50 protein-coding genes are annotated in these 55884 nt (G+C 47.1%); 24 read left to right on the forward strand and 26 right to left on the reverse strand.

The features are described 5' to 3' along the window. The 5 genes from ACXAGQ_RS28185 to ACXAGQ_RS28205 all read right to left on the reverse strand — a co-directional run. Positions 1 to 144, reverse strand: a 144-nt coding sequence (locus tag ACXAGQ_RS28185) for a helix-turn-helix domain-containing protein (protein ID WP_475258551.1), incomplete at its 3' end; no start/stop codon positions are given. A 36-nt stretch (positions 145 to 180) separates the two neighbouring features. Further along, positions 181 to 1326, reverse strand: coding sequence for an anaerobic sulfatase maturase (locus ACXAGQ_RS28190; protein ID WP_475258482.1), 1146 nt, complete (start codon positions 1324 to 1326; stop codon positions 181 to 183). Between the two features lie 55 nt (positions 1327 to 1381). Then, the gene (locus tag ACXAGQ_RS28195) at positions 1382 to 2794 is read right to left on the reverse strand and encodes a DUF1254 domain-containing protein (protein ID WP_475258484.1); all 1413 of its coding nucleotides are present in this window, start codon (positions 2792 to 2794) and stop codon (positions 1382 to 1384) included. A gap of 7 nt (positions 2795 to 2801) precedes the next feature. Beyond that, positions 2802 to 4355 (reverse strand): sulfatase-like hydrolase/transferase, encoded by a 1554-nt coding sequence (locus ACXAGQ_RS28200; RefSeq protein ID WP_475258485.1) that lies wholly within the window; start codon positions 4353 to 4355, stop codon positions 2802 to 2804. Between the two features lie 100 nt (positions 4356 to 4455). Then, complete coding sequence (locus ACXAGQ_RS28205; RefSeq protein WP_475258487.1) at positions 4456 to 5445, reverse strand: helix-turn-helix domain-containing protein; 990 nt, start codon at positions 5443 to 5445, stop codon at positions 4456 to 4458. 247 nt (positions 5446 to 5692) lie between these two features. Here ACXAGQ_RS28205 and ACXAGQ_RS28210 point away from each other — a divergent pair, with 247 nt between their 5' ends. The 6 genes from ACXAGQ_RS28210 (at position 5693) to ACXAGQ_RS28235 (ending at position 14986) form a co-directional block, all read left to right on the forward strand. Beyond that, a complete protein-coding gene (locus tag ACXAGQ_RS28210; protein ID WP_475258489.1) occupies positions 5693 to 7084 on the forward strand; it encodes a TolC family protein in 1392 nt (463 codons plus the stop codon). Next, a complete protein-coding gene (locus ACXAGQ_RS28215) occupies positions 7077 to 8132 on the forward strand; it encodes an efflux RND transporter periplasmic adaptor subunit (RefSeq protein ID WP_475258491.1) in 1056 nt (351 codons plus the stop codon). Before ACXAGQ_RS28210 ends, ACXAGQ_RS28215 begins: the two co-directional genes overlap by 8 nt. 2 nt (positions 8133 to 8134) lie before the next feature. Beyond that, the gene (locus ACXAGQ_RS28220; protein WP_475258492.1) at positions 8135 to 11263 is read left to right on the forward strand and encodes an efflux RND transporter permease subunit; all 3129 of its coding nucleotides are present in this window, start codon (positions 8135 to 8137) and stop codon (positions 11261 to 11263) included. A gap of 252 nt (positions 11264 to 11515) precedes the next feature. Then, positions 11516 to 12892 carry a serine hydrolase domain-containing protein gene (locus ACXAGQ_RS28225; protein WP_475258494.1) on the forward strand — a complete coding sequence of 459 codons (1377 nt, stop codon included), beginning with the start codon at positions 11516 to 11518 and terminating at the stop codon, positions 12890 to 12892. Positions 12893 to 13005: 113 nt separating this feature from the next. After that, on the forward strand, positions 13006 to 13779 hold the full coding sequence (locus ACXAGQ_RS28230) for a hypothetical protein (protein WP_475258495.1): 774 nt from the start codon (positions 13006 to 13008) through the stop codon (positions 13777 to 13779). Between the two features lie 73 nt (positions 13780 to 13852). Beyond that, positions 13853 to 14986, forward strand: a complete 1134-nt coding sequence (locus tag ACXAGQ_RS28235) for a DcaP family trimeric outer membrane transporter (RefSeq protein ID WP_475258496.1) — start codon at positions 13853 to 13855, stop codon at positions 14984 to 14986. 63 nt (positions 14987 to 15049) lie between these two features. Here ACXAGQ_RS28235 and napC read toward each other — a convergent pair whose 3' ends face one another. From napC to ACXAGQ_RS28270, 7 genes are all read right to left on the reverse strand, one after another. Then, the gene (napC, locus tag ACXAGQ_RS28240) at positions 15050 to 15646 is read right to left on the reverse strand and encodes a cytochrome c-type protein NapC (protein WP_475258497.1); all 597 of its coding nucleotides are present in this window, start codon (positions 15644 to 15646) and stop codon (positions 15050 to 15052) included. 8 nt (positions 15647 to 15654) lie between these two features. Further along, entirely contained in the window at positions 15655 to 16089 is a 435-nt protein-coding gene (locus tag ACXAGQ_RS28245; RefSeq protein ID WP_475258498.1) for a nitrate reductase cytochrome c-type subunit, read from the reverse strand. Then, a complete protein-coding gene (gene napH / locus ACXAGQ_RS28250; protein ID WP_475258500.1) occupies positions 16079 to 16936 on the reverse strand; it encodes a quinol dehydrogenase ferredoxin subunit NapH in 858 nt (285 codons plus the stop codon). The genes ACXAGQ_RS28245 and napH overlap by 11 nt, the downstream gene beginning before the upstream one ends. Further along, positions 16936 to 17703: a ferredoxin-type protein NapG gene (napG, locus tag ACXAGQ_RS28255; protein WP_475258502.1), complete on the reverse strand. Its 768-nt coding sequence runs from the start codon at positions 17701 to 17703 to the stop codon at positions 16936 to 16938. The genes napH and napG overlap by 1 nt, the downstream gene beginning before the upstream one ends. 17 nt (positions 17704 to 17720) lie before the next feature. Continuing rightward, positions 17721 to 20207: a nitrate reductase catalytic subunit NapA gene (gene napA, locus ACXAGQ_RS28260; RefSeq protein WP_475258503.1), complete on the reverse strand. Its 2487-nt coding sequence runs from the start codon at positions 20205 to 20207 to the stop codon at positions 17721 to 17723. Between the two features lies 1 nt (position 20208). Continuing rightward, positions 20209 to 20469 (reverse strand): chaperone NapD, encoded by a 261-nt coding sequence (locus tag ACXAGQ_RS28265; protein WP_222549922.1) that lies wholly within the window; start codon positions 20467 to 20469, stop codon positions 20209 to 20211. A 317-nt stretch (positions 20470 to 20786) separates the two neighbouring features. Then, positions 20787 to 21623 (reverse strand): alpha/beta hydrolase, encoded by an 837-nt coding sequence (locus ACXAGQ_RS28270; RefSeq protein ID WP_475258505.1) that lies wholly within the window; start codon positions 21621 to 21623, stop codon positions 20787 to 20789. Positions 21624 to 21926: 303 nt separating this feature from the next. Between ACXAGQ_RS28270 and ACXAGQ_RS28275 the strand changes: the two genes are divergently transcribed. The 4 genes from ACXAGQ_RS28275 (at position 21927) to ACXAGQ_RS28290 (ending at position 26273) form a co-directional block, all read left to right on the forward strand. Then, positions 21927 to 24071 carry a metallophosphoesterase gene (locus tag ACXAGQ_RS28275; RefSeq protein ID WP_475258552.1) on the forward strand — a complete coding sequence of 715 codons (2145 nt, stop codon included), beginning with the start codon at positions 21927 to 21929 and terminating at the stop codon, positions 24069 to 24071. Positions 24072 to 24266: 195 nt separating this feature from the next. Next, positions 24267 to 25457 carry a zinc metallochaperone GTPase ZigA gene (gene zigA / locus ACXAGQ_RS28280; RefSeq protein WP_475258507.1) on the forward strand — a complete coding sequence of 397 codons (1191 nt, stop codon included), beginning with the start codon at positions 24267 to 24269 and terminating at the stop codon, positions 25455 to 25457. A 60-nt stretch (positions 25458 to 25517) separates the two neighbouring features. After that, positions 25518 to 25961 (forward strand): TraR/DksA family transcriptional regulator, encoded by a 444-nt coding sequence (locus ACXAGQ_RS28285; protein ID WP_475258508.1) that lies wholly within the window; start codon positions 25518 to 25520, stop codon positions 25959 to 25961. A gap of 93 nt (positions 25962 to 26054) precedes the next feature. Beyond that, positions 26055 to 26273 (forward strand): hypothetical protein, encoded by a 219-nt coding sequence (locus ACXAGQ_RS28290; protein WP_475258510.1) that lies wholly within the window; start codon positions 26055 to 26057, stop codon positions 26271 to 26273. A gap of 139 nt (positions 26274 to 26412) precedes the next feature. On the opposite strand, the gene ACXAGQ_RS28295 is transcribed toward ACXAGQ_RS28290, so the two are convergent. Then, positions 26413 to 27828 carry an aminotransferase-like domain-containing protein gene (locus ACXAGQ_RS28295; RefSeq protein ID WP_475258511.1) on the reverse strand — a complete coding sequence of 472 codons (1416 nt, stop codon included), beginning with the start codon at positions 27826 to 27828 and terminating at the stop codon, positions 26413 to 26415. Between the two features lie 241 nt (positions 27829 to 28069). On the opposite strand from ACXAGQ_RS28295, the gene deoC reads away from it, so the two are divergent. From deoC to ACXAGQ_RS28315, 4 genes are all read left to right on the forward strand, one after another. After that, on the forward strand, positions 28070 to 28846 hold the full coding sequence (deoC, locus tag ACXAGQ_RS28300) for a deoxyribose-phosphate aldolase (RefSeq protein WP_475258513.1): 777 nt from the start codon (positions 28070 to 28072) through the stop codon (positions 28844 to 28846). Positions 28847 to 28964: 118 nt separating this feature from the next. Further along, complete coding sequence (locus ACXAGQ_RS28305; protein WP_475258515.1) at positions 28965 to 29600, forward strand: alternative oxidase; 636 nt, start codon at positions 28965 to 28967, stop codon at positions 29598 to 29600. Between the two features lie 129 nt (positions 29601 to 29729). Continuing rightward, a complete protein-coding gene (locus ACXAGQ_RS28310; protein ID WP_475258517.1) occupies positions 29730 to 30419 on the forward strand; it encodes a VIT1/CCC1 transporter family protein in 690 nt (229 codons plus the stop codon). A gap of 159 nt (positions 30420 to 30578) precedes the next feature. After that, the gene (locus tag ACXAGQ_RS28315; protein ID WP_475258518.1) at positions 30579 to 31514 is read left to right on the forward strand and encodes an endonuclease/exonuclease/phosphatase family protein; all 936 of its coding nucleotides are present in this window, start codon (positions 30579 to 30581) and stop codon (positions 31512 to 31514) included. Here the strand turns inward: ACXAGQ_RS28315 and ACXAGQ_RS28320 are convergent. Then, complete coding sequence (locus ACXAGQ_RS28320; RefSeq protein WP_475258519.1) at positions 31511 to 31933, reverse strand: GFA family protein; 423 nt, start codon at positions 31931 to 31933, stop codon at positions 31511 to 31513. The genes ACXAGQ_RS28315 and ACXAGQ_RS28320 overlap by 4 nt on opposite strands. A gap of 64 nt (positions 31934 to 31997) precedes the next feature. Next, positions 31998 to 35336 (reverse strand): mechanosensitive ion channel domain-containing protein, encoded by a 3339-nt coding sequence (locus ACXAGQ_RS28325; RefSeq protein WP_475258521.1) that lies wholly within the window; start codon positions 35334 to 35336, stop codon positions 31998 to 32000. A gap of 128 nt (positions 35337 to 35464) precedes the next feature. Between ACXAGQ_RS28325 and ACXAGQ_RS28330 the strand changes: the two genes are divergently transcribed. Both ACXAGQ_RS28330 and ACXAGQ_RS28335 read left to right on the forward strand, forming a co-directional pair. Continuing rightward, positions 35465 to 35854, forward strand: coding sequence for a universal stress protein (locus ACXAGQ_RS28330; RefSeq protein ID WP_475258523.1), 390 nt, complete (start codon positions 35465 to 35467; stop codon positions 35852 to 35854). A gap of 105 nt (positions 35855 to 35959) precedes the next feature. Continuing rightward, positions 35960 to 36742 (forward strand): nitroreductase family protein, encoded by a 783-nt coding sequence (locus tag ACXAGQ_RS28335; protein ID WP_475258524.1) that lies wholly within the window; start codon positions 35960 to 35962, stop codon positions 36740 to 36742. 111 nt (positions 36743 to 36853) lie between these two features. Here ACXAGQ_RS28335 and traF read toward each other — a convergent pair whose 3' ends face one another. The 9 genes from traF to ACXAGQ_RS28380 all read right to left on the reverse strand — a co-directional run bounded on the left by traF (position 36854) and on the right by ACXAGQ_RS28380 (position 46315). Continuing rightward, the gene (gene traF / locus ACXAGQ_RS28340; RefSeq protein WP_475258526.1) at positions 36854 to 37993 is read right to left on the reverse strand and encodes a conjugal transfer protein TraF; all 1140 of its coding nucleotides are present in this window, start codon (positions 37991 to 37993) and stop codon (positions 36854 to 36856) included. 197 nt (positions 37994 to 38190) lie between these two features. Then, positions 38191 to 39027: a carbohydrate ABC transporter permease gene (locus tag ACXAGQ_RS28345; RefSeq protein WP_475258527.1), complete on the reverse strand. Its 837-nt coding sequence runs from the start codon at positions 39025 to 39027 to the stop codon at positions 38191 to 38193. Next, positions 39028 to 39972 carry a carbohydrate ABC transporter permease gene (locus tag ACXAGQ_RS28350; RefSeq protein WP_475258529.1) on the reverse strand — a complete coding sequence of 315 codons (945 nt, stop codon included), beginning with the start codon at positions 39970 to 39972 and terminating at the stop codon, positions 39028 to 39030. It abuts the gene before it with no gap. Positions 39973 to 39987: 15 nt separating this feature from the next. Continuing rightward, complete coding sequence (locus ACXAGQ_RS28355) at positions 39988 to 41082, reverse strand: ABC transporter ATP-binding protein (protein WP_475258530.1); 1095 nt, start codon at positions 41080 to 41082, stop codon at positions 39988 to 39990. 11 nt (positions 41083 to 41093) lie between these two features. Further along, positions 41094 to 42011 (reverse strand): ROK family protein, encoded by a 918-nt coding sequence (locus tag ACXAGQ_RS28360; RefSeq protein WP_475258531.1) that lies wholly within the window; start codon positions 42009 to 42011, stop codon positions 41094 to 41096. A 116-nt stretch (positions 42012 to 42127) separates the two neighbouring features. Next, on the reverse strand, positions 42128 to 43015 hold the full coding sequence (locus tag ACXAGQ_RS28365) for a sugar phosphate isomerase/epimerase family protein (protein ID WP_475258533.1): 888 nt from the start codon (positions 43013 to 43015) through the stop codon (positions 42128 to 42130). Further along, entirely contained in the window at positions 43008 to 44111 is a 1104-nt protein-coding gene (locus ACXAGQ_RS28370) for a Gfo/Idh/MocA family oxidoreductase (RefSeq protein WP_475258534.1), read from the reverse strand. Before ACXAGQ_RS28370 ends, ACXAGQ_RS28365 begins: the two co-directional genes overlap by 8 nt. Positions 44112 to 44176: 65 nt before the next feature. Next, entirely contained in the window at positions 44177 to 44983 is an 807-nt protein-coding gene (locus tag ACXAGQ_RS28375; RefSeq protein WP_475258536.1) for a 6-phosphogluconolactonase, read from the reverse strand. Positions 44984 to 45037: 54 nt separating this feature from the next. After that, the gene (locus ACXAGQ_RS28380; protein ID WP_475258538.1) at positions 45038 to 46315 is read right to left on the reverse strand and encodes an ABC transporter substrate-binding protein; all 1278 of its coding nucleotides are present in this window, start codon (positions 46313 to 46315) and stop codon (positions 45038 to 45040) included. 278 nt (positions 46316 to 46593) lie between these two features. Between ACXAGQ_RS28380 and ACXAGQ_RS28385 the strand changes: the two genes are divergently transcribed. Continuing rightward, positions 46594 to 47781: an ROK family protein gene (locus ACXAGQ_RS28385; RefSeq protein ID WP_475258539.1), complete on the forward strand. Its 1188-nt coding sequence runs from the start codon at positions 46594 to 46596 to the stop codon at positions 47779 to 47781. Between the two features lie 335 nt (positions 47782 to 48116). Then, a complete protein-coding gene (locus tag ACXAGQ_RS28390; RefSeq protein ID WP_475258540.1) occupies positions 48117 to 48767 on the forward strand; it encodes a Qnr family pentapeptide repeat protein in 651 nt (216 codons plus the stop codon). Positions 48768 to 48797: 30 nt separating this feature from the next. On the opposite strand, the gene ACXAGQ_RS28395 is transcribed toward ACXAGQ_RS28390, so the two are convergent. Beyond that, positions 48798 to 49394 carry a LysE family transporter gene (locus tag ACXAGQ_RS28395; RefSeq protein ID WP_475258541.1) on the reverse strand — a complete coding sequence of 199 codons (597 nt, stop codon included), beginning with the start codon at positions 49392 to 49394 and terminating at the stop codon, positions 48798 to 48800. A gap of 178 nt (positions 49395 to 49572) precedes the next feature. Here ACXAGQ_RS28395 and ACXAGQ_RS28400 point away from each other — a divergent pair, with 178 nt between their 5' ends. The 3 genes from ACXAGQ_RS28400 (at position 49573) to ACXAGQ_RS28410 (ending at position 51631) form a co-directional block, all read left to right on the forward strand. Further along, positions 49573 to 50052: an Lrp/AsnC family transcriptional regulator gene (locus ACXAGQ_RS28400; RefSeq protein WP_475258542.1), complete on the forward strand. Its 480-nt coding sequence runs from the start codon at positions 49573 to 49575 to the stop codon at positions 50050 to 50052. A 201-nt stretch (positions 50053 to 50253) separates the two neighbouring features. After that, positions 50254 to 50496, forward strand: a complete 243-nt coding sequence (locus ACXAGQ_RS28405; protein WP_475258543.1) for an HP1242/YdcH family protein — start codon at positions 50254 to 50256, stop codon at positions 50494 to 50496. 205 nt (positions 50497 to 50701) lie between these two features. Then, positions 50702 to 51631 (forward strand): universal stress protein, encoded by a 930-nt coding sequence (locus ACXAGQ_RS28410; protein ID WP_475258544.1) that lies wholly within the window; start codon positions 50702 to 50704, stop codon positions 51629 to 51631. Between the two features lie 130 nt (positions 51632 to 51761). Here ACXAGQ_RS28410 and ACXAGQ_RS28415 read toward each other — a convergent pair whose 3' ends face one another. After that, complete coding sequence (locus ACXAGQ_RS28415; protein ID WP_475258546.1) at positions 51762 to 53030, reverse strand: adenylosuccinate synthase; 1269 nt, start codon at positions 53028 to 53030, stop codon at positions 51762 to 51764. A gap of 161 nt (positions 53031 to 53191) precedes the next feature. On the opposite strand from ACXAGQ_RS28415, the gene ACXAGQ_RS28420 reads away from it, so the two are divergent. The 3 genes from ACXAGQ_RS28420 (at position 53192) to ACXAGQ_RS28430 (ending at position 55776) form a co-directional block, all read left to right on the forward strand. Continuing rightward, the gene (locus ACXAGQ_RS28420; protein WP_475258547.1) at positions 53192 to 54100 is read left to right on the forward strand and encodes a LysR family transcriptional regulator; all 909 of its coding nucleotides are present in this window, start codon (positions 53192 to 53194) and stop codon (positions 54098 to 54100) included. Between the two features lie 181 nt (positions 54101 to 54281). Then, positions 54282 to 54530, forward strand: coding sequence for a hypothetical protein (locus ACXAGQ_RS28425; protein ID WP_475258548.1), 249 nt, complete (start codon positions 54282 to 54284; stop codon positions 54528 to 54530). Positions 54531 to 54645: 115 nt separating this feature from the next. Further along, the gene (locus ACXAGQ_RS28430) at positions 54646 to 55776 is read left to right on the forward strand and encodes an S-(hydroxymethyl)glutathione dehydrogenase/class III alcohol dehydrogenase (protein WP_475258550.1); all 1131 of its coding nucleotides are present in this window, start codon (positions 54646 to 54648) and stop codon (positions 55774 to 55776) included. Positions 55777 to 55884: the final 108 nt, after the last annotated feature.

Genomic DNA, 55884 nt, shown 5'->3' on the forward strand with positions numbered 1-55884 from the left:
TTCATCATTAAATTGTTCGCGAAGTTTTTTGAGCATAAGGCTGACTGTTGGCTGGCTTACGTTTAATTTCTTTGCCGCTGTTACCGTCTGGCGGGTTTCATATAACACCACCAGCAAACGTAGAAGATTATAGTCTTTGCTCATTTTACATCTCTATACCAAGGAACCGCTTAATATAGATTAAAATAGCGAGTAATACTGTGCTGGGTAACCGGCTTTCATGACATCAACCATTTTCAGCAACCTTGGTAAGGCATAGTTGAAAAACATCTTATAGCCTTGGCACAGCTGATTTAGCGGCAAATTGTCCGCCGATGTTAACGTCCGGTTTTTCGGGCAGCCGCCATTACACAACGGCAAGAAATCGCACGTTTTACATTCTCGCCCCAGTGAGTTGTGTTTGGCCTGACCAAATTGCATCTGTGCTGGACTCATCACCATCTCAGCCAATAATTGATGGAGGATATTCCCTAACTGGTATTTTTCGTAGCCAAAGTGATCACAGCTATACACCTGACCGCCAACTTCGGCCATCAGTTGCTGGCCACATGTTTGGGCATGGTGACACATCTGGCTGGGTTGCCCCATCAAAATCATTAGGCAGTTTTCAAAAAACTGCACATAGATTTTACCTATATCACGCTTGCACCACTCATCGAAGACATCACATAAGAATTGTCCCCACTGCATGCCAGATAACGACCAATCATAGTCTGAACGCCTGTCGAGTTCATGATCAATACATGGCTGGAACTGCAAATAGTGGCTGCCGTTATTTTTGAGGAATTCATAGATCTGTTTACCTGAACGGTAAGTCCGATTGTTGATGACCGTCAGGGTATTAAACTCGACCTTATAATCACGCAGCAACCGGATCCCACGCATTGTCCTCTCAAAACTTGATTCACCATTACAGTCAATGCGGGCAATATCATTCAACACGTTGGGGCCATCGATACTCACTCCGACCATGATATTGTGTTGTTTAAAGAACTCAGCCCATCGCTTGTTGATCAATGTACCATTAGTTTGAATGGTATTGACGATACGCTTATTGTTTGACCATTTATCTTGCAGGGCAATAATCTGTTGATAGAAGTCTCTACCGCGAAGCAGGGGCTCTCCGCCATGCCAAATAAAGTCCACCACCTCGTTCGTGACGGGTTGAGATAGGATGTGGTTTTTAATAAGCGCTTCTGCCATCTCCAAATCCATCTTTTTCTCACTGCCAGACTGATGCTGCAGATAGTAGCAATAGCTACAATCGAGGTTGCACGAAGAACCGACAGGTTTGATTGATAGACTGTAAGGCAACGCAATGGTCATATTGACTCCAAAGGCAGATGCTTACTGAAATCAGCAAGCATCTGTTAGTGAGGGATTATTGTTTCTCAATACCAGGAACCGTCCAGTTCATATTAAGAACGGACTTAGAAGGGATATACAAACGCGTCAGAACGTAGAAACCTTCTTCTGGCGTTGGCAGCCAGTTAGTGTCACCCGACGGCTTGTCATGGGCGAAGGTAATTTCAAACGAGCCATCGGCAGCCTTCTTGAGATCAGACTGGTTGTTTAAGCTATAGCGGTTGATTGGGTTATCAATCAGCAATTTAGACTTAGCGTCGTAAACTGTTACCGACCAGAACGCATCAACCGGCGGCTCACCATCAAATTTCATGGTGTAGCTGTTTTTGCCCGTCAGCGGCTTGCCGTTTTTGTCCATGGCTGCCATTGGGTAAACAGCTTCCTTGGCACCTTGCCCGCCAAGATACGGATGAGCGATCAGCGAACGCATGGCACTATCGTCACCGAAACCATCTAGATTGAAGGCATAAACCCAGCCGTCTTTGATCTCCAACGCCGCAGGGTTGGCCTGCTGCGCCATCACCATTTTCTGGCCGTCTTCTATTGCTTTCACCATGGCAGCGATCGTTGAGTCACTCAATTCGCTGCGCTCAAACCCCTGCTCGCTGATGCCAATTTTATTGAGTTGGCCCAGCATGGCTTGCTGGCGCTCATCGACCGGGTTCGCTTTTAGGTATTCGCCAAGTTCAACATAGAAGCGCAAAGGATCATCAGCACTGCCGGGACGTGGCGACAACGGTAGAGGCTGAAGTGATTCCCCGCCCATGTACTCAGTCAAAGGCGTTAACGTGTACTGATCTTGGATGGCATGGGCGGCAACATAATCATCTTCTCCCATTACCTGTGTACGACCCCACAGCCAGACTTTGCTGGTTGGCGCCTCAACGATATTCAACTCCCGAGGGATCTCGCTATCAGCCTTCCAACCTGGTGGCACGATCAAAATCTCTTTCTCCAGCGAGCCAGTTTCACGTGTTCCTACGTATTGAAACAGGTTATGCCACATATCAAACATGTTGATCACATAGTAACGGTCGGTCACATCAGGTACTGACAACACAAGAGGTCCTTGGCTTAGATCGAGTACCGCACTCGAATACAAGGTATCCCGGTTGGCCGTTGGCATATCTGCGTCGGCGGGTGTGCTTAGTCGACGGGCATGACCGAACTCATTGAGCGGGCCACGGTAACTGGTATCAGGCTGTGGAGCTGAAACGTCACTGTACTGGCGTGTAATCTGCTCCATGCGAACTAATGTTGAACCCCACATGTAGGCATTAATTCCCAACACATAGCTCTCGTTTTCTAGCGCTTGTTGGGTGGTGACGATAGTGCTGTCGACGGCAGCGACACAAGGTATGGTCGCCATAGTGCCTGATAAAGCCAACATGGTGGCAATCGCGGTTTTTGTCATTGTTTTTTTCATCATAAGAAACCTACTCCACAATGGTGTCGTTACCCATACCGATCCCCGTGCCCTTTTGCACTGGCGGGTATTCTTTTAGCGACTTCTGGTACTTGCCAATCGCTTGGTAGAACTCAGGTAATACCCACGATTTTTGTTTCATCCAGTGATACCAACCATGGGTATCCGGGGTACGCTCGTAAGGGTCAGCTTTGATATTGAGCAGAACCCCGAATGGCCATTCTTTCGCTGGCTCCGTCCACGTCGTCTTGGTCTTTAAATGCACCTTCCATTGATTCACGCGAACAGCATTAAGATCGGTTTCGTTGTAGAAGAAGAATTCATGGCGATTACTCTCACCACCGTTGGCAAGCATGTCCATCTGGTTGTAACCATCGATATGAGCCACACGTTCAACACCTTCGATGTCCTTGCCATCAAGCAACTCTTGTTTGATGTCAGGCTCACCGGCAGCCGCTAGCAAGGTGGGCAGCCAGTCCTCGGCAGACATCAGGCCATCGACATATTCACCCTGCGGGAATTTCTCTGGCCAGCTGACCAGCATAGGAACGCGGAAGCCACCATCCCAGGTTGTTCCTTTTTGGCCTCTGAACGATGCTGCGCCAGCATCTGGCCAGTGATCGGTATTCACACCGTTATCAGAGGTAAACATGATGATGGTGTTATCAAGTTCACCTAACGATTCCAGCTTATCGAGTAAGACACCTACCTGATCATCAAGCTGAATCAATGCATCGTAGTAAGTCGATGTCTGACTCGCCCCTTCATAATCGTCGCTCACATGGGTAATAGTGTGCATCCGCGATGGGTTGTACCACATGAAATAAGGCTGCTCATCGTTGCTTGATTCATGGCCATCAAGCCAATCAGTCGCAAATTTAAGGAACTCCTCATCGATTTGCTTCATGCGCTCTTGGCCAAGCGCACCTTTGTCGGTAACTTTCTGTTTACCCACTACACCGAAGCGGGGATCTTCGGTTTTATCAAATGTATCGCTGGCAGTGGAATGAAGCACATTGCGCGGCACCCCAACGAAGTTAGGGTCTTGTGGAAATTCCGGTTGCTCAGGCATTTCCATGACATTAAGGTGGTACAAGAAGCCATAGAATTCATCAAAACCATGGACGGTAGGCAGGTGGCTGTTGTTATCACCAAGGTGCGACTTGCCCACATGCACAGTGGCGTAACCTTTCTGCTTCAATAATTCTGCGATAGTCGGTGTTTCTTTTTTTAACCCCAGCTTCGAGCCTGGTTGCCCGACCGACGTTAAGCCCGAACGGAATGGATACTGACCAGTAATAAAGGCGGCCCGCCCTGCCGTGGAACTGCTCTGGGCATAATAATCGCTGATCATCAATCCGTGCTGGGCAATACGGTCAATATTAGGGGTCTTAATAGCGCCTAAACCACGGTGGTACACCGATAAGTCCATCGGGGCAACATCATCAACCATAATGGCAACGATATTCGGGCTATCAGCAAGCGCAGGGAATGCCACCGCAGAGGCTGCTGTGGCTATGGAAAGTGCCAACGCACTTTTCATAAATTTATTATTGCTTTTCATGAATTTTCTCCGTTATAGGACGGAGAAAGCATAAATAAAAAGCCAGATAATTAGAGAAATAGACGCTATTAGAATTTCCAATAGCCAGTAACCGTGAGGATCAATATTGGACCTCGCCTGCCTGCACTTTTCTTCGGTAAGCGGGTGCGGTCTCACCCGTCCAATTCTTGAAGGCTCGGTTGAAATTGCTGAGATCGTCGTACCCCACTTGCCAAGCCACTTCCTGGGTACTGTGCTCACCTTGTGCCAGCAGTTTTTTAGCAAGATCGCGCCTTGCCGCATCGCGAAGCTCTCTGAAAGCCAGTCCTTCGAGACTAAGGTTGCGCTGCAGGGTTCTTGGTGTCATACCCAACAGTTGCGAGAACCACTTGATATTGAACCAAGGCAGTGGTGCATAGGTCTGGATAAGTTTGCACACAGACTGGTGCCAGTCCGCTTTGGTCACTTGTTCGGGTATTTGATGAAAATCGGCAGGCAGAGGAATCGTAAAGCCACCAAATGGCTTGTCATACTCAATCTGTGTTTTATGAAAAGATAACGGCAACTTGTCTGCATTGTTACCGGTTGAAACCAGCATTGCCTGCTGAGGCTGCCAAACACCTTCGATGAAGCGACGACAAAAGTTAACCATTGCCAGCGTCCTAAACCACTCTGCTTGTTCAAAGCCCGGTGTATATTCACGATAGGCACTACGATGGCAAAGCCACCACTGGCCATCAATCCATTCCGTCCAAATAATCACATGGTTGCTTAATTTAGGCAGTTCAGCCACCAGCATTTGTATCCCTTCGGATAAATCTCGGCATTGCTGAATTTTATCGTCAATGTCGGGTGACAGCTGCCTAATCGACACAAAACGACCAATTTCGATCCCGACGAGATAGCCATATCGCTGCTCCAAGCCAAACAAGAACAACATCAAGTCTCTGGTCGGCAACCAGTGCTGATTGTCCATCAGATCAACCGGTAACCCACACTCTTGTGCCACCGCCTTCCAATCCAGACCGTTTTTTTCACAGTACTCGATAAACGGCCAAATATTCATCGATGACGTCAGTAAGATGTCAGTTGTGGACGAGGTGGATTTCATATTAATTTTCAGGGCTATTTATAAGTAGTAAATGATGAGGTTGCAATTTTAGTTTAGAACAGCTCGGTAATATTGTTTCAGCTCATAACTCTACGCTTATGTCGCTAACTGACCTATTTCATGTCGCTAACTGACCTACCGCAGAAAAGGCAATGTTTTACTCTTGCTGCGCTCAGGCTGAGAAGCCAAACAATACATTGATGTTTCACAAATTAAACTCTGTGTTCTTTTTACTTGGCAGCAATAAATGAATAAACAACTATGCACTCTACTTCTCGGTATACTTTCCTTTGGCGCAAATGCCAGCCAATATGAAAGCACCGACCTCGAGAACCTCTACCAATTGGCATTACAAAACGATGCATTACTGAATATTGCGGTTCTTACCGAACAGCAATCAAGTTTTGCCATTGATGGTCAAAAAGGTCAACTCCTTCCTCAAATTAACGCTTATTTCAATGCCTCTGCTTTTTTTGATTCTGATGAAATTGAATCAACATATGGTGGTAGCGGCACAATGGGCAATGTTGGCATCAATTTGCGACAAGCAATTTATACACCTGCGGTGCAAGCAGGTATTGCCATTGCAGATAAAAATAATGAGAGTGCCTCGGTACTGGTTTCCAAAGCACATGAAGCACTTATCTACCGTACGACGAAGGCTTATTTTGATGTACTGCGTACTAAGTCGCAATTGGATAACGCCAAGGCCAATGAAAAGGCATTAGTCGAATACCTTGAGATTACCCAGCGCCGAAACCAAGCAGGGATTTCCTCTGAAATTGACCTCTTGCAAGCTCAAGCCCGTCGCGATCAATCGCAAGTCGCCGTCATTAACGCTGAAACAGCCTATCAATTGTCGTTAGATTCATTGCAAACGCTTTCTGGTCATGAATTCGCTACTGTGCAGCCTTTAAAAGTAGAACGATTTTCACCGCAGTTACCCAGTTCAGAAACAGGGGCTTCTTGGTTAGACGCCGCGATGCAAAACAACCGTGATATCCAATTGGCAGGCATCACGATTGAAAAATCTAAGCTGGAAGTCACAAGAGCGCAAGCAGGACATAAACCACAGCTGTCGTTAGTTGCAAGGCTAAACCAACGCTTTAATGGCGACGTCAAGTCAACAGCTTCAGGCCAGCCTATCGAGGCTAACGAAAGTCTGACATCGGCTGAAGTGGCGCTTGTCATGAATATGCCAATCTACACTGGCTCTACACTTTCAGCGTTTGTGGATATCGCCAATACCGAGCTAGACATTGCATATCAGATCCAAGAAGAATCCCGCCGCCAGACCTACCAAAACGTGCGATTTGCGGTAAGACAAGCGGAATCAGCCATGATGCAAATCGATGCTTTTGAGAAAACGGTTAACTCCCAAAGCAAGGCTCTGGTTTCAGTCCAGCGTGGTTATGAACTGGGAGCCAGAAACATGAGCGAAGTGCTAGATGCAACTCGTGACTACTATGCTTCGGAATCTGAGTTATTTAACGCTTATTTCGCCTTCATTGAAGGCGCTCTATTAATCAAATTCTTAGCTGGTGAAATTTCAGAGCAAGACATCACAGCTTTAAACGCCAGTATCGAAAGTGCAGAAACCATTCAAAATACGAAATCTAATGAGGTGACAAATGGCTAAAAATGTCCGTTCGCTGTGCATTATCGCAATGGCAGTTTCAGGTGCAGTGAATGCAAAAGGTGTTGCAGTCAATGCTATGGAAGCGACGTTGACGAGTGTCAACCCGACAAAAAACTATGTGGCTAAATTTGAACCTCAAGCTCACACTCAAATTACACCTCGTGTCACTGGGTATATTGTTGAACAACAAGCTGAAGACGGAACTTTGGTCACCAAAGGCGATGTGCTTTTCAAACTTGATGACACCATTTACCGCCAAAACCATAACCTTGCGCAAGCCAACGTCAGCCAAGCAAAAGCAGCACATAAGAGTGCAGAACTTCACTTCGACCGCGTTGTACAATTGCAAGGTCCGGGTGGTTCAACTCAATCTGATTTAGAGCTTGCCCAATCTCAGCTAGATTCTGCTAAAGCAGGGCTTAGCGCGGCAGAAGTCAACCTTGAAAAAGCAGCCTACGATTTGGCTTCAACCATTGTGACTGCACCGTACGACGGTCAACTAGGCAAAGCACGCTTTTCACAAGGTGATCTCGTCTCTCCGGCAACGGGGGCTTTGATTGATATCATCCAGCTATCGCCAATGAACGTGACGTTCAACATGGATTACAACGCATATAAGTCATACGGCTTAAACACCCCAGAAAACCACAACGTTCGCTTGCGTGATACCCATACCCCAACCCAAGTTAACTATGTCGCGAATAAAGTGAACCCTACAGCAGGAACGATCCAAATTTCAGCAAGCTTTGATAATAGTGAATACGGCTTCAAACCCCATAAAGTCACTCACGTCATCGTTGAGCATGCCAAGCCACAACAAGGGTTTTGGATTCCTGAATCTGCGCTCGTTCAAGACTTAACCATTCAATATGTTTATATCATCAATGAGCATAACAGTACCGCTGTTCGCCGCGATATTAAGGTGTCGCAACGCAGCAAAGGCCAAGTCTTTATCACTGATGGCATTGAAGCCGGTAATCAAGTGATTACCGACGGACTAATGCGAGTTCGCCCTGATGCATTTGTTCACGTACAAAAAGAGAAATAAGCATGCTAAGCAGATTTTTCATTCATAGACCCAAGTTTGCATTGGTGATCTCGATTGTGCTGACGTTGATTGGCGCCATCGCAATTAAACTGATGCCGATCTCCGAATACCCAGAAATCACCCCGCCAGTGATCAACGTTGTTGGCTTATATCCTGGGGCAAGTGCTGAAACTATTGAGCAAGTCATTGCCGCACCGATTGAAAAAGAGGTTAACGGTGTTGATGGCATGCTATACATGGACTCGCGCTCGGCCAATGACGGTACCTACATCCTTAAAGTTACTTTTGAAATTGGTACCGACCCGGATTTAGCGCAAGTTAATGTTCAGAACCGTGTTGCTGCTGCCCTTCCGGCACTGCCTCCTATCGTTAACAACCTAGGCGTGCGAGTAAAAAAAGCTTCGTCTGATACGCTAATGGCGATTGCCTTGTATTCACCTGAACAAAGCTATGACCGTCAATACCTCGATAACTGGATGACACTCAATATGGTTGACCGCCTTTCTCGAATCGACGGTGTAGGTGATATGACGCCATTGGGCACTGAGTATGCAATGCGCGTATGGCTCGATGTTCATCAAATGACAGCATTGAGTATCACGCCAGCCGAAGTCCGCCAGGCCATTGCCGACCAAAACAGTCAGTTCCCGGTAGGTAAGCTGGGTGCCGGTCCATTGAACGCGCACAGCATGCTTCAGATCCCGCTGCTTAGCCAAGGGCGTCTGGAAACGGTTGAAGATTTTGAAAATATCATCATTCGCACTGAAGCAGACAGCTCAAACATCTACCTTCGTGACATTGCGGATATTGAACTGGGCGACAATCGCTACGAAACAACAACCATGCTTAATGGACAACCAGCGGCTCTGATGACTATCTCACTTGCTCCTGGTGCCAATGCGCTGGAAACAGGCCAAGCCGTCAAAGACCTACTATCGTCGCTGCAACTTCCAGACGATGTCGCTTTTGCCTTCCCGTTTGATGTCACTGAGTTTGTGTCTGATTCAATTTCAGCGGTCACTAAAACCTTAGTTATTGCGGTCATCCTAGTTATTTTGGTTACTTACCTTTTCCTAGGTAGTATCCGTGCGACCATTGCACCTGCGGTTGCTATTCCGGTATCCCTTGTTGGGTCATTCTTCTTCATGGATGCCTTTGGCTTTACTATCAATACCATCACTATGTTTGGTATGATCCTCGCCATCGGTATCGTGGTCGATAACGCGATTCTGGTTATTGAAAACGTTGAGCGAGTAATGAAAGAAAACCCGGCGTTTTCTGCTCCTAAAGCAACCTATATTGCGATGCAGGAAGTGACAGGCCCTATCGTTGCATCGACCTTAGTCATGCTGGCGGTATTTGTGCCGATTAGCTTACTGCCGGGAATTACAGGTGTCATGTTCTCGCAGTTCAGTATTACGCTGTGTATCTCGCTAATCATTTCTGCCATCAACGCACTGACACTGTCACCTGCCATTTGTTCGCTGGTGATGAAAGTTGAAAAGCCCGCGAAATGGTTTATCGCATTCAACCGTGGGTTAGACAAAGTCACCCGTGTATACGGTAAAGCCGTCAGCCTTGTCGTTCGCAAAACCTCAGTACTGCTGATTATTTTCGGCGGTACAATCGGCGCAACCTATATACTCAATAGCTACGTGCCAAACGCCTTCGTCGAGCCTGAAGATAAAGGCGCGATGTTAGCTCTGGTTCAGTTGCCTGACGGTGCTTCACTTAACCGTACTGATGCTGTAGTTGACCAAGCCGTTGCAATCATCTCGGCAGACCCTGCTGTTGAGCTTGTTGGCGGAGCCAGTGGTTTTAGTGCCATTACGCTTTCTATCCAACCAAACAATGCGACGATGTTTATCGCGCTAAAGCCTTGGGAGGAGCGTAAGCAACTTGAAGGCAACAACACCGTATTCGACGTTCAACAGCGTTTGAATGCAGCATTGAGCGGTATTGTTGAAGGTATTGCCATGACCATTGCACCGCCTGCAATCTCGGGGATTGGTTCAGGTACCAACCTAGAATACATGTTGCAAAACAGCACAGGTGTACCTCAAACCGAGTTGGCGCAATCGGCGAACAACCTGATTGCCGAATTGAATGCCGCGCCTGAAATTGCGGCAGCGTATACCCTATTCCGTGCCAACGTACCGCATTACTTTATTGATGTGGATCGCGAGAAGGCGCGTCAGTATGGTGTGTCGGTAACAGCCATTAACGACACCATCATGACTTATCTTGCAACCTCTCGTGGTGGTGATTTCTCTTTATGGGGCAATACATTCTACGTTACCTTGCAGGCGAAGGCCGAACAGCGCGTTGATATTGAAGATTTGACCAATATTCACGTGAAATCTACCTCTGGTGAAATGCTGCCATTGTCAGCGGTTGTCAATGTAGAGACACGCTTGGAGGCAGATGTTACCTCTAAATACAACATGCTATCTGCGGTTAAAATATTTATAGCCCCAGCCCCCGGCTATTCTTCTGGTCAGGCAATGGCTGCAGTGGAAGCTATCTCTGCCGATTCATTGTCAACCGGGTACAGCTACGAGTGGACAACCATGGCGCTACAAGAAAAACTCGCGGGTAATGCCATTGTTTATGCGTTCATCTTCGCGATGATCTTTATTTACCTATTCCTCGTTGCACAGTACGAATCATGGGCATTGCCGGCAGCCATTATTATTGCCGCCCCAACGGCAGCATTAGGGGCATACATTGCACTTGTTTCGACAGGTTTGGCAATGACGCTGTACGGTCAAATTGGTTTGATCCTACTGATCACTATTGGTGCGAAAAATGCCATCTTGATCGTTGAATTTGCAAAAACACAACATGAAGAGAACGGCTTGTCGATCGAAGAAGCGGCAGAAAAAGGGGGAACCATGCGTTTCCGCGCGGTGAATATGACATCATGGTCTTTTATTCTGGGTATTGTACCGCTTGCATTTGCTTCAGGCCCTGGCTCAGTGGCCCAAACAGGCACTGGCTTAACGCTGCTTGGCGGTATTTTATGTGTGCTGGTGCTTGGCACCGTTATCACACCGGGCTTTTACGCGCTCTTCCAGCGACTTCGTGAAAAAATCAAGGGTAATAAACCACGAGAGATTTGCCTTGATTAATTGAGTAAATAAACCCTGCTAAATAACACGATATATATTCAGCTTACATTAAGCTAAACAATAAAACCGTTAAGCTTATATACAGCCGTTAAAATAATAAACCACCCTTTTAAACCGGGTGGTTTATTATTATTTGTGACAAATAAAACAAACATAAAATATAAAGATATAGGCACTCTCTAATGTCGCCATCTGACCTATAGGCATTTTGTAAGAAAAATATAATCTCCACATCTAAACAAGGAGATACTTATGAAACTTAAAGCCATTGCCCTACTGGCCTCTACGTTAATTCTTCCAACGTCTTACGCATTTAGCTCAAGTGAAGCCACTGCAGAAAACCCTGTTGAAGCTGCTCTAAAAGCTGAAGGCGCAATGGTTGAACTGCCAGTCGCAGCAGCTAAAGGTCAGTTCTCACCTGAATTTGTCGACGCCGCTCGCGCCAACTTCAATAACTTCCATTGGCAAATGGGTGGTGACCACGCGCTTTATTACCATAAAAGCATGAATGAGTTCATGCCTACCGCTATTGCTTCGCCTAACGAAGAGTATAAGCCACTGATTAAGGCGATTAACCCAGAACTTAGCAAACTCACTGTTGAAACGCAGGCTAAAGGTGAGCTAACACTGGATGAATACCTTGCTGATCCTGCTTTTCGCACCCAAGGCTTCATGCTGATCCATGAAGGTAAAATTGTTTATGAAGCCTACCCAGGTATGGAACCAACCGACCGCCACGTATGGGCATCAGCAGCAAAAACTACCGTTGGCCTTATCGTTGCCCAGTTGGTAGAAGAAGGTAAGGTTGACCCAAGCAAGCCAATGTCAAACTATGTGCCAGAGCTAAAAGGCACAGTTTGGGATGACGTAACCGTGCTTAATGTCCTTAACCATGCGACCGGCTTCGATAATGAGGAAACGCTTGAATCTATCCTTAACCCTGATTCGCCAGTTGTTCGTTTCTTTGCCGCAGCATTCGGTTCACCACGCTTTAGCACAGGTAAACTTGAAAGCTGGGTCGATGTTGCAAAAGACACGGAGAAAAAAGCTGACGAACCAGCGGGCACACGTTTTAGCTATGCATCAATGAACACCATTGTTCTTACCAAGATGATCGAAAACCTAGAAGGTGCAACGTTTACTCAAGTATTTGAAGAACGTGTTTGGGGCAAGATGACCGCGCGCCAACCAGCACTATTCAACCAAACGCCTGACGGTATGGCGATTGCCGTTGGCCTAATGCTAACAACAGTCGAAGATATGGCTCGCTACGGTATGCTGTTCACACCAAGCTGGGAAGCAGCGGCAACCGAGCCTGTTGTATCACAAGCCGTTATTGATCGTATCCTAACGAGTGGTAACCCTGACTCTCACACCGATACCACAAAACAAAAAAGCTCAATAAGCTCTGCTGGCGAAGCATCTATTGCTCAGTCTTACCAGTTTGACTTCATCTTTGAAGATGGTGCGATGGCGAAAAGTGGCAACCTAGGTCAGTACATTTATGTTGACCCTAACCGTGACTTTGTTGGCGTTGTTTTCTCAACTAACCCATACCACTCAGGTTACGGTGAGTTCAAAGCACCAAACTTCATGCGCCAAGCAGCCAAACTAATGGCTGATAAATAACTCCTCGCTTGACAAGTTAGGACAACTTGTTAGCCACAACGAATAACACGCTGTGGCTAATCCACTCCATTATGGAATATCGCTTCAAGGACGAAGCAAACTGAGAAAATAAAATGAAAAAGTTTGCTTTATTAGCTCCACTTGCAGCAAGCCTTGCTGCACCTGTAATCGCTGAAGAAGAGCAGGTTATCGATCCTGCTGACGTAACTAAGGTATACACTCAGTCAGCATTGATGTTCAGTGGTAACTCTGAATTTCAATGGCAGGGTCAAATTGCAGGTGGCCTGGAAAACGGTCAACAATTTGCTCTATTGAGTGAAGCTACATTCGACAACAAAGATAATGACGAAGACAAGTTTGGTTTTGATTACCAAACATCACGTACCCAGTACTTCCATGTATTCAACACTGGATCTTCAACATTGCCTAAAGTGGGTGCTTCACTCGATTATGTAAATACTCGTACCAGCTCAGTGAAAAACGACTTGTTGTCTATCGGTGCTGTTGCCGCGATTAACCCAGCTTATACTGGTGGGCTGCTTGTCTTCCCTCGTGCCGGCTACATGACTGGTAGCATGGAAGTTGCAGGTATGGAAAGCAAAGATGACCTAACCGGTTACAGCCTAGGGCTCATTACAGCCATCTACCTTGGTGACGGCGGCTCATACCTTTCAATTGTTCCAGAATGGCAAGACCTCTCTGGTGACGAGATTGAAATGCAAAATCTATCCGTTAAAGCTTCCATTAATGTGCCACTAAACAGTGCCCGTACATGGTGGCTCAACACCCGCTATGACTTTACAAAATCAGACCTTGAAGTTAACGGAACTGATTTAGGTGGTGATTGGGAAACCCAAGCCTGGCTTGGTGTTCGCCATTACTTCTAACTAGATGCAATTTTATATTTCAAGCCACCTCTATTTTAGCGGTGGCTTTTTTTAGTGAAGAATAATTAAAGCGATGAATATTAAACGACTCTCATTTTTTTGTAGCCTTGCGCTAATAAGTACTTCAGGCTATGCCGCTAGCACAACATCCGATATTGATTTCAGTTTTGGCGGTTCAATCAAAACCATCATGATTCACGACACCGACACAGCCGGAGCTGGCATCAATATTCCTGGTAATAGTCTATTTAATAAAAGTACGAATAACGATACCAAAATAGACGCTTCACTTTCAGATATTAAATTTGGTGCCGCGCAAACCTTTGATGATGGCTCAAATATTCATTCGCACGTGGTGTTAGATTTCAACGCCAATAATGATGGTGGCATGTCACCACGCCTGCGTGAAGCCTATGTTGCTTGGTCAACAGAAAATGGGCAATTGCTTGCTGGCCAAACTTGGTCAACGTTCATGGATATGCGTAATATCCCTCAGTCACTGGCGGAAGCGACAGTCAGTGGTGCCGCTTTTAAACGCCAACCACAAATAAGATGGTCTCAGCAACTGGGGGCAGTTAAATATGATATTGCACTAGAAAGCAGCACCAATGATGATATTCAAAACGATTTCGAGGATAAAATCGATAGCTCGGGTGCCATACCCGATATCGCCCTAGGGGGCGAATGGACCAATGAAAACGCTTGGTTCAGAGCCACAGCACTATTCAATCAGCTCCGACTCACCTACCAAGATAAAGAGTACAAAGAGTCTGGGTATGGTGTTCAGCTTTCTGGCGGCTGGGATTTCACCAACAATGATAGGATCTCTATTTTAACCTACCGAGGTGAAGGCACTGACCGCTACCTGCTTGGTCTTAACAGTACCGGCCCAACATGGAATGCTAAAGCAGGAGCCATTGACCTCAGAGAGGCAGAAAGCGTGATGGTATCTTATACCCGAAAATGGCAACCTAGCCTGAAATCAGTATTTGCTTATAGCAAGGTGTCAACAGAAGCGCTAGATTGGCAAGATGAGTTGGAGCACGACACCTTTACATCTACCCAGTTTGCTATGGCCAATTTGCTCTGGGCTATAAAACCAACCCTGACGCTTGGCGTGGAATACAACTACTCGCAGTATGAGCGTAACCAAACAGACGAGCGTGATAACCACCGCATTATGCTCGGCATGGATTGGAAGTACTGATAAATAATTAACTAAACCCCATTATACTTTTCCAAGCCCAATGGGGTTTATTATCAGTTTACGTTAGATTGCACTTTCGATTTGATGACCTTTCGGTAGTTGGTGGGCGATACCCTTATGGCAATCTATACAGGTATTACCGTCTTCGATTGCCCGGCTATGAATACCGGCTGCGACCGACTTCTGGGTGCTGAAATCCATGTATTCAAAGTTATGGCAGTTACGGCACTCCTGAGAATCATTGGCTTTCATGCGCGCCCACTCACGGGAGGCCATTTCAAACCGGTGATCCTCGAACTTCTGTGGAGTATCGACAATACCCAGTGCTTTGGCATACAGTTCTTTCGAGGCTTGGATCTTGCGCACCATTTTCGGTGCCCACTCTTTGGGAACGTGGCAATCCGGACAGGTCGCCCTGACACCGCTGCTGTTGTTGTAATGAACGGTTCCAACATACTCTTGGTAGACGTTGTTCTCCATCTCATGACAACCGATACAGAAACTTTCGGTGTTGCTGTACTCCATTGCAGTGTTAAACCCGCCCCATAGGATGACACCTGCAACCACACCCACGGTCAGGACTGTGCCAATCGCAAAGTGGCTGGGCTTTCTGAACCACTGCCAAAAACGCCGGATGATTCCAGGTCGTTGACTCTTCATAGCCCCTCCTATTGGCCGAACTTACCAGCCGGTTTAAAGGTATTTTCTACCAGCGGCGCGGCATCGGCCTGCGATACATGGCACTGCAAACAGAAGTAACGGCGAGGGGCGACGTCACTCAGGATCTTGTTGTTGCTATCCATGTAGTGCGTTGGGCTAACCCTCGGGGCGCCTGTCCTGCGGTACTTGTCGACATCATGGCATTGCAAGCAGCCATTGTTGCTTGGGTTGATCTGCACCATTTCCGTTGAGTGCGGGATCAAAGGGGGTTGGTGAACAAATTCCAAGGCCAGTTTATCTTGCATTTTTGGCACCGGCTTGATGGGCGCAACGGTATTGGTATCCCCTATTTCCTGCGCGCCACGTAACGAGGTAACTTCTGCAAATGCTGCTAGGCTCACGACAGCCGCCAGCAGCGCAGACACAACATACTTACCCTTCATTTTTATTGGCTCCAATTCTTATTTTAAATTCCAATACTTCCTCGGAACAGACATCGATACAGCGTCCACAACTGATACAGTCTTGGCTCATCACCTTGCGATCCCCGCCTTTGAGCGGTTGCCTCAGCACTTCTGGCTCGGGGCACACGTTGAAGCAATCCATGCACTTGTTGCAGGCTTCGCGGTTGGTCGCGGTAATACGAACCAGGCTCTTACGGCCAATCACCCCATAAGTCGCGCCAAGCGGGCATAAATGACCACACCAGCCATGCTCAACCAATACCAGGTCAAGCAAGAACACCAGCAAGATCAGCACCCAACCCGCGCCCATACCGAACACCAAACCTCGGTGCAATGCCGCAACCGGGTCAATCCAGCTCCACAGCACTGTGCCCGATACCGCACTGCCAATTAGCAGCACTGGCAACAACCAGTAACGCAGGCTCGAAGGCCAGCGGTAACTGAGCTTGATCCCCAGCTTTCGGCGAAGCCAAGCAGCCAGATCCGTTACCATGTTGAGCGGGCACACCCAAGCACAGAACACCCGAGGTGCCAGCAGGGCATAGAAGCCCGCCACAATGGCACCGCCAAGCAGGGCTGCCAGCTCAGGCCAGTGGCCGGCGGCTATGGTTTGCAGCAAGATCAACGGGTCAGTTAGCGGCACCGTGTCGAACAATGTGCTTGCCGACAAATTGCCACGCAGTACCCCCAGTGTCGGGCCGATCATGAACAAGGCGATGATCAGCAACTGGCAGCTGCGGCGCAGCAGCAAGAAGCGGTGGGCTTTCCACCAGCCGAGCGAGGCAGTTGCTGCCTTGCCGGCGTCTTTTGCCAAATGCTTAGCCATTACTGACCTCCTCCACTGTTACCCGGCTTGTGGGCAGGCAAAGTCAGATCCTCAGGGATCAGGCTTTCCCCTTTCTTGGCCTTTTCTTCCCAACCCAGGCGGTAGTGGTGACCAAGTTCACCTTTGGCTAATGCCGTCGGCACAACTTTGATTGCCGCTTCGTCCAGCACACAGGCTTGCTCGCATTTACCACAGCCGGTACAAACATCGGAATGCACCGTCGGGATAAACTTGGCATGGTAGCCGGTACGTTGGTTGCGGATGGGCTCGAGAGTGATCGCTTCATCAATCAGCGGACAAACCCGGTGGCAAACATCACAGCGCAAACCCAACCAGTTGAGGCAGGTTTCATGGTCAATCAATACCGCGGTTCCCATCCGGGCATCATCGATATCGGTCAGGCCATGATCCAGCGCGCCACTTGGGCAAGCTTCCACACAGGGAATGTCTTCACACATCTCACACGGAATCGTTCGGGCGGTAAAATACGGCGTCCCAGATGCCACTGGCGACAACAAGCTTGCCAGCTTCAAGGTATCGTAAGGACACGCCTGAACGCATAACCCACAGCGCAAGCAAGCCTGCAAAAATTCAGGCTCAGGCAACGCACCCGGTGGCCTTATCGGCACCCCGCTGCTGTCAGCCTGGCTCTGTTTGCTCTGTAGTCCGAGTACGGTCGCTGCCGCTCCCACACCCACAGCCGTTCGCGCGGCATCCCGAAGGAAACGGCGGCGGCTTTCCGATGATTTGAGAGGTGAACGCTTCATCAGTCTGTTTCCAATAGTTAGGCTTTAACCACCTTCACTGCACATTTCTTGAAGTCCGTTTCTTTCGAAATTGGATCGGTCGCATCAAGCGTGAGTTTGTTGGTCAGTTGCCCGGCATCAAAGAAAGGCATATACACCAAGCCTTGCGGTACCCGGTTACGCCCGCGAGTTTCCACATGGGTGAGCACCTCACCACGGCGGGAAACAATTTTCACTGCATCGCCCCGGCGCAGCCCGCGCTCTTTGGCATCGAGCGGGTGCATGTAAAGCACAGCATCCGGGAAGGAACGGTATAGCTCCGGTACACGGCGGGTCATCGAACCGGTATGCCAATGCTCCAGTACCCGCCCTGTTGATAGCCACAGGTCATACTCGTTATCTGGTGATTCTGCTGGCGGCTCATATGGCAGGGCGAAAATCACCGCTTTCTTGTCCGGCTTACCGTAGAAAGAAAACTCTTCGCCTTTTTTCACATACGGGTCATACCCTTCGGAGTAACGCCAGACCGTTTCCTTGCCATCGACCACAGGCCAACGCAGGCCGCGTGACTGGTGGTACATATCAAAAGGTGCCAGGTCATGGGCATGGCCACGGCCGAAGTAGGCATACTCTTCGAACAAGCCTTTCTGGACATAGAAGCCAAAATCGCGAGACTCATCATTGAGTTGGTCAGCCGCAATTTCATCCAGGCTGTACTTATCGGCCTTGCCGTTTTGGAACAGCACTTCGAATAAGGTTTTGCCTTTGAGCTCTGGCTTCTTGGCGATGAGCTCCTGCGGCCACACTTCCTCAACCTTGAAGCGCTTGGAGAATTCCATCAGCTGCCACAGGTCAGATTTCGCTTCGCCCGGTGCAATAATCTGCTGGTGCCAGAACTGGGTACGGCGCTCAGCGTTACCGTAAGCCCCTTCTTTTTCCACCCACATCGCTGTTGGCAAGATCAAATCCGATGCCATAGCAGTAACAGTTGGGTAAGGATCAGAGGTCACTATGAAGTTAGCGGGATCGCGGTAGCCCGGCAGGCGTTCTTCGTTGATATTCGGCCCGGCCTGCATATTGTTGTTACACATCACCCAATAGGCATTGAGCTTGCGGTCTTTTAGCATCCGGTCTTGCAAAATCGCGTGGTAGCCCGGCTTGGGTGGGATTGTGCCTTCTGGGATATTCCAGTGGGTTTCACACATTTCACGGTGTTTCGGGTTCATCACTACCATGTCGGCTGGCAAGCGGTGGGCAAAGGTTCCCACTTCACGCGCCGTACCACAGGCAGATGGCTGGCCAGTCAAAGAGAACGGGCCACAACCCGGCTTGGAGATCTTGCCGGTCAGCAGGTGGATGTTATAAATCAGGTTATTGGCCCACACACCACGGGTATGCTGGTTGAAGCCCATTGTCCAGTAAGACACCACCTTGGTTTCTGGGTTGGCGTACATTTCGGCCAACTGATTGAGCTGGTCAACCGGTACCCCTGTCAGTTCCGAGGTATATTCCGCGGTATAGGTTGAGACAAACTTGGCATAATCGTCAAAGCTCATCGGCGTCGAATCGCCGCTACCCGGGTTCTTGGCCGCCTTTTCCAGTGGATGGGTTGGGCGCAAACCATAACCGATATCCGTCACACCCTTGCGGATGTTAACGTGCTTGTCCATGAAGTCCTGGTTGACCTTGTCATTGGAGATAATGTAGTGGGCAACAAAGTTGAGGATAGCCAGATCGGTCTGTGGCTTGAAGATGATTGGGTTGTCGGCCAACTCATAGCTGCGGTGGGTAAACGTCGAGAGCACCGCAACTTTCACCTTGTCAGATGACAAACGGCGGTCGGTCAGGCGGGTCCAGAGAATTGGGTGCATCTCAGCCATGTTAGATCCCCAAAGCACGAAGGCATCGGCATGTTCGAGATCGTCATAGCTACCCATAGGCTCGTCCATACCGAAAGTACGGCCAAACCCAACTACCGCTGACGCCATACAGTGGCGGGCGTTCGGGTCAATATTGTTGGAGCGGAAACCCGCTTTGTACAGTTTGGCAGCGGCATAGCCTTCCCAGACTGTCCACTGGCCAGAGCCGAACATGCCAACGGCAGAAGGACCTTTGTCTTTCAGTGCCTGTTTGAACTTGTCGGCCATCACATCGAAGGCTTCATCCCAGCTCACTGGGGTGAACTCACCTTCTTTGTGATACTTACCGTCTCTCTTGCGCAATAACGGTTGGGTCAGGCGATCTTCCCCATACATGATCTTAGGCAAGAAGTAGCCTTTGATACAGTTGAGGCCCTTATTCACCGGCGCATCAGGATCCCCCTGCGATGCTACCACCCGACCATTCTTGGTCCCCACCAGCACACTACAGCCCGTCCCACAGAAGCGGCATGGGGCTTTGTCCCACTTCACTTCCTGCTCGCCCTCTGCGGCATTGGCCACCGACACAGGTATGGTTAACCCTGCTGCGCTGGCGGCAGCAATGGCTGCATTGGCCTTTAAGAAACTACGTCTAGTAACTGTCATGTTACGCTTCCTTTAGCTCAGATTGTTCTTCCATTTGGTGGTAAACCAGCGTGGTATCGAGTACCCCGGGCAACTGTTTGATATAGTCAAAATGACCAACAATATCGTTCTTTTGCTCGCCCTCTAGCACGACAACCAATTTCCCTGATTCACCCAAAATCGGCACCTCTGCCCCCGGTAAGCTCTCTATGGTCTTTTTTATTGATTCAAGCTGCTCAGCCACGACGTAAACAATCAAGCTGCAGACATGGAACTCACTCACAACAAAGCCCCCCTTTAAGGCACACCACCGAATCCATCCCAAAACTGTAAGTGTCATGATCTAGCAGTAGGGTGCAGATATTTACACTTACTCTTTTAGTGGTTATTAACTAATTTATGCCTAATCTGAATAGGTTGGATACCCACAAAGGGGTATTGAAGGGGTTGGTTGTTTTAGATCAAAAAAACGGCAATACCGAGCTCACATTACTGTAAATCAGGAAGTTACCAGCCTCCGAGTAGAAGCCTTCAATAAGAGGTGAAATGAGATAAGGAATGAGTCAGTGCCAATAACCCGTAAATAGGCCGTAAGTAGCCTCAGAGCTGACGGCACCATTTGGCTAAATAGGCTGCCAGCTGTTCTGCTTCTTTCTCCACCGGCATGGCATGGCCCATAGGGCTGAAAAAAACAGGTTCTACACCATAAAAATCCGCCGTGGCCTCAACGAGAGATGCGGGTACCAACTTATCTTCTTTTGCGCCAACAACAGTAACGGGAACGCTCAATTGAGTATTATCTTCTATGAGGTGCGGCTCTATGAACAACCGAAGATCTTCTGCTTTTAACTCACAGAGCAACGCATCTAGCTGCTGCTGAACGGGTGTATTAGCGAACAAGGCATCTACTAAAACGTTACGGTAATACGGATTAAGCAGCGCCATATTCGGCATTGCCATTACCTGGCCGAGCACCATAGACAACACTGGGTTTTCAAGCCACATGGCTTGGTTCAGTTGATTAAAACCTTGCGGGGGAACCGATGCCATCAAGGCCATACCGGCTAGCTTAGGCTCTACCTCTTCGCGCTGGCAGACATGCTGGGCAATCAAACCTCCAAGTGAATACCCAACTACGACGACAGGTTTGTTCTCTAGTTGGTGCACATAGTCAACGAAGGCTGCTACATCATTAACGTGATCTTCAAATGGATTCGGGGAGGGTTTTGCTTGATGGGAACCGTGGCCACGCAGGGTCAGGGAATATGAAGAAAAACACATTGCAGAAAAACAAGGCATGAGCTGGTGAGTAAATAGACGTCCGCTGCTCAAAATACCGTGGATAAATACGACGGCCGGAAGGTTCGATGCTTGTTGGCTTTTTGAAAAATAGTATTCAAAAGCTCTATCTGAATATCTCACCGCCTGGCTTTGCATTTATCTCTCCACCTGATTTTTTAATCATTGTAAAGTGCAATCAAAATTAATTATTGAACTAAAGTAACAATAACCATAAATAAATAATCATAAAACACAAAAGCAAAGCAAATATAAGCCATTCCAATGAATGTTCAAAAACCATCAGCTTGCAAATAAAAAACCAAATATAACAGCAACTTAAAAACAAAAAATAACTAATAAACAATTTCATCATAAAATTGTTTTATTTCTGTCATATTGAATTTCTATTCTCTGCCACCAAAAAATAAATATAACCTTTATTCAGAGGATAAAATGGCAATTAAACGCACAGCAGTGGCATTATTCACTATGCTTGCCTTGGCAGGTTGTAACTCAGATTCGAGCAATAATGATGACGGTAAAACGCTTCCTGTTGAAGGGCTAAAAGTCGCCTTCATGCCCGATATCCATTTTCACGATGTCTATGGTGATTTCCAAGACGGGTCCTTTGACGGTTTGTACAACTCTGAAACCGGACAAGGCGCAACCATTCGTACCATGATGTCGCAGATGAAATCGACCCGCCTGTTCAACGAAAACTACTTTGCCATGATCGCAGCATTGGATGATGTGGTGGCCCGTGGTATCAAATATGTTGCCCTACCTGGAGACTTCAGTGACGACGGCCAGCCGGTTCACATGCGCGGCCTGGTAAAGATCTTTGATCAGTACCGTCAAGAGCACGGCCTGGAGTTTTTCGCCGCACCGGGCAACCACGATCCTGTTCGTCCTTTTACCCGCCCGAATGGTAAAAAAGACTACTTAGGCCGTGACGGCCATGACCAACGCATTTATAGCCGTGGTGCCACTGACGAATGTGTAGGGTATGAAGGCGATTGGACGATTGCTCCAACCCCTGACAATCCATTGCCAACCATCTGTACAGAGGAAGTCAAAGAGTGGGGCTACAAGGAAATCATGGGGATCCTCAGCCATCACGGTTTCGACCCACAGCCCCATTACAAGTATTTCGAAACGCCGTATAGCTCAGAAGACGCCCGTCAAAACTACTCCTACGATGTGGCTTTGAAAGAAGCTAACTATGCCAACCGCATGTATGAAATCTGCCATGAAGGGACTGGCGGAGAGTACAAAGAGGATGGTTTTACCTCATGTTCAATGGTACCGGACAGCACCTACTTGGTTGAGCCTATTGAAGGCCTATGGCTAATGGCTATCGATGCCAATGTGTACCAGCCTAAAGCAAATACGTCTGGAGGTGTTGACAATCCTAACGATTATGAGGGTTCTAGCAATGCTGGCTACAACATGATGTTGACCCACAAAGAGCACGTTATCGAGTGGATCAGCAACACCGTAAAAGCGGCGAAAGAGCAGAATAAAGTCCTGCTGTCGTTTAGTCACTTCCCTATGACGGATTTCTACAACGGTGCCTCGGAAGAAATTGAAGATATCTTTGGCGAAGGTAACTTCCAGCTAAAACGTGAGCCGGAAGATGACACCAGTAAAGCACTGGCACAAACCGGTTTGAGTATCCATGTCGGCGGCCACATGCACTTCAACGACACTGGCATGAAGCAATACAACATAGGCGGCGAAACCTATACCTTGTTCAATATCCAGGCTCCATCATTGGCTGGTTATATTCCTGCCTACAAGGTATTGGAAATCAAGCCAAATCATCAGGTAGAAGTTGAAACCGTGGTGATCGAAGACGTGCCTCGCTTCAATGAGCTGTTCGAGCACTATGCCGAAGAGCACGACCAATTGGTTGAGTCTGAGGCCGATGAAATTTGGAACCGCGATATCCTGGATGCAGAGAACTACTACGAGCTGACAGACTGGCATATCAAAGAGCTGACTCGCCTGCGTTTCCTGCCAGACGAGTGGCCAGATGATATCAAGAACATGCTGTTCAACATGGATGGCAAGCAGATGCTTATCCTGTCTCAGTTGGAAACGGATATTACTGTTTGCCAGCTAAAAGAAGCTCTTGGCCTACCATGTTTGAGGGCGGATGGTGCAAATTCTACCAGCCAGGATGACCTGAATGACTTTATCCAAGATTGGAGCCGAGCCAAAGAAAAAGCTGAAATGCTAGCCAACCAAAATGGCATGTCATTAATTGATTTTGCCGAATGGAACGGTGAAGAACTGGCTATCGATTTCTACCGCCTGCGCAATGCTGATGAACTAGCATTCCGCGATATCGAACCGTCTCGTTTACCTCAATACAAACTATTGAGTGAAGAACTGTACGATATGGAAAGTGACATCCACTTCGCGGAAGGATATAGCGTATCAACACCAGTTGGTGATGTGTTCAAAGTCCGCTTCGGTACTCTGTTCTACATCCTTGACCGCTTCGCAACCGGTGAGGCCAGTGACAACTTCCTGATCGATGTTGAGCAGGGCACCCTGACGGACCTTAAGACCGTTACAGACCGCGTGAGCTTGCAGTAAGCGATAGTTCAATTCTACGTAATCACTAAGGGCAGGTCTTCCTGCCCTTTTTCATGCCCAACTAAAACATCAACCTTCATTTATAACGACTTTTTATGAAATGGGCTACAATTCAAATACACAACGGTTATGTTATAACATAACAGACAAGCCTTGGCATAACATATTGATTTATCTTAACGGAGAGTTTTCCATATGGCTAAATTACCTGTAACAGTACTCTCAGGCTTTCTTGGTGCGGGAAAAACAACAGTACTTAGCCACATCCTCAATAACCGCCAAGGAAAGAAAATTGCGGTTATTGTTAACGATATGAGCGAGATAAACATCGACGCATCGTTAGTGCAAAATGAGGTATCGCTGAACCATAAAGAAGAGCAACTCATTGAAATGAGTAATGGCTGTATATGCTGCACCCTGCGTGAAGACTTGCTGCTAGAGGTCAATAAATTATCCAAAGAAGGACGTTTTGATTACTTGTTAATTGAATCAACCGGTATTTCCGAGCCCCTACCCGTTGCTGAAACTTTTACGTTTGAGGATGAAGATGGTATCTCGCTGTCTGACGTTGCAAAGCTAGATACTATGGTCACTGTGGTCGATGCCTCAAACTTTATTAAAGATTTCGAAGAGGCGAAATATTTACAAGAGACAGGTGAATCATTAGGCGAAGATGACGAGCGCAGCGTCGCAGACCTCCTCATTGATCAAGTCGAGTTCTCAGATGTTTTGCTGATCAGCAAAACTGACTTGGTTGAAGCCAGCGAGCTTGAAAGGTTAATAGCTATTTTGAAAACGCTAAACACCCACGCGCGGATTATTCCTATTTCTCATGGCGAAGTGAATATCGATGACGTACTTAATACTGGGCTCTTCAATTTCGAACGTGCCCGACAAGCCCCTGGCTGGTTGAAAGAAATGCGGGGGGAGCATGTCCCCGAAACGGAAGAATATGGTATCGGCAGCTTCAGTTATATTGCCCGGCGACCATTTCACCCAGAGAAGTTCTATCAATTTATTCATAACACAACTTCCTTTGGTAAGTTACTTCGCTCTAAAGGATATTTTTGGCTAGCCTCTCGCCCTGATTACGCTGGGCAATGGAGTCAGGCTGGAGGGATTGCCCGATATGGCTTTGCGGGGTTGTTCTGGAAGTCAGTGCCCAAAGAGGAATGGCCAACCAATAAAGTGTACCTGTCCGCGATTATGAAAAATTGGGTTGAGCCATACGGTGATATGCGCCAGGAGTTAGTGTTCATAGGGCAGAACCTAGATCACGAGGCAATGACACGCGCCCTCGATGATTGCTTGTTATCTGAGCTGGAACTTGCAAAAGGTAAAGAGTACTGGACTACGTTAAGCGATCCATTCCCCGCCTGGAGGTAGGCGACATCGGGATATAAAAAACAAAGATAATTTGATTAAGCGCTATCAGGAGACGACATCATGAAACCACAAGATCAGGTAGAGTTATCTGAACAAGACATTTTGGCCGCGCCTGAGTCAGACTATATGAACGATGCACAACTTCTGTTTTTTAAAAACAGACTTATCGATCTTCATGCATCGACCAGCGCTCGCATAGAAGAAGCCCGAGAGCAAATGCTAAACCAAGAGGGCCTAAGCGACGAACATGATAGAGCATCCTATGAAGAACAGTCTGCAATAGCGCTTCGCATCGTTGATAGAGAGCAAAAACTGCTATCTAAAATACTAGAGTCCCTGGAACGTATTCGCTTAGGGGAATACGGCTACTGTCTAGAGTCTGGTGAGCCCATAGGTATACCCCGGCTGTTGGCAAGGCCAACGGCTGAATATAGTGCAGAGGTTAAGGCCCTAAAAGAAATAAAAGAGCAGCAGTTCAAGAAAAGCAGTAGAACGCCAGATTAAAAAGTGAATACAAACATAACAGCTGAGTAATACATAACGCTTTCACCTTTGTATAACGTTGATATGTATGGATCATTACTGGAGTAAATTCCTATGGCTTCTTCAATCATTCCTAACAACTTTGCTGAGTGGAAACATTGCATCACCGTTGAGTGCGGTCTCGAACTCACCCCTGAATATATTGAGCAGCGAATTCTGGCCTTACAAACCAGCAATGACCATTACACACAGCAATTTACCCGTCTTTATGGTGAGCAACATCTACAAAGGGTACTCACATGGTTCCAGCAGGCACAAACCGAAGTTAGGTAAACCGAAGTTAGGTAAACCGAAGTTAGGTAAATAATCTTCTCATCTTTATGTAGCCGCATACTCTCAAAGGGCAGGCCTTCCTGCCCCTTTCGTCTCCAATTTAGCACTACATCATTTAATCGCACTTTCGGAGCTCGCTCTATTCATCCAACATAGCTTGGATTAACTCGGCTAATCGCTTTATCGCGCTTTCTTCTGCTCTCGCACACTCAAATGACGCATTGAGTCGCAAGCAATGATTAAACTGATCGCTAACAGAAAACATTTTCCCTGGAGCAAGGCTGATATTATCTTTCAACGCCCGCTGGTAGAGCACCATCGCATCCAGGTGTTGCGGTAACTCTATCCATAAAAAGTACCCGCCCTCTGAATAATTAATACTGACACTATCAGGTAGGTAAGTGCGTAGCATCTGCCAGATGGCGAATTTGCGTTGTTCTAATGTTCTTCGTAATTTACGCAGGTGATTTTCATAATTACGGGTGGACAAATAATTCGCCAACGCCGACTGTATCGGTGCGCTGGCTGACAAGGTGCTCATCATTTGCAGTTTTTGAATAGGTAACGCCATTTTCCCGGCCGCCACCCAACCGATCCGAAAACCTGCGACCAAGGTTTTCGAAAATGATGAACAATGCATCGCGATACCCTGCTGATCAAATGCTTTAGCGGGAAGTGGTTTGTTAGCACCAAAATACAGCTCACTGTAAACATCATCTTCAATAAGAAAAACGTTGTGCTTTGACAGCAACTCAACCAAACGTTTTTTCTTTTCTACCGATAGCGTGCAACCCAAGGGATTCTGGTGGTTAGTCATTAGCCAGCATGCTTTTACCGGATGAGACTGCAACGCCTGTTCGAGTGAATCTAGATCGATCCCTTCTCGTGGGTGAGTTCTAACAGACAGCGCCCGCAAGTTCAGTCTTTGCAAGGATTGTAATGCGCCATAGAAGGTCGGCGACTCCACGATCACCCAGTCACCAGGCTGGGTAACAGCTTGTAGACTTAAGTTCAGTGCCTCGAGCGCCCCCGCGGTGATCACAATTTCATCTGGGTGGATACTTATTCCTTGTGCCGCATAGCGCTTGGCTATGAGTTGTCGTAGCGCTTTATTACCCGGAGGGCGGTTATCCAGCGCACTGGAGGTCGGCATAGTGCGTGCTGCGGCAATCAGTGATTTGTTCACTTGCTGCCGGGGGTACAGTGTTGGATCGGGATAAACAGAACCAAAATCAACGATATGTGGCTTACGGCTGGCCTGCAGAACCTCAAAGATAAAATCATTGATATCGATAGCTTCTGTTGTCTGCACCGTCACATCGGAATCTGGTGTATTCGAATATTGGATTTTGGGTGCGACAAAATACCCAGATCGCGCATGAGAGACGATCCAACCTTGACTCTCTAGTACCTGATAAGCATGCAGCACTGTCATCAGGCTCATGCCTGTAGTTTCAGTTTGCTTGCGCAGGGAAGGAAGCTTGTCACCGACGGCCCAAACTTCATTTTGGATCTGATTGCGAATTTGCTCTACGAGCTTTTCATATTTAGCCAACGCGACAATGCCCTTCAAACAACAACTGGCTGGAATATAGCACAGCCCAAAATCTGTTATATATAAAAGTCTATTTTCTGTATCTATTATAGATTGCAGTCCGTTCCTATAATCCCCCTACTTTCAGTTTCAACCATTTCTTTTCAAGTCTTGAGTTATGTATCTGACAGACACTCATTCACAACGATACATCAGCGCAAGTATATGAATTTTAATAGAAGTAACTCAACGGGAGATATCTATGAGCAATGTTAAAACTGCCGCACTCCGTGCACTTCAACTAATGGATCTGACAACGCTAAACGATGACGATACTGATGAAAAAATCATCGAGCTTTGCAAGAACGCCAAAACAGCGGTAGGTAATACGACAGCGGTATGCATCTACCCGCGTTTCATTCCTGTTGCCAAAAAACAATTACGCCTGCAAGGCACGCCTGATATTCGCGTTGTCACTGTGACGAACTTCCCGCACGGAAATGACGATATCGACATCGCTGTAGCCGAAACGAAAGCGGCCATTATGTACGGCGCCGACGAAGTGGATGTCACCTTCCCGTACCGTGCGCTAATGGCCGGAGATGAAAAGGTTGGCTTTGAGCTCGTGAAGCAATGTAAAGCAGCCTGTGGAGGGACACCTTTGAAAGTCATTATTGAATCCGGTGAGCTAAAAACGCCTTCGCTGATCCAAAAAGCGTCTGAAATTTCAATTAAAGCCGGGGCTGACATTATCAAGACCTCCACAGGTAAAGTGCCAGTCAATGCAACCCTTGAAGCAGCAGAGACGATGCTGTCCGTTATCAAAGAGCTGGGTGTCGAGCATCGGGTTGGCTTCAAAGCCTCTGGTGGCGTTCAAACTGCCGAAGAAGCTAAAAAGTACTTAGATATGGTCGATAGAATGTTCGGCACCGAATGGGCTAACAACAGCATGAATTATCGTTTTGGTGCGTCGAGCCTACTATCAAATCTGCTCTCTACGCTGGGTGAGGGAGAATTGTCAGTCACTAGCGAATACTAAACCTACCTCCTCATAAATAGAAATACATAAGACAAACCCTGGGTGTGGACGAGCGGTTTAAGGCTGCATTAAACCACACCCAGCTGGAGAAAAAGTTGAAGAAAATAGGAGCTCACCTATGTCAGATTTCGAATTGAAACACAAAACCGCCGCCAAACTTTCCGAGCATGTGGCATATAAAATTACCCAGTGCCTCAAGTTCCTGCTCAATATCTTCTACGGAAGGAAATATGCCAAACGTGCTGTTATCTTGGAGACCATTGCCGCCGTACCAGGGATGGTGGCAGGTATGTTCAATCACCTCAAAGCCCTACGCCGGATGAAAGATGATGAAGGCTGGATCCGTGAATTACTGGATGAGGCAGAGAATGAGAGAATGCACCTGATGATTTTCTTGGACATTGCCAAGCCAAGCTGGGTTGAAAGAGCATTGGTCCTACTCGGACAAGGGGCATTCATTGTCGTGTATAGTTTGATCTATTTGCTCTCTTCTAAGATTGCGCATCGGGTAGTTGGCTATTTCGAAGAAGAAGCCTGCAAGAGTTACACCGAGTATCTGAGCAAAATTGACGGCGGTGAAGTAGAAAACGTAGCCGCGCCAAAAATAGCTGTGGATTATTACCAGCTACCGTCGAATGCTAAATTGCGAGATGTTATTGTGAAAATCCGTGAAGATGAAGCCAAACATCGCGATCGTAACCATTCTTTTGCCGATGCGTATGAAAGCCAAAACCTTCCAGCGCATCAACATTAAGAGTTTCTCTGGCACATTCAAATCGTAATGGAAGACACGATTAAGGTTGTCTGGATTAAGTCAGTGCACCCGCTCAAACAGAGCTTATGCTTTATGTAGAGAAGTTGAGCATCTACGAGGGTGTATCTGATGAGCCATGAGGAAAACCACCGCTCTAATCGGGTCGGCTGGCTGCGAGCCGCTGTACTGGGGGCCAATGATGGGATCGTATCAACCTCCAGCCTCATCATTGGCGTTACTGCAGCCAGTGCGACCCAACACAATATCTTACTTGCTGGTATCGCCGGTCTAGTTGCCGGGGCAATGTCTATGGCTGCAGGAGAGTATGTCTCAGTAAGCTCACAGCTAGATACTATTGAGGCTGACCTTGCTATTGAGAAACAAGCATTAGAGCAGGATTACGAAGACGAGATCGATGAACTCGCTCAAATTTATGAACAACGAGGACTCGATCCAAAACTGGCCCAGCAAGTAGCAGAGCAACTAATGGAGCATGATGCACTCGGGGCCCATGCCCGAGATGAAATTGGCTTATCAGACAATCAGGGAGCAAACCCTATTCAAGCTGCCATATTTTCAGCAACGACGTTTACAATAGGCGCCTCTCTCCCTTTGCTTGTCGCCTGGCTTGTACCCTTACCTAAGGTGATCATTATGGTTGCAGCCTGTTCTCTTATATTCTTAGCTGCTCTTGGTGCCATTGCCGCAAGAACTGGCGGGGCCTCAATAGTAATAGGGGCAGGACGAGTGACTTTTTGGGGAGCGTTAGCCATGATCCTGACCGCAGTCGTCGGTCAAATATTTGGAGTTGTTGCCTGACCAGGGAGCTCCTTTCTTTGCGAGGAAACAGCCACAATTTCCCGCAATCAGACTACCATTACATTCAATCTGCTTTTCATCCCTCATTGCGATCAAAGCAACTCGCTTTTTCGCTCAATCGAGGTAAAAGTACATATTTCAGCATCGATGCTCGCTATTATGACTAATCCACCAACGTATTATTTGCTCTTGCTTTGGATGATTATCACTTCAGGACAAGTGGTAGCGGCTGCATCGCATGCAAAAGCATTTACTTTGACCACTTGGAACCTTAATTGGCTCACTGATCAAGTTCCGAATGAAAAAAGCCGCACAATCATTCCGTTAAGAACGCCCCGTGACTATCAAGCAATGGCAGAAATCATCAATGATATTACACCGGATGTACTCGCCTTCCAGGAAGTGGCTAACCGCCAGTCAATAGGTAAGGTGATCTCGCTAGACAAATACCTAATTGAGTTCTCGAGCAGGAAAGATAAAAACAACGATGAAATTTGGCCACAATTTGTCGGCTTTGCGATTCGAAAAGGAATTGCCTATCACCGTCATCCCGATCTTCATCAACTTGATGTATGGGGTAACCAGTACTTGCGTTACGGTGTCGATATTTCTTTATTTCAACCAGGAAAACCGGCCTTAAGACTATTAGCCGTTCACTTAAAAAGTGGTTGTTACAGCAACCGTCACCGCAACAAAAGCTGTACTGTATTGAAAGAGCAATTTGAGGTACTCGAAAACTGGATAACTGAGCGGCAAGAACAAAAACAGCCTTATATCATTTTGGGGGATTTTAATCGCAGATTGGCACATAAGGGAGATAAGTTATGGCAAAAACTTACTTCTGGCAGGCTTCCGGCTCCGACGCTTGTCACCCAAGGCAGAGACAGTCACTGCCGATCTCAAGCCTACAACAAACGTAAAAAGCAATGGGAAGTCAGACAATATCCAGGCTTTATCGATCACTTTATTATCGATGGCCAAATACAAGAAAAGGACACCAAAGTCTCCTTTTCAGAATATCTGTATACTGACCAAAAGTTGAAGCTTTACCAGCTCAGTGATCATTGCCCGGTGTCGATTTCACTGCAATATTAAGGCTGGCCTTCAAAGGTCTTCACCCCTTCAGGGATCTGGTACCAGTCTTGTTTTTCGCTCACCCAAATATGTACGGTCGGTTTATATAATATTGAATCGGCATCCTGATGGGACTTCAATTTCAATTTAATCTTCTCTGGTACGTTCGGATCGTAATGATACACGCGGTTACCGCAGTCTGGGCAGAACTTAGCGGCGCTGACACCACCACTGTCCGTTGGCCGAGACCATCCTTTCATCTCACCTTTAAATTCAATCGATGAAGCCGCGACAATGGCCGTCACGCTGAACGGAGCAGTAGCTAACGTCTGGCATGCCTGGCAGTGGCAGGCAGCTACCATGAGCGGTGGTTCTTTGAGGGTATAACTGACTTGGCCACATTGGCACTGACCAGTAATCGGGTAGGCTTGTTGAGTCATCTTGCTTCCTTTCTAGCACTAAGTCTTTTGCCATCATGAAGGTAAAGGCTCGTTGCAACAAGCCCTAATCCCCTGGCGGGTTGTCTTTTTCCTGCTTCACATCGCGCACATGAATATCCATTTGCGGGAAGGCTATCTCAATATTGTTCTCTTTGAACAAACTATCAATGCTCTTGTTGATCAAATGGATGGTCGAAAGGCGATGATCAATCGCCGTGATATAAACCCGCAATTCAAAATCAAGGCTGCTGGCACCAAAAGCCAAGAAGAAGACGGATGGTGGTGGATCTTTTAGTACCAGCGGGTGCTCATTAGCCACCTGATACAGCAACTTCTCCACTTTATCGATATCAGAACCATAAGCGACACCAATCGGGATCACGATTCGGGTTATTGGATCGGTCAGCGACCAATTGATCAGCTTTTCGGTAATAAAGGCCTTATTGGGAACGACGATTTCTTTGTTATCCCAATCAATGATAGTCGTCGCTCGGGTTTTGATTTTGCTGACGGTGCCGGATAAATCATTGATCGTTACTATGTCACCGATCCTGATCGGGCGCTCGAACAGTATGATCAAGCCAGAGATAAAGTTGGCGAAAATCTCCTGCAAACCAAAGCCTAACCCAACACCGAATGCCGCCACCAGCCACTGCAAGCTCGACCACTGGAAACCTATTAACGAACAGGCGCTGAATACCCCAATCAGCATTAACAGGTAACGCAGCACCGTCGTCGCGGCATATCCGGTACCGGGAGATAAATCGAGCCGGCGCAGCACCAGTAACTCCAGAATGCCTGGCAAATTCCTCACGGCAATAAAGGTAACGAGTAACGTGATTAAGGCGTAGATAAGCGCCTGCAAGGTGATATCCACCATCACCACCCCGGTTTCACCCAACTCACTGACTTGCCAAACCACAACTTGCCCAAGCCAGCTGGTCATCTCTAGCGCGCTCGACCACAAGGTCAGCATGGCAATCACAAAACCAATCAGGGACAATCCTCGAAGTAGTGTAAGCGATTGCTCACTGACCTGCTCGGCATCCAAGCTGCTCTCTTCCACTTCAGGCATGACTTCTCGTAACTCAGCCAACTCTGGCGGTTCATCAGCTTGCTCCTGCTGCTGGGCGATCAGCTCTTCCCGCCTCTCTAGCAGCCGTTGGTAGTTGAGTTGGCGGTGCTCGAGCTTGAGCCAGCGCTCCCCCATCTGATAGACCAACAATACCCCCAACATCAAAAACAAGGTGAGCTGCTGGTAGTTGAGCAACACCCATGAAGCGAGATAGAGCCCCATCACCGACATCAGCATAATCGCAAGGAACGAACCAATCACCAATCCTCGAGTAAGCATCAGCGGAAACCCCTGATGCAGCGGAGACGGCAATACCATCGGCAACCGCTCTCGCTTGAACAGGAAAGCATAGATATAGGTCATACAGCCCACAAGTAATAGGAACAACACACGGGAGGCTTCTGCTTCCTTTTCGCCAGAAACCAGCTCGGAGCAATACAAAGCCAGCAGAATCACAATCAAAGGCCAGCGCAGCCGACGGCTTTCACGGTGCAGGTAGCGGCAAATTTCCGAGGGCCAGTTAAGGTGCAGGTCTAACACCCCGTCCTTGGCCGTCAAACCATGGATCAGCTCCAGCACAAACAGTCCCCAGGCACTGGCCGTAATCAAGGTCGGGAGGTCGCCAGAGGTCGGTAACGGCCATAACCAGTAAATCCCAAGCGCTGTCAGCCCATACCACAACGGCCAGATAACCGCCCGGAACAAGGCCAACGCGAACAGATACAAGGTATAACGAAACTTGTCTTTGAGCGGATGACCAAACAACCCTTTGTATTCCGTACGGCGCTGATCGCTGAGTCGGGTGAGCTTAACCCGAATCAATACAAACAATAAGGTATAAGCCAATATGGAAAACGCTAGCGTCATTTGTTGCTGCTGGGTGGTGCGCTCAAACATGATTTTGAGCGGCGTGTGGGCACCAAACCAGACATCCATCTCGAAACGGGTGAGGTTTTTCCATAACGGTAAGTTACTCCGAATCCACAACTGCTGCTCGCGCAGGAAGGAACGAGCACTGGTTACCTCGTCTTTGTACTGAATAGTCGCAGCCTGTAACCGGCTTAATTCAGTGATCAGCTTGTCATATTCTAGGCTGAGGCGGGACAGTAGCTCTTTATGCAATTCTTGTTGCCGTTGGGTAAGTGGCACTTGCCCTGCCCCCTCCCCCTGATGATTTAATCTGGATTGGCTTTGTGATTGTTCTTTTAAGTGCTTGTTTGATTGCTCATTGAGCACCGCATCTGAGCGCTGCTGGCTGATCTCGTACTTTCTGATATGGGCATTGGCAATTTGATCGGGGATCACGTTAACCGACACCCGGGTTGGTAACCGCTGTAACTGGGCTCGGATTGAAGCGCCAAACGCTGTGCTTTCCCTCAGCCAGTCCAAGTTATTTCGAATCAGCACCTGCTCATCAGTCAGGTTTTGCCTTTCCGCTCGAATGCGGTGGATTTCTATTCGGGCATCATCGATGTTCAGCAAGACTTTCTCAAGTTCTTTGGCAAGCTCGAGCAGCTTGGCAGCATGTTGTTGTGGGAGGTCTTGGCTAGTTTTTTGGCCATCAGCACTGCCAAGCTCTCGATTAAACTGCTCGGCCTCCACAATAAGGGCTTTGGCAGAACCTTGTTCAATAGCAGTTAGGCGGTTTTGCAGCTGGACTTGCAGGGGCGTAGCCAAATCAATTTTCTTCGCCAGCAACTCCTGCTCTAGCTGAAGCAACTCGCTACGTTCATCCAAAGTTTGCTGCTCGAGCAGTTTCTTGTCTTTTTCCAATTGGAGCGTCTTTGAATTAGCCGCTGCCAACCACGTTTGTAGTTTGTCCGTGCTGTCGCTGACCGTTAACGAAGCTTGCTCTAACTGGCTATTAAGGCTGGCTATTTCCTTGGGGAGCGATATTCTGGAATCATTGAGGTTCTTACGCCCATCGCCATTCGTTTTCAAAGCCGCCTGCCACTCGCTAAGCGAAGCACTCAATCTGGCCAAGGCTTGGGATAGGTCATCATAAGATTCAAGCTGGCCGGTTTGGAAAACGGGTAATTGGTTCGCCTCTTGGATTTTCTGATTGAGGAGTATTCTTTGTTCGGGAAATTGAGTGATCAGGTTGCGTAACTTTTCTTGTTCTTCTGCCAAAGCAGCCTGACTCTTCAAGCTCTGCGCTAAGCTTTGATACTGGCTGATCAGATTTTCATCCTTGGGGGCTTCATTGTTTAGGCGCTCTATCTCACTGTCGACAAAACCGATATCCGGCAATGTTTCAGCCCCTACCCGCACAACCAGCAATAATGTTAGCCCCAGACAAATAAAGAGCCGTCTAACCAAGCACCCCACTCACATAACCTCCAAACACTCAGCCAATGTTAAAGTGTAGAAGTGACAGGCTGTTAGGCGGTATCAAGATTAATACCCAAACAAGGCTAGACTTAATACAGCTTACAAGTCACTACAGAGGAGTCATGATGAGCTATCAGCATATTTTGGTCGCAGTGGATCTAACGCAAACCAGCCAGGAAGTGATTAACAAAGCAGTTTCACTAGCGAAAGATTCTAATTGCAAACTGTCCTTTGCGCACGTGAGTGTCGAAAGAGTTGCTTTGACCCAGCAAGAAAAGCAGGCATTAGAAGAAAAATTACAGGTATTGGCAGAGCAATGCGGCTACCCCGTCATTGATACCCAAGTCGTCATTGGTGATCTCCACATCAAACTCGCTGGCATTGTCAAAGAGGCCGATATCGATCTCGTTGTATGCGGCCACCACAATAAGTTATTAAGCCGTATTTTTTCATCCGTCCCTAAATTGGCAAACACTGTCAAAGCTGACCTATTGGTTGTCTATCTCAACCAATAGCAACAAACGTCTTACATTACGTGATGTTTTCTTTTAGATTATCAATAACCAGCCTGCAGCAAGGCCTGGCACTATTGATTCTTCAACACATTGTAAGGACGCACTGTGGATATTCTTTCTCACCTTCATTCCCACCGCTCTATTCGCCAATATACCGACCAACCTGTCAATGACGATGTACTTAACGAGATCCTAAAAGCAGGGATAAGGGCTTCATCTTCGGGGAACATGCAATCATATTCAATTATCGTGACCAAAGATAAGGCCCGCCGAGAGTCGCTATTCGAGCCGCACATGGAGCAGAGTATGGTGCTTGATGCCCCTGTACTGCTCACCTTTTGCGCCGATTTCAGAAGGATGAAAAAGTGGCTAGCGCTCAATAATGCAAAGCCTAACTTTGATAACTTCATGAGTTTTATGATTGCTGCCATTGACGCCACATTAGTATCGCAAAATGTTGCCATCGCTGCCGAAGCCAAGGGGCTTGGGCTTTGCTATATGGGCTCAACGCTGGCTAATTGCGATAAGATCGGTGAGGTGCTAGAACTACCACCGGGTGTTGTCCCAGTCGTAGGCTATTCATTGGGTTACGCAGATGAAGCGCCACAAACCAGAGACCGCCTGCCGCTGCATGGCTTGGTTCACAGCGAAACTTACCACGATCATAGTGATGAAGAGATCAAGGCTATCTACCACCAGCGCGAGACTGACGGCTGGAACCGGTATATGTCATATCCCGAGCTGAAAGAGAAAATCGAAGCATCCGATGTGAAGAACCTAGCGCAGATCTACACCAGTTTGAAATACACCCGTGAATCACACATTGGCTTTTCTGAAACCGTGCTCCACTACCTTGAAAAACAAGGCTTCATGAGTCACTCAAAATAATTGAATTGATGGTTTAAGAAAGACGAAAAAAAGACGCTTGTTATCACTATAACAAGCGTCTTTACTCTTCAAAAGGATTATACCCAAATGCCTTCAAGTTGCTTGGGTATATTAAAAGTGGAAGACGAGTTGGGCTGATGCGCCGTAGTTATCTTCGTCACCATACAATGCAGCTATATCCAAGCCGAACTTGCCAAATGGCTTGAGGCCAATACCTGCGGTGATCAAGTCATCGCCATAGTCCGTCATGCTATGGATATAACCCAGGCGTAATTGGGCAAGGCGCCAAGCATCCGCCTCAAGGCCGATACGGGCAAACTGGGTTTTATACGATTTTTCCTTGAAGGGTTGCTTGCTGTTCAAATCAACATCAGCGGCTACAGTAAAGCGCGGATGATTATACGCAACCGCAGCAGTGTATTGAGCCTTCACTTCATAGGTTGCTTGGCTGCCATTGCTGATATTGGTTTTCAGTGATTGCGAGAACACGTTCTGGGCACTTAAGGCAACCATGGTATTACGGCTAAGGGCGTAAGCGGCACCCAAATCGGCATTGAATGCGGACTTATCGACATAATCAGAGCTAAAGTCGATATCGTCATCATCGAAGGTATCAATGGTATCTTGATAGGTATAAGCCAAAAGTTGTTGGAACTTCGGCGAAATACCTAGGTTCAGGTCGCGATCAAGAAAGATAAACTCTTTGGCAAACGTAAAACCGACATCAACGGTACCCCCAGCAATCCCCTGGGCATTCGATTTCACGATCTCATGGCTATTGAGATCGTCCTCATCAATATCTGTGGTAAGCAGAGCGGTTACATGACTCGATATGAAAAAGTTGGTGCTGACAACGCGGTTGGGAATAGCTATCACCATGCCGACATTGGCATCACCATCAATCCGCTCGTTATCAAGATCTAACAAGGCAGCACGCCATTGGTCTTCAAGATCTGGATTCGTCGCTAACTGATCATTTAAATCTTGGAATGCATCCACACGATCATGAAGATCATCACCATCATAAACTCGCGCCCCGACTACCGGGAGGATCATTCCAAAACGATCATGAGTTTTGTTTTGAGTTGCCAATGCTGGATTATGGAAGCTCGCGGTCAGGTAATCGGCTGACGCTACCCCAACACCGCCCATACCCACGCTACGTGTATCAGAAAGCGTATTTGAAGCCGCTGCTGAGAGCGACAAAAAGGCCATTGCTATCCCTGCAGCTGCTCTTTTCATTGTCACCATGTTAGTCCCTGATTATGTTGTCTTTGTTCTTATGAATATTGTGCAATTAAAACATGACGAGGGATGCCGGGGCTAGTCACATTTTTGTTTCAAGTTGATAAACAGTGATGGGGATAACAATTCATAGAAGCCGAGGACATGCCTCGGCTTGATAAATCAATGAGAAAATGGGCTAAATACTTCAAGAACAGGCTAATTTAGCCTTTTACTGCACCTGCCGTTAATCCCGATACAATTTTACGCTGGAAGAACAACACCAAAAGTATGAGGGGTACCGTCACGATTACCGAAGCTGCCATAATCGCCCCGAATGGCAATTCATGACGGCTCGCCCCCGAAATCATCGCAATGGCTACTGGGACTGTCCTCATTTCATCGCTGAGGATAAAGGTAAGGGCAAAGAGAAACTCATTCCAGGCAGCAATAAAAGCCAACAGGCCAGTACTGACCAGCGCAGGCCCCATAATCGGAAGGAAAATATGGGTCACCATCCGCCAGGTTGAGCAACCATCCATCCGAGCTGCATCCTCCAGTTCTACTGGGATCTCTTTCATGAATGTCGTTAACACCCACACCGTAAATGGCAAGGTAAAAATCATGTATGACAGTATCAATGCCCACAGGTTGTTGTACAAACCCAGCTGCTTAATTATCCCAAACAAGCCAGACAAGACCACGACCTGAGGGAACATCGATACACTCAGCACTGACATCAGTATAGCGGTACGCCCTTTGAAGGAAACTCTTCCCAAAGCATATGCTGCCGTTATCGACAGAAATAACGACAGTAAAACCACAGAAATTGCGACGAAAATAGAGTTAGCGATATTCTTAATGAACGCGCCATCATTCAATACGCTCAGATAGTTCGACCAATCAATGCTGGGTAAAAACTCGACTTCAAACAAACCGGAACCGGTTTTGAACGAGGAAACAACAGACCAATAAAACGGGAACAAGGTATAAATAACGACGACAAATACCAGGGCATAAAATGAAATATTCATCCATCGCCGTTGCGTTGATATTTTCATTTACTCACTCCTTGAGGTCCGTGTTTTCGACATGTATAGGTATAAAACAGTTACGAGAGCCACGATGAAGAACAGCAAGGTTGAAGCCGCTGAGCCATAACCCATGTCTTGGAAGTCGACTAGCTGTTTTCTTGCATACACCGACATGGTCATGGTCGACTCACTGCTGGATGTGAGGACATAAGCCAAGTCGAACATTCTCAAGGCATCAAGCAAGCGGAAGACGACAGCTACCAGAATTGCCGGTTTAAGCAGCGGCAAGGTGATGTATACAAACCGGTGCCACGCCGACACATTATCGACCTTTGCTGCTTCATAAACTTCTTTGGGCAATAGTTGCAGCCCAGCGAGGATCAGCAGTGTCATGAACGGGGTCGTTTTCCACACATCGACAAAAATGATCGCACCCATCGACCAGTTAGGATCGGCAGTCCACGCAATCTTCTCGCTAATCACTCCCAATGACAGCAGAATATGATTCACCACCCCAAACTGATCATGAAACATCCATTCCCACATTCTCGCAGACACTATGGTAGGGATGGCCCAAGGAACAAGCACAACGGCTCTCATCAACCCTTTCGTTGGCATGTTGGCATTCAAAATCAGCGCAATACCCAAACCAAGCACAGTTTCCAAACTGACAGAGACAACAGCAAAATAAAGAGTATTCGAGACGGACTTCCACCAGCTTGGATCCGTAACCAGAAAATAGTAGTTCTCCAAACCGATAAATTGCGCCGATTCTGGCGAGGTTAGAGAGGCATCTGTCAGTGAAAAATAAAAGGTTCGCAGCAATGGCCATAAAGCCACGCCACCAAGAACGACAAGCATGGGCAATAAGAAGAGCCATGCTTCCCTTTGCCTAACGACAGCCAGCAGTGGCTTTTTCTTCTTCCTGTCTTCAAGGGAGACAGGTTCAAGCGATTGGTGCACCGTTGCCATAACTTTTCCCCCTCTTTAAGATGCGATCGCGGTTTGATGAACAGTTTTGTAAACCAAATTAATGCCATCTTTAGCAAAGAAATGCGCTTTGCCTTTATCTACGGTCAACCAGACTTTATCGCCAGTAGCCAATTGCAATTGACCATCTCTGACAACATTAATCTTGTCTCCATTATCCAAGCTGCAATAGACACAGGTTTCCGTCCCCAGCACTTCCACCAAATTTACGGTAACTTCCATCGCTCCCGAGACAGGCTCAGTCGACAAGTGAATATCTTTAGGCCTGATACCCAAGGTAGATACCTGGTTGATATATGGCGCGATGACATCTGTAATGGTGTAGCCATCAAGGTTATGGAAGCCGTTGCTGTCCATTGATCCAGAGATGAAGTTCATCTTCGGAGAGCCAATAAACCCGGCAACAAACAAGTTGTAGGGTTGGTTAAATAGCACGAGAGGCGTACCAAATTGCTCTATATTGCCACCATTTAACACCACGATACGATCAGCCAGGGTCATCGCTTCAACCTGATCGTGGGTGACATAAATCATGGTTGAGTTCAGCTTTTTGTGCAGCGCTGATATCTCAACCCGCATATCCACTCGCAATTCAGCATCGAGGTTACTCAGCGGCTCATCAAACAAGAAAATCTTAGGCTCACGGACAATGGCCCGCCCAATAGCCACACGCTGGCGTTGACCACCAGACAATTGGCTGGGTTTTCTATCAAGCAAATGATCCAACTGAAGGATCCGGGATGTATTCTCAACCTGTGACTCTATCTGCTTTTTCGGCATGCCTGCTGTTTTTAGCGCAAACGCCATATTGTCTCTGACGGTCATGTGCGGATATAACGCATAGGATTGGAAGACCATTGCAAGCCCTCGCTTACCTGGAGGCACGTCGTTAACTTCGTATCCGTCAATATACATATCACCGCTAGTTTGCGGTTCAAGCCCTGCAATCATTCGCAGCAAGGTTGACTTTCCGCACCCCGAAGGCCCGACAAAAACAATGAATTCGCCCTGCTCAATTTGCAGGTTTATATCCTTTAAGATCTCATTGCTTCCAAAGCTCTTTGCCACATTATCAAGCGTCAAAATGTTCATAATTGCTTTCCCTAACGATTCTTTTCCAGAGGTGACATCGCAGCGCCGATGATCCCGGCGGAATTGCCGAAGTGGGCAAATTGAATTGGAATACTTTTACAGTCTGCGGCCCAAATCCGCTCTCTTATTGCTTTGATGGTCAATTCTTGGTAAATGCCCCCCGCAACGCCTAATCCACCTCCGATAACAATGCCATCGGGATCGAGCATATTGACAATTTGTGCTACCAGCCCTCCCAGACACTGCGAAGCTGCATGGATATGTGCTCTCTCTGGCCCGTCAGCCGATTGCGCGGCTTTGAGCATTGCGGGGACACCTCCCAGATACGGCTCTCCAGTTGCAAATTGCCAACTGCTAGCTAATCCGCTGCCTGATACTTGCTCTTCAGCAACAAAGGTGGAAAGCCCATTGCAATGCGGGCATTGGCCGCTGAGGGGACTGCTAGCAAAGTGAATCGCATAACCATTTGCCCCACGCCATGGTTTACCGTCTACGAACAGGCTATAACTTAATCCTGTTCCTAATGAGATATAGACAAAACTATGAAACGCCTTGCCCGCTCCGAGACGTGCCTCTGCTAGCCCTGCCACCCTGACATCACTATCAAAAAGCACCCGGGAAATAGGGAAGTCTTCCTCGCGCAGGTGTTTTAAATCAAAGTTCCAGTCACTGACAATTTGCCCCTGGTTATTCACCAACTCAGGAAAAGCGAGGCCACACAAATCAACATCCTGGCCTGCTGCCAAGGCCGTTTTCAGCTGGTCTTCAACAAGAGTTTTTAAGTCTTTAATGATTTCTTCAGAACTACGATGCCGGTTTGTCGGAATAACCTCAGAGTTATAAAGCTTGCCATTAGCTAAATTGACCAAGCCTGCTGCTATTTTCGTTCCGCCAATATCTACACCAATTCCGTATTTGGCCTGTTCCATGCAAAACTCCCTTTATTCGAGAGGTTCTGTCTAATTCTTTCCTAAATATAATTACCTGGAGTTATGCGTATCTTATTTAGGTGTTAACTAGGCAGAACCAATAAAGCAATTAGCCATTACTGACTTCCCAATCCCATGGCCTGGGCAAAGTCTAGGTTTTGACGCGCATAAGTTTTCGCTAAGCTATCACGGTCAGGGTAAATATCTTGCTCAATGACTGCATAGCCGTGGAACCCAGTTGCATTAATCGCCTCTTTAACCGCTTTGAAATTTACATTTCCCATTCCAAGGGGAACCATGACACCCATTTCAAATGCATCGTTGTCTGATAACTTTTCTTGTTTTACTTTATCGAGGACAGAGCGGCTCATGTCTTTCAAATGATAATAATTTATCCGGCTACCATAGGCTTTAATAAAATCTTCTGGAACACCCCCTGTATATAAATGATGCCCTGTATCGAAGCACAAATTCACATACTCACTGGGTGTATCATTTAATAGCCTGATGATTTGATGTTCATTTTCAATACATGTCGAGACATGAGGATGGAAAGCATATTCCAGCCCGTACTCTTCTTTTACTATTTTGGCAGACTCATTTATCACACTGATAACATGTTGCCATTGGCCCAGGTTCAAGTTTCTATCCATGGGGTGAGGATATAGCTCATCACCATCCATAAAGACAAAATACTCGGCACCTAACTCGACCAATAGCGGGCAGACTTTATCAATATCTTCTCTAATCCGCTGCAGGGCATCAGGAACAATTAAGTCACTCATATGGGCGGTACTGCACACCGACATATCACGTGAGTAGAGCTCTTCTTTCAATCTATCTATTGCTGTCGGTAAGTATCCATAGGGACCGAGTTCGATCACCGAATGGCCGACCTCTTTCGCCTCATCGAGAAACTTGCTCCAACTAGGCTGCTCTTTATCCTCAGGGTACCACACCCCCCAAGAGCAGGGACAAGTCGCCAACTTGATATCATTATTCATCTTCGACTCCTAATGCTTCAGCAATACACTGAACCGCCTGCTGGGCTAACTGGATATCCTTAAGGGAATCCCTAAGGCTGGTTTTGAAATCCCCCCCTTCAGTGATCACCGAATGGAAGTGTAATAACTCATTGGTAAACTGGTCGCGATAGAATGGGCCACTCATCTTATTTTGATTGTGGCCATCAACAGATGATTGGTATTCAAATGTCGTCGGTAAGTTTCTGATATAAGGGGTGGTGTAATTTACCCTAAACATTTCAGATTCTGAGGTTACTTCAATTGAGGCATCGACCCTAGCCAAGTTATCAATGAGGATCTCGTAACTAGCAAAAAAGTGGCCGTAGTCCAAAGTTAGAACAATATTGTCACCCGTGGGGTTACAATATGCACTCACAACTTTATTAGGTTCTCCGATTAACATTCTCAAGGCCGACAAATTATGAATCGCCGCCCCCGTCAGTACTCGATAAGCCTTCCACAATAAATCCGAGTGGGCTTTTTTTCCCAGTATATGCTGACGCTGGGCTGTTTCTATTTCAGCCAATGTTGATATTTTTAGGGAGTCATAGTCGCTAGCCACAACCGTTGGGCTCACTTGCGGGATATAATAGTCCCCTTCACGCTGGAGATCTTTCACTCGTACGCTTTTAATTTCACCAAAGCTTTTCAATTGCTTTTCAGCTTGTAGAAATGCCTCGGAGTAAGCCCGCATATAAGCGACACAAACTTTGACACCTTTTTCTTCGGCTAGACTAACAAGCTCTTCGATGTTATCTGTTTGGAGGCAAGAAGGCTTCTCCAGCAATATATGCTTATTATTTTCAATTGCCAATTTAGCATGGTAATAATGCAATGGATCAGGTGACATAATAATCACTGCATCGACATTTTCATCTTTTATAACATCTTCCGGTTCAGAATATGCTCGGTTTATCTGATATTGCTGACACAAACTATTCACTAGAGTTGGACTGATATCTTGACCTGCGACCACTTTAAATAACTCGTTATATCGAAACAGTGTCGGCAGGTGTAATGTCTGGGCAGCCTCTCCCATTCCAATTAAACCGATATTCAATACTTCACTCGCCATACTTCCTCTCAATCATGCGGTTGGGTGATTTAATCAAATCAGAAACCAGAAACTAAAAAACAGTATTAATCGATGGTGACATCGTCAGGTATTGCATCATTAACAATATGCACTTTGGCATTTTTGCATTCATGAATAATGGTTGAAGGCCAGCTTTCATCATAACAGTCGGACTGAAATATCTTTCTGGCAGCCTGCTTCTTATGCTCACCATCAATCAGCAGGCCTGCTTCTTTCGACAAAGCAGCAATAGAAGCGGGTCCAATTGTTAAGCCATACTCAGGCACTTCCGCCAACGAGTTGAAATCTGGGAAAGTACCGAGGTTATCCGTTCTTGTCGTGTCGGCTAATTTGGTCACTCTGGTCACATCATGAATAGATGTTCCCGGCGGATTGAATGCAACGTGGCCATCCGATCCGCCCGTCGCGAGAATAAAGTAATCAATCCCACCTGCCGCTTTGATTCTACTATCGTATTCCTGCGGAGCAGCAAGATCAGGAAACCAGACATTCTCTTGCGGGATCTGGTGGGAACTCTCCAGATTGCTATTCAACCTCTGCCTAATATCCACTTCCGCAAACCGTCTGCAACTATAATGGGCATCAGCATCGGCCTGCCGTAGCCCCTGATCGGTATCAAGCACGTAGTCGTCCATCATGATGATAATAAGATGGCTAAGATCTTGGTTTTCTGAACCGGCCTGTTCTGCCATTGCTTGGTAGACCGCCATCGGAGAGCGCCCGCCAGGACACCCCAGCAAATAAGAAAGATTGTTCGCTCTAGCCTTTTCCACTCCAGAGAGAATATAACGGGCTAATGCCGCTCCCTGTTCACTGCGATTGGTGTAACGGGTAAATGTTGTCGTATTCATGGCTATATCCAAGTCTGTAAAGAAATGGCACAGCAGCGCTGTGCCAACAAATCATTACCAGCGAGCTCTGCGTTTTACTCGCTCTAACTCTCGCTCCAGCTTTGTTAAAGCCGCTTGAGGGTCTGTATTGCCGGCAAGAGCTGCATGCACATCTGACCAAATGGTGTAGCTGACTCGGCTGTATTGATCACCGGCAATCTGGGATGGCCTCGCCACAACATTTTCAAAAGCTTGTTCTACTTGGGACAAGAACGGATTAGCGGCGATGATCTCTTTATCTTGATACAGCGCAGGTAAGGTAGGGCTATATCCGCCTTCAATGGCACGACGCTTCTGCTCTTCTGGGCCAGTAAGGTACTGCACTAGGTCAACGGCAATTTCGGGATTAGATGAATACTTGGAGACGCCCAGTAAGGCAGTACCATAGCAACCGGCATTTTTTCCATCAGGTGTCGCCTTGGGTAGCGAAACCACACCGACTTTATCTTTTATTACACTGCTGTCTGAATTGGCTAAGTTCCATGCATACGCCCAGTTACGCATAAATAGGGCATTACCATTTTGGAACACCCCTCTCGAGGATTCTTCATCATAGTTCAACACCCCAGGAGGGCTGATATTGTTTACCCAACTAGAGGCAACTTTTAAAACTTCCACATTGTCTGGGCTATTGACCGTAATATCCCCTTTGTCACTGACGATAGAGCCATTGCGCGTGCTGCCAAACCACTCTGCAATGTTACATGTCAGCCCTTCATAGGGCCGGCCTTGCCAAACATAACCCCAGAAATCGTCATTTCCTTGCTTACGCTCAGCGGCCTGGATCTTTTCGGCCGATTGGGTTAACTCAACATAGGTTGTAGGAATAGGTTGCTCGTACTTTTCGAGAAGGTCCTTGCGGTAGAACAGTAATCCAGTATCCATATACCATGGAATAGAAAGCACTTTCCCATTCACCGTTGTTCCATCAACTGCAGCTTTGAAATGCTGGCCCAACTCCTCTTTGCTAACATATTCCGTCATGTCAACGAGATGATCTTTCAGCGCACCGGGCCAAATAGTATCGAGTATAAGAACATCGACATCCGTCGACTTAGAGGCAAGCAGCTGTTGATATAGTGGCAAGACATCATCCCAACCCGCGGGAAGCGTAACGACATTCACCGTGTTACCGGTTTTTTCTGCCCAGCTAGATGTTCCCTCTCGACATAGTTGCAGCTCTACACCAGAAGAACTGCAGAATACAGTAACCTCTGCAGCGACAGTCACTGCAGGCAGGGTGCCCAATACAATACTTGTTGCTAAGCCCAAACTACGTAAAGGTGTTGGCATGATGTTATCCTCTCCTTGATTAAATCAATTAAAGTGATTTAATCAGAGGCACCTCAATATTGGCTAGTTTTTAATCTGCAATATGTGACATAAGCATCAATAAGACTTTAGTTACAACCAATTAGGAATGATTGATCACATTTAAATACGTACTTATCTCATTAGGTCTTACAAAAGCTTGAACTGAATCAAAATGAATTAAACTTGATAACTCAATTAAATGGATTTAATGTATTGCTATAGCGATAAGGCTGACAAGTAACGGAGAGCCTCTGGCAATGAGAGGGACAAACCACGAGGATACTCGTCGATTTAATTTAGCTGCTGTTTTTGAAACCGTGCGTAAGTCAGGTTCAATTAGCCGAGTAGAAATAGCTAGCCGAACAGGCTTGAGAAATCAGACGATTACCAATATCACTCGCGAGCTCATCGAGTCTGGTTTACTCATTGAAGCAGGAAAAATAAAGGGCAAGAGGGGCCAGCCCCAGACCATTCTTGAAGTCAATAACCCTAATGCGTGCTCAATCGGGATCCAGATAGACAAGGGCATCATGACGGCTCGGCTAGTCGATATTCAGCTCAACACATTAGCCAGTCACCGCGGCGAGATGATGAGCCTGGAGCCTGCATATATCGTCGATGAAATTGCTAAAGTCATTAACCAATTATCCGCCCGCATCTCTGAAAACCAAGTCTTCTGGGGCACTGGCATTGCCGTTGCGACTCTGATTAACAACGAAGCGCCAGAAGACTTATTGTCGCCTGGCTGGGGTATATGGAAGAATTTCAATCTTCTTGCTGAACTGAGCAAGCAAATCAGTACCCCGATATACCTAGAAAATGATGCGACGGCCGCCGCGATTGGCAGCCGATTTTCTGGCCAAGGCAACATGTTGAATAATTTTGCCTATCTCTATATTGGCAACGGCATTGGCGCAGGGTTGATAGTCAATGGCCAACCCTATAAAGGAGCTTGGAATAACGCCGGAGAAATCGGCCGTATCCAGTGGCCAAATAAGGGTGAATTAGAGCACCTAGAAAAATTGTTGTCCCTCTCAGGACTTAGCCGTGCCTTGGAGTGCCCGGAATCTGAGTTGTTAATGGCAGATTTCATCGAACAGCAAATTACGCTATCAAGTCCGCAATTTACGGGTTGGTTGGACGAAGCGGCGTTGCGCCTTAAATTCATCGTCAATATTTTGGAAAATATGCTTGAGCCAGAGAGCATCATCATCGGCAGCACACTGCCCAATGCGCTACTTCACAAACTGCTTGAGCATGCCGAACCACTACCAACCTCTATCTGCGCGCTCACCAACAGGCAGCACCCCCGGGTTATGATCGCGCCCCAATCAAACAACATAATTGCCACAGGCGCAGCCGCAATACCTATGTACGCCACTTGTAATCCTAAACTAATCAACTTATTCAATGGCTCGCACTCAACGCCGCCGGCATTGGTTTAATTAATCAGGCGTCATGATTCCTTGGCACCAACATTCATGACGCCTAGCGCATTACCCAAAACTCAATCTAGGAATGTATAAATAGCGAACTAATATTTCTTAAAATCACACACCAAAATAAAGCCCCCAAAAACAAGTGCAGAGTAGCGTTATGAAAGGCAAGCACGCCCATCAGATAAAATTAATTAAACCCTGTATATAGCTGTTTTGATGCCTTTTTTTTGCCATTTAAACACCATCGAAAAAAGTTCTATTTACAAGGAATTATCTCTGGATTTTCAACCAGCTTTAGCTGTAACCTGCCCCCACCAAGACGACAAATGACGGCATTTTCAATGAAAGACCAAACCTATCTCGACCACGATTTTTCAGAGCAAAACTTTGAATACAGCAAGTTCGAAAACTGTACCTTTATCCGCTGCAATTTCAGCAGAACTAATTTGAACGAGGCCGAGTTCATCAATTGCCAATTTATCGAGCGCGGGGATGTCGAAGGCTGCCGTTTTGAATTTGCCAAACTCAAAGAAGCCAGTTTCAAAGACTGTGATCTCAGTATGGTCAACTTCCGTGGTGCCCAGTGCTTTGCTATCGAGTTTCGAGCCTGTAACTTGAAAGGTGCCAACTTTTCCCAAGCCAGCTTTGCCAACTACCTGACAGCAAACAATTTCTTTTGTTCGGCCTATATATCGGCCAGCAACCTAGCCTATGCCAACCTGGAAAACCAAAAACTAGAGCAATGCGAATTATTTGAAAACCGCTGGATAGGGGCTAATTTAGTTGGTGCTTCACTTAAAGGGTCAGATCTCAGCCGAGGTGAGTTCTCAGCCGATAGCTGGGGCCAGTTTGATATCGAAGAGTGTAACCTTTGCCATGTTGATCTCAACGGGCTTGACCCTAGGCGCGTCAGTCTTAAAGGCGTCATGATCTGTGACTGGCAGCAAGAGCAGCTGCTCGAGCCTCTAGGGTTAATCATCACTGCTGGCTAAGCCTGTCACCGGCCTCCTCTGGAGGCCAGTCTAGATCACAACTGTCACAGCAAAACAGATGAATAGCACTCCCGCTCCCTTTTCAATTGGAGAGATCACCTTATCCAACCAAGGTGTCAACGCTGGCACAGTCAGAAGTAAAATCACCAGAGAGAACCAGCATAAACAGATCAGCGTGATAACGACCCCATACCCCAGCTGAACCATAAACTCCGTGTCGGGCGATATGACCTGGCTAAATACACTCAAGAAGAACAATGTGGCCTTTGGGTTTAAGATATTATTGATAAAACCTTGCCGCCAGTAGTGGCTGGAAATAGCTTTATCTGTTGCCGATTGTCGAGCTTGGCTGCCACTTGCCAGCGCTTTAACACCAAGATAAAACAGATAGGCCGCACCTGCATATTTCATCGCCCCCATTACCCACACCGACTGTGATGACGCGGCACTCACAATAACAATTGAATAGCCAATATGAACCCATATTGCGGTCGACACGCCACAAGCCGTTTTGAAACCAGCTCGCCTTGAACCCACAATGGTATTTCTCACTACGATCAAAAAATCTGGACCCGGGGTAATAACAGTGACCAACGTAATGGCAACCAATGTATATAACTCAACCAATGTAAGCCTCCTGCTTACCTATTTGCGATTTAACAACCTTGCGATATACAACGGTTTGAAACGCCGTTAATTATTCATAATTTATGGGTATTTTTTCACACTATGACGGCAAGAACATTGCTATCTCACCTCGTTTTCTCTATAGATAAGAAATATCTTTTCCAATATCAGGTTAAAAATGAAAAATCCTTCCTTAACACTATCAAGGGTTGATATAGACATCCTCAACACCTTGCAGTCAGACTGCAGGATCACCGTGGGTGAGCTGGCTGAAAAAGTAAACCTTAGCGAAACACCATGCTGGCGCAGGTGGAAAAAGCTTGAAAATGAAGGTTATATCAATGGCTACGGTGCCCTTCTCAACAAGAAGGCGTTTGACCTCTCCGTTATAGGCTTTAGCCAAATCCAACTTGATAGCCATCACCTTGAAGACACAGAAGAGTTTGAAAAAGAGATAGAACAACTTGATTGGGTGTTAATGTGCTTTTGTATTGCTGGCGAGTCTGACTATGTCGTACAAGTCATCGCAAAGGATCTGGAACAATATTACGAGAGAGTATCCAAACTTAGGTGTATTCCCCATGTGTCTTCAATACACTCAAGTATTGCTATTAAAGAAATCAAAAATACCCATAAGCTCCCCATCGATAGTTTTTAGCTGAATAACTCATAGTTGTAACTCATTACCGATGACCTTTCCTCAATGGTGAAAAAGGTGATCAAGCTATTGGTTCAACAAGTTTAATCACACTTTCCTTTACTTTTTACAGGGAAGTCAGGTCGATACTGCCAAAGCTGCTATCCTATTAGGTGCAATTAACCCGAGTGTAACTATTTTTAGGTTGATCCAGGAGGTTGTATGTTAGGAGAAGATCACTCACTGCTCAGCGAGTTCCCACAGTTCAAAGATACTATTTTCGACCTATCCGCAAACAACGCGGTGTTTGCCAAAGACGCTATAAAATACGATTCTCTTGATAAAGAAATTCGTGAATTGGAGCTCAGCGGCTCCCCCATCGATGATATTGCGATGCACGATCTCAAACACCAAAGAGCGGAACTCAAAGATTCGCTCCATCAGCGTTTAATTAACTGCCGCTAACAACAGATGCGTTTCGGGCCATCGCTAGGTGGCCTGTGATTCATCGCTATACTTGCCTCCCTCCTAAACTAAGATCAACCCCACAAAACGAGTCTCATAAATGCGTATTTCTGTTACCAAACATGAACCACTCAGGTAATCGCTAACCAGCCGTTATACACTAAAGTTATAGGCCACAACTTTTTTGCGTGTTTAAGGAGGACATATGAAACTCAATCGACTATTGGTTACCATTGCTCCTGAGCAACCGCTCAATGATTCCTTCCACCAGGCTTTCGCCTTTGCCAATCGATGTTCTGCCCAAGTAACCCTGTTAACCGTTATTGAAGAGCTATGCGAATTAAAGGAAGTCGCCAAGCATTCCAATACCGCAGTCAACATCATTGACGAGGCAGAAAAGTATTACCACAGGCAACTCAATCACTATGTTGAAGTGCTTAATGCCGAGTACCCTAATATTACGTTCAATACCTTGGTTCGTATCGGTATCCCGCATATCGAAATCATCAAGGAAGCCAAGGCATCACAGGCCAGTATGGTGATCATTGACTCAACCAGAGATGACAAAAAGTTAGCCTGTCAGCGCGGTCGCAACACCTTAAACATCATACGTAAATCTGAAGTACCAATTTGGTCAATCAGCTCTTACTCTAAGCCCATCGAGCAAGTGGTTGCGGCAATCGACCTTAGCAATATCGAATACCAAGGCTTTAATTCCAAACTGGTTGCCCTGGCGCTGGAATATTGTGAAATCACAGGAGCTGATCTCACCTTATGCCATGCATGGCGGCTTGATTCAGAAGGCTACCTGAGAAAATGGAGCGGCTATGAAGATGATGACATCGCGCAGCTCTCGCAGAAGATGAAAGACGAACGTATTGAACGTTTGAAGTCTTTACTGGAACCACACCAAGGTAGTGCGGTGAACACCAAAATTGAAATTGTCGAAGGCGAAGCAAGGGAAGTCCTTCCGCTGTATGCGTCAGCGAAAGGAGTGGATGTGGTGATCTTAGGTTCGCTTTCTAGAACCGGTATCGCAGGCTTCCTTATGGGGAATACTGCCGAATCGATGATTAACCAGCTGAGTTGCTCGGTATTGACCCTCAAACCGGATTCATTTGAATCACCGGTATAACCCCAGCACAATGCGTCAATTAACAACAAGCAAATAACAAAAAGCCAGTACCTATACGAATATAGAGTACTGGCTATTCTGTATCCGATTCTAATATATCTGAATCAGGTATATTAGAAGCAGAGCGGGATTAGCGCATGATCATCTGTTCGCGGCCCGGGCCGACAGAAACCATTTTCACCGGTACACCCATTAGCTCTTCGATACGTAGCACGTAATTTTGAGCGGCTTTGGGCAACTCTTCGAACTTGCGGCAACCAGTAATATCTTCGCTCCAGCCTTCCATCTGCTCGTATACAGGCGCTAGAGAAGCAGTCTGTGGCCAAATTGGGTTCTCGCTGTGGTCACCATCGTAAGCAACACAGATTTTAAGGTCGCTCAGGCCACTTAGGCAGTCCACTTTTGTTAGGGCGATTTCAGTTGCTGCTTGCAGTTCAACACCGTTCTTAGTCGCTACGGCATCAAAGTAACCCATGTCACGTGGTCGGCCAGTCGTTGCACCAAACTCACCCGCAGCTTCACGGAATGCATCTTGCTCTTCCATTGCAGTGATCAAGGTACCAGTTCCCACCGATGAACTGAACGCTTTGGCAACCGCAATCACGCGCTCTGGGCGAAGTGCTGGCAGGCCACTACCGATACCGGCATACATAGAGACAACGTTAGACGATGTAGTCCATGGGTACTCACCGTAAGTTAGGTCACGGCCTGCGCCAAGCTGGGCTTCAAATAGCAGGTTCTGATCTTCTGCTTGCAGCGCTTTAAGCGGCAAAGTTACGTTGCAGATCGCATCACGCCATGGCTCAGAGACTTCCAACAACCATTCGGTCATCTCTTGTGCGGTCTGGCTGAATTCGAAAGTCGGGTAAAGGGCTTTTAACTGAGGCAGTTTCCAGTCCATCCAGAACTGAATACGCTCGCACAGTACTTCTGGCTGCTTCAACCAACCGACCAAGATTCCTTTTTTCATCACGCGGTCACCGTAAGCAGGTGCTATGCCCTGACGGGTTGAACCGTAGGCTGCATCACCCAAGCGAACTTCTTCTAAGGTATCTTCAAGAGCATGGAGTGGGAGACACAAAGTAGCACGGTCAGAAATGCAAAGGTTAACGTTAACCCCGGCAGCTTTGACTTCGGCTAGTTCGGTAGATAGAGGCTCAGGGCTGATAACCATACCAGGGCCTAGCACCGCAAGACAGTCTGGGTTAAATACGCCGCTTGGCAGCTGGTGCAACTTGAAGGTTCCCAAATCATTAACCACAGTGTGGCCGGCATTATTACCACCTTGGAAACGAATACTTGCAGAAGCTTTCTCAGCAAGGAAATCAACGATTCGGCCCTTGCCTTCATCACCCCAGTTAGCACCAACAACAACAGTAGATTGTCCACGTAGCGACATAATTAACTCTCCCAAACAAAGATGCGATTATGCTAAGGCGACCAAGCTAATAAGAAAAATTAATAATCGTTATAACTCCAATAAGGATCTCATATGGGATTTTGTGACAAAGGGCGTAGAATAGGGCTATTCGGCGTTAGTAGTTCAACAGGCGAATCTTTATGCTAGACCTCAATTGGCTTAATACCTTTGTTACCCTGGCTCGGTTAGAGCATTTTGGCAAAACAGCCTCAGAGCTGCACATGACCCAGCCCAACGTTAGCTTGCACATCAAGCAGTTGGAGCAAGCTACCCGGGTAAAATTGGTCGAGCGTAATCCGTTTCGCCTGACCCAAGCTGGCGAACGCTTGCTACAAAGCGCCCAGTCAACCTTGCAAGAACTGCAGGTTTGCCAGTCTGATCTCAATGCCATCAATGACTTGTCGCAAGGCACACTCTCAATTGCGGCCAGTGACATTATCTCCCGGCTGCTGCTAATCAAGCCCTTCCAGTCATTCAAGCACGAGTTTCCCGGTATCGATCTTTCCTTGTTCAACACCACCTCGACCCAGGCAGCCGAACTGGTCAAAAGCGCCAAGGCCGATTTGGGGTTTGTAATTGCCCAGAAAGAAAGCCAACCGCTGCACTTTACCGAATTGCGTCAAATACGCTGGTGTGCGTTTGGAAATGGCTTGAGTCAGTGGCAACAGCAAGCCAAGGAAGGAAAAATGACGCCATCAGGCGAAGAGCCGACACTGATCTTATTGGGGCACGACACCCGTACCCGGGATCTGATTGATCTTGCCCTGCCCTATTTGCACTTACCAAAATACAGGATAATGGAAGTCGGCAGTGTCGATGCCCAAATAGATTGGGCCGAAGCTGGATTTGGCATTGCCATCGTGCCTGCATTTTCACTGCACCCGAAGCTCAATCTAAAAAGCACCATCACTCCACTACCCGATTTCCCGACCACCAGCTTGGGTTATATCGTGCGCCAGAACCAAGTATTATCGCGTGCGATTAAGCAGCTTCTGCATTGGGTAAGCGAAGAGATCGCCAACTCTCAGCACGGAAGCCCTACGGAATAAACGAATAACGTCATTAATCGTGCCGGCATAACTAAGTATGGCTCGGCATGATTATTAATCTGTCGGTAAAAGTGATTTAACCAGTCGGGGCATTATCATCACACCGAAAACAAACCATAATCTCGCCTATCGAAACACAGCAATTTTCTGCTGAACGTTCAATTTACACAGGTAGAAGATAATGAACCGTTTTATTTTATCGACAGTACTTTTGGCTTTTTCAGCTACAACCCTAGCCGACCTAAGTATTGCTAGAAGTGGAAATAACGCTTGGGTCATTACTTCAGACCAATCAAACAATGAAATGAGCGCGTTGACATATGGCCGCAAACCAGCCCTAGGACACACGGTTAAATCGAGCAGCGCAAAGCAATTATATATCCCAGCAACGCTTAAAGACGCCCGTAAGATTCAGAATAATAAAGTTTAAATTACTCAACATAAATAATCTGCCATTTAAGTTTGGGTGAAATACCCTACAGCTCGGCTACCCCTTCTATACTTTTGTCGTGCATTCTCCCCTTTATTCTTTGCGAGGAAATACTATGACCGACAAATTCATCAAGTCTAAAGCCGCTGTGGCATGGGCTGCAGGTCAACCGCTATCAATGGAAGAGGTGGATGTCATGCTACCCCGCACTGGTGAAGTGCTGGTACGTATCATCGCAACGGGCGTATGCCACACAGATGCGTTTACCCTTTCAGGCGATGATCCTGAGGGGATCTTCCCAGCTATTCTCGGTCATGAAGGCGGAGGGGTGGTCGAAATGGTCGGTGAGGGTGTGACCAGTGTTGAAGTCGGCGATCACGTTATTCCACTTTACACACCCGAATGTGGCGAGTGTAAATTCTGCCTATCAGGCAAAACCAACTTATGCCAAAAGATACGGGAAACCCAAGGTAAAGGCTTGATGCCCGATGGAACCACGCGCTTTTACAAAGAAGGCAAGCCAATTTACCACTATATGGGTTGCTCAACGTTTTCTGAATATACCGTATTGCCCGAAATCTCTCTTGCCAAAGTGAATAAAGAAGCTCCCCTAGAGGAAGTCTGCCTACTCGGATGCGGGATCACTACGGGTATGGGGGCTGTTTTGAACACTGCCAAAGTTCAGAAAGGAGATACTGTTGCGGTATTCGGCCTTGGCGGGATCGGCTTATCAGCAATTATCGGAGCCAAAATGGCTGGTGCCAGCCGCATAATTGGTATTGATTTCAATGAAAGCAAATACGAGTTGGCGACCAAGCTTGGTGCCACCGACTGCATTAATCCGCAGAAATACGACAAGCCAATTCAAGACGTTATCGTTGAACTCACCGATGGCGGGGTAGATTACTCCTTCGAATGTATCGGTAACGTCAATGTCATGCGTTCGGCCCTTGAGTGCTGTCACAAAGGCTGGGGCGAGTCGGTCATCATTGGTGTTGCTGGCGCTGGCCAAGAAATTTCTACCCGTCCCTTCCAACTGGTCACTGGCCGCGTATGGCGAGGCTCGGCATTCGGTGGGGTAAAAGGCCGCTCAGAATTACCGGAAATTGTAGAACGCTACATGGCTGGGGAATTCGCTTTGGATGATTTCATTACCCACATCATGGGGCTGGAAGATGTGAATCATGCATTTGACCTGATGCATGAAGGTAAAAGTATCCGCAGTGTCATCCACTACAACAAATAAAGATAGGACGTATACAAAAAAGCCCCAGCATTTCTGCTGAGGCTTCGTTGTAGTGGCGGAGCGGATGGACTCGATGGTCCGGCACCCCGGCCCGCAGACAAAAGTGCA

It is taken from the genome of Photobacterium sp. ABD4_091, assembly GCF_056160145.1.

What these genes read in the sequence shown, in the direction of transcription:
- ACXAGQ_RS28310 (WP_475258517.1), top strand. Translation starts at nt 29,730, where the DNA reads ATGAGCCATGAGGAAAACCACCGCTCTAATCGGGTCGGCTGGCTGCGA.
- ACXAGQ_RS28245 (WP_475258498.1), bottom strand. Translation starts at nt 16,089, where the DNA reads ATGAAGGGTAAGTATGTTGTGTCTGCGCTGCTGGCGGCTGTCGTGAGC.
- ACXAGQ_RS28315 (WP_475258518.1), top strand. Translation starts at nt 30,579, where the DNA reads ATGACTAATCCACCAACGTATTATTTGCTCTTGCTTTGGATGATTATC.
- ACXAGQ_RS28380 (WP_475258538.1), bottom strand. Translation starts at nt 46,315, where the DNA reads ATGCCAACACCTTTACGTAGTTTGGGCTTAGCAACAAGTATTGTATTG.
- ACXAGQ_RS28320 (WP_475258519.1), bottom strand. Translation starts at nt 31,933, where the DNA reads ATGACTCAACAAGCCTACCCGATTACTGGTCAGTGCCAATGTGGCCAA.
- ACXAGQ_RS28345 (WP_475258527.1), bottom strand. Translation starts at nt 39,027, where the DNA reads ATGAAAATATCAACGCAACGGCGATGGATGAATATTTCATTTTATGCC.
- napA (WP_475258503.1), bottom strand. Translation starts at nt 20,207, where the DNA reads ATGACAGTTACTAGACGTAGTTTCTTAAAGGCCAATGCAGCCATTGCT.
- ACXAGQ_RS28400 (WP_475258542.1), top strand. Translation starts at nt 49,573, where the DNA reads ATGAAAAATCCTTCCTTAACACTATCAAGGGTTGATATAGACATCCTC.
- ACXAGQ_RS28190 (WP_475258482.1), bottom strand. Translation starts at nt 1,326, where the DNA reads ATGACCATTGCGTTGCCTTACAGTCTATCAATCAAACCTGTCGGTTCT.
- ACXAGQ_RS28385 (WP_475258539.1), top strand. Translation starts at nt 46,594, where the DNA reads ATGAGAGGGACAAACCACGAGGATACTCGTCGATTTAATTTAGCTGCT.
- ACXAGQ_RS28405 (WP_475258543.1), top strand. Translation starts at nt 50,254, where the DNA reads ATGTTAGGAGAAGATCACTCACTGCTCAGCGAGTTCCCACAGTTCAAA.
- traF (WP_475258526.1), bottom strand. Translation starts at nt 37,993, where the DNA reads ATGGTGACAATGAAAAGAGCAGCTGCAGGGATAGCAATGGCCTTTTTG.
- ACXAGQ_RS28330 (WP_475258523.1), top strand. Translation starts at nt 35,465, where the DNA reads ATGAGCTATCAGCATATTTTGGTCGCAGTGGATCTAACGCAAACCAGC.
- ACXAGQ_RS28305 (WP_475258515.1), top strand. Translation starts at nt 28,965, where the DNA reads ATGTCAGATTTCGAATTGAAACACAAAACCGCCGCCAAACTTTCCGAG.
- ACXAGQ_RS28365 (WP_475258533.1), bottom strand. Translation starts at nt 43,015, where the DNA reads ATGAATAATGATATCAAGTTGGCGACTTGTCCCTGCTCTTGGGGGGTG.
- ACXAGQ_RS28230 (WP_475258495.1), top strand. Translation starts at nt 13,006, where the DNA reads ATGAAAAAGTTTGCTTTATTAGCTCCACTTGCAGCAAGCCTTGCTGCA.
- napC (WP_475258497.1), bottom strand. Translation starts at nt 15,646, where the DNA reads ATGAAGAGTCAACGACCTGGAATCATCCGGCGTTTTTGGCAGTGGTTC.
- ACXAGQ_RS28220 (WP_475258492.1), top strand. Translation starts at nt 8,135, where the DNA reads ATGCTAAGCAGATTTTTCATTCATAGACCCAAGTTTGCATTGGTGATC.
- napH (WP_475258500.1), bottom strand. Translation starts at nt 16,936, where the DNA reads ATGGCTAAGCATTTGGCAAAAGACGCCGGCAAGGCAGCAACTGCCTCG.
- zigA (WP_475258507.1), top strand. Translation starts at nt 24,267, where the DNA reads ATGGCTAAATTACCTGTAACAGTACTCTCAGGCTTTCTTGGTGCGGGA.
- ACXAGQ_RS28430 (WP_475258550.1), top strand. Translation starts at nt 54,646, where the DNA reads ATGACCGACAAATTCATCAAGTCTAAAGCCGCTGTGGCATGGGCTGCA.
- ACXAGQ_RS28415 (WP_475258546.1), bottom strand. Translation starts at nt 53,030, where the DNA reads ATGTCGCTACGTGGACAATCTACTGTTGTTGTTGGTGCTAACTGGGGT.
- ACXAGQ_RS28350 (WP_475258529.1), bottom strand. Translation starts at nt 39,972, where the DNA reads ATGGCAACGGTGCACCAATCGCTTGAACCTGTCTCCCTTGAAGACAGG.
- ACXAGQ_RS28390 (WP_475258540.1), top strand. Translation starts at nt 48,117, where the DNA reads ATGAAAGACCAAACCTATCTCGACCACGATTTTTCAGAGCAAAACTTT.
- ACXAGQ_RS28210 (WP_475258489.1), top strand. Translation starts at nt 5,693, where the DNA reads ATGAATAAACAACTATGCACTCTACTTCTCGGTATACTTTCCTTTGGC.
- ACXAGQ_RS28425 (WP_475258548.1), top strand. Translation starts at nt 54,282, where the DNA reads ATGAACCGTTTTATTTTATCGACAGTACTTTTGGCTTTTTCAGCTACA.
- ACXAGQ_RS28290 (WP_475258510.1), top strand. Translation starts at nt 26,055, where the DNA reads ATGGCTTCTTCAATCATTCCTAACAACTTTGCTGAGTGGAAACATTGC.
- deoC (WP_475258513.1), top strand. Translation starts at nt 28,070, where the DNA reads ATGAGCAATGTTAAAACTGCCGCACTCCGTGCACTTCAACTAATGGAT.
- ACXAGQ_RS28270 (WP_475258505.1), bottom strand. Translation starts at nt 21,623, where the DNA reads ATGCAAAGCCAGGCGGTGAGATATTCAGATAGAGCTTTTGAATACTAT.
- ACXAGQ_RS28285 (WP_475258508.1), top strand. Translation starts at nt 25,518, where the DNA reads ATGAAACCACAAGATCAGGTAGAGTTATCTGAACAAGACATTTTGGCC.
- ACXAGQ_RS28215 (WP_475258491.1), top strand. Translation starts at nt 7,077, where the DNA reads ATGGCTAAAAATGTCCGTTCGCTGTGCATTATCGCAATGGCAGTTTCA.
- ACXAGQ_RS28410 (WP_475258544.1), top strand. Translation starts at nt 50,702, where the DNA reads ATGAAACTCAATCGACTATTGGTTACCATTGCTCCTGAGCAACCGCTC.
- ACXAGQ_RS28375 (WP_475258536.1), bottom strand. Translation starts at nt 44,983, where the DNA reads ATGAATACGACAACATTTACCCGTTACACCAATCGCAGTGAACAGGGA.
- ACXAGQ_RS28225 (WP_475258494.1), top strand. Translation starts at nt 11,516, where the DNA reads ATGAAACTTAAAGCCATTGCCCTACTGGCCTCTACGTTAATTCTTCCA.
- ACXAGQ_RS28360 (WP_475258531.1), bottom strand. Translation starts at nt 42,011, where the DNA reads ATGGAACAGGCCAAATACGGAATTGGTGTAGATATTGGCGGAACGAAA.
- ACXAGQ_RS28370 (WP_475258534.1), bottom strand. Translation starts at nt 44,111, where the DNA reads ATGGCGAGTGAAGTATTGAATATCGGTTTAATTGGAATGGGAGAGGCT.
- ACXAGQ_RS28195 (WP_475258484.1), bottom strand. Translation starts at nt 2,794, where the DNA reads ATGATGAAAAAAACAATGACAAAAACCGCGATTGCCACCATGTTGGCT.
- ACXAGQ_RS28205 (WP_475258487.1), bottom strand. Translation starts at nt 5,445, where the DNA reads ATGAAATCCACCTCGTCCACAACTGACATCTTACTGACGTCATCGATG.
- ACXAGQ_RS28355 (WP_475258530.1), bottom strand. Translation starts at nt 41,082, where the DNA reads ATGAACATTTTGACGCTTGATAATGTGGCAAAGAGCTTTGGAAGCAAT.
- napG (WP_475258502.1), bottom strand. Translation starts at nt 17,703, where the DNA reads ATGAAGCGTTCACCTCTCAAATCATCGGAAAGCCGCCGCCGTTTCCTT.
- ACXAGQ_RS28420 (WP_475258547.1), top strand. Translation starts at nt 53,192, where the DNA reads ATGCTAGACCTCAATTGGCTTAATACCTTTGTTACCCTGGCTCGGTTA.
- ACXAGQ_RS28235 (WP_475258496.1), top strand. Translation starts at nt 13,853, where the DNA reads ATGAATATTAAACGACTCTCATTTTTTTGTAGCCTTGCGCTAATAAGT.
- ACXAGQ_RS28200 (WP_475258485.1), bottom strand. Translation starts at nt 4,355, where the DNA reads ATGAAAAGCAATAATAAATTTATGAAAAGTGCGTTGGCACTTTCCATA.